We start from the raw sequence: 57,671 nt of genomic DNA on the forward strand, positions 1-57,671 counted from the left end.
ACCTGGCCGATGCGGAACCGGCACCGGCCCCGGGCGCGCCGCTGCGCCCCCCGGGGTGCCCGGCGCGTCGCGCCTCGACGCCGGCGCGCGTCCGACCAGCATCCTCGACGCCCCGCCCGACAGCGGCGGCGCCGACACCCTCAGCCACAAACTGGCGCAGTTGCAGGAACTGATCGACAATTGCAGCGAGCGCGAGGCGCGCGCGCTGGCCGACAGCCTGCGTAAGCCGGTGCTGCGCCGTAACGTGCCGCCGCCGCTGCGCAAGCGCGGCATGGCCCTGATCCGCCAGGTCTATTTGCGCCACAACGACAAGGATGCCTTGCTGGCCTTCGCCCAGGATGAAGTCTCGTTCTTGCAGGAAGCGCTCAACGATGCCGTCAGCGGGCGCCCGGTCAGCACCCAGTAGCCGCGTGGCGCGCACACTGTGCATAAAATGTTGGTGCGGGGCCAGCGTGAGGCTCATTGCTTCAGGTAAAATCTGGGGATGAGAATTCTTATCAGCAATGACGACGGCTATCTCGCCCCCGGCATCCAGGCGTTGGCCGACGCGCTCGCCTCCGTTGCCGAGATCGTGGTGGTGGCGCCCGACAGCAACCGTTCCGGCGCCTCCAATTCGCTCTCGCTGGACCGGCCGCTGTCGGTGCAGAAGGCGGCCAACGGCTTTTACTTCGTCAACGGCACCCCGACCGACTGCGTGCACGTGGCCCTGACCGGCATGCTCGACTACCGGCCCGACCTGGTCGTCTCGGGCATCAACAATGGCCAGAACATGGGCGACGACACCTTGTATTCGGGCACGGTGGCGGCCGCGACCGAAGGGTATCTGTTCGGCATTCCGGCGATCGCCTTTTCGCAGGTGATGCACGGCTGGCAGCACATCGATGCCGCGGCCCGGCTGGCGCGCGACATCGTGCTGCGCCGCTTCGACGAGTTGCCCACGCCCTACCTGCTCAACGTCAACATTCCAAATTTGCCGTACGAAGCGCTGCGCACGGTGCGCGCTACGCGCCTGGGCAAACGGCACCAGGCCGAGCCGGTGATCCGCGCACTCGACCCGCGCGGGCGCGAGATTTTCTGGATCGGCCCGCCGGGCGCCACGCGCGACGCCGGCGAGGGCACCGATTTCCACGCCACCGCGCTGGGCGAAGTCTCGGTCACCCCGCTGCAGGTCGACCTGACCCACCGCGACCAGCTGGCGCTGCTTCAGCGCGGATTCGCATGAGCGACAAGAACGACAAACGCAGCACGTTTCCGCTGCCGCTGTCGTCGGTGACCGGGGACAAGCGCGCCGCTCCGGCGTTTTCTCCTGTCAAGGTCGCCACCCCGCAAACCGCCACCCGGAATGCCGCCGGCAGCGGCATCCAGGGCGGGCAGGGCGGCGGCCAGAATTACGTGCCGCGCGTGACGGTTGCCCCGGCCCGTCCCGGCGACGCCTACCAGCGCGCCCAGCCGCTGCCGGTGATCGCGCCGCGCCCCGACACCGGCGTGTCGGACGCGATCCGGCGCGCCATGGTGGGACGGGTGGCCAAGCAGGGCGTGCAGGACGGGGTGGTGCTCAAGGCCATGGAAAGCGTGCAGCGCCACCGCTTCATCGAGCCGGCCCTGTCGGCCCAGGCGTATGTCGACGCCTCCCTGCCGATCGGCCACAACCAGACCATTTCGCGCCCCTACATCGTGGCGCGCATGCTTGAAGTGCTGCGCAACGGCAGCCCTTTGACCCGCGTGCTGGAAATCGGCACCGGCTGCGGCTACCAGGCCGCGGTGCTCTCGCACATCGCCAAGGATGTGTTTTCGGTCGAACGGATTCGTCAGTTGCACGAGCTGGCCAAGACCAATCTGCGCCACCTGCGCATCGTGAATCTGCGCTTGCACTACGGAGATGGTATGCTAGGCTTGCCCCAGGCCGCCCCATTCGACGGTATCATCCTGGCTGCGGCCGGTCTGGAGGTGCCACAGGCACTGCTGGAGCAGCTCAGCGTGGGTGGCCGCCTGGTCGCCCCGGTGGGCGCGCAGGTCCAGCACTTGCAGCTGATCACCCGCACCGGCAAGGCCGAATGGATGAGCGAGACCCTGGAAGGCTGCCACTTCGTGCCGCTGCGCCCGGGCACCGTTTAGCGTTCGCCTGCGTTCGGCTGGTTCGCCCGCCTGCGCCACCGGCGCGCGCCTCCGCTTACAGAATACGACACACATAACATGAGAATGAACTACACAAGCCATCTTCCCCTGCTGCTCCTGACCCTGGGCCTGCTCAGCGCCTGTAACACCGCTCCCCGCCGCCCCGTACCCGTGATCGACCGCCTGCCGGCCGCCGACAACCGCGTCCCGCGCGCCGCCGACGACCACAAGGATGAGCGCGGCATGTACACCGTGCGCAAGGGCGATACCCTGATCCGCATCGCGCTCGACCATGGCCAGAACTACCGCGACATCGTCGAATGGAACAAACTGTCGAACCCGAACGACATCAAGGTCGACCAGGTGCTGCGCGTGCTGCCTCCCGATAGCAAGAGCGACAGCGGCGGCAACGGCGTGACCATCAGCAAGATCGACATGCCGCCGTCGTCCGAGACCAAAGCGCCGCCGGTGCCGGTGGTGGCCAAAAAGACCACCCCGCGCGCCGACAAGCGCCCGTACAGCGACAGCGCGCTGGCCGAGTTGCAAAAAAGCGAGGGCGGCGTGCCGCTCAAGGCCGATCTGAAGCCGGCCGAGAAACCGGAACCGGCCACGCCGGCAGTGGCGGTGGTCACGCCGCCGCCGCCACGGGCCGCCGCCGGCGACGACGAACAACTGAGCTGGATCTGGCCATCCGAGGGCAAGATCGTCGCCACCTTCGATGAAGGCAAGAACAAGGGCATCGATATCGCCGGCAAGGCAGGCCAGCAAGTGATGGCGGCCGGTGCCGGAAAAGTCATGTACGCCGGCAGCGGCATCCGCGGTTATGGTAATCTGGTGATCGTGAAGCACAGCAACAGCCTGCTGTCCGCCTACGCCCACAACCGCTCCATCGTGGTCAAGGAAGGGCAGAGCGTCCACAAAGGCCAGCTGATTGCCGAAATGGGCGATTCGGATGCCGATTCGGTCAAGCTGCACTTCGAGATCCGCCAGCAGGGCAAGCCGGTCGATCCTTCGCGTTTCCTGCCTAACCGCTGAGAAGTTACCGCCGGATGACAACCGGCCCCGTGGATCTTTCATGACGCATTCGAGCTACCAGCAAGGCGACGATCCGGGTCCGGATGACTTTCCGGACGACCCGGACGAGGCCGCGATCGATCCCGCGCTGGACGCCGATATTGACGTCGAGGCCGATGCCGCCCCCGGCGCCGACAGCGCGCCGGTGGCCCCGGCCCTGCTCGACAGCGTCGATGAACTCAAAAAAGTGCTGGCGGCCGAACTCTCGACCGATACCACCCAGCACTACCTGAACCAGATCGGCACGCGCGCGCTGCTGACGGCCGCCCAGGAAGTCCATTTCGCCACCCTGGCCAAGGCTGGCGACTTTCCTGCGCGCCAGACCATGATCGAGCACAACCTGCGGCTGGTGGTGTCAATCGCCAAGCATTACATCAACCGCGGCGTGGTGCTGCTCGACATGATCGAGGAAGGCAACATCGGCCTGATGCGCGCCATCGACAAGTTCGAGCCCGAGCGCGGTTTCCGCTTTTCGACCTACGCCACCTGGTGGATCCGCCAGAGCATCGAGCGCGCCATCATGAACCAGGCGCGCACGGTGCGCCTGCCGGTCCACATGGTGCGCGAGCTGAACCAGATCCTGCGCGCCAAGTACCACCTCGAAGCCCAGCACCACGACGGCAAGGACGCGACCGCCGAAGACATCGCCCACCTGGTCGGGCGCCCGGTCGAGGAAGTGCAGGATATTCTGGCCCTGTCCGAGCACGCCACCTCGCTCGACGCCCCGCTCGACAACGATCCCCAGTCGAGCCTGATGGACATGCTGCCGGGCGATTCCGACGACAGCCCCGACGCCAGGGCCGAGCACCACGAAATGACGGTGCTGGTGCGCGACTGGCTCACCCGCCTGCCCGACAAGCAGCGCATCGTGATCATGCGCCGGTTCGGGCTCGACAACGACGATCCGGCCACCCTTGAAACCCTGGCCGAGGAAATGGGCGTCACGCGCGAGCGGGTGCGCCAGATCCAGCAGGAAGCGCTGGTCAAACTGAAACGGGCGATGGCCGCCCGTGGCGTGGTGCGCGATTCCTTGCTATGATGCGCGCGGGCTGATCCGCGCCTCCTCTTCCCCATCCACCCTCTTTCCGCACACGCCTTGCGCGTGTTTTTCGCCATGCAAGACACCATTCTCGACATCAAATCCCTGGACATGGACGCCCGCGGCGTCGGCCACCTCGCCAACGAGGACGGCTCGCCGGGCAAGGTCATCTTCGTCGAGGGCGCCTTGCCGGGCGAAAAAGTCAGCTTCGTCACCTTCAAGAAGAAAAAGAACTGGGAGGCGGCGCGCATGACCGTGCTGCACAAGGCTTCCTCGATGCGCGTCACGCCCAAGTGCCCGCATTTCGACAACTGCGGCGGCTGCTCGATGCAGCATTTGGAGCCGTCGGCCCAGGTGGCGATGAAGCAGCGCGTGCTGGAAGACAACCTGTGGCACATCGGCAAGGTCAAGCCGGGCAATGTGATGCGCCCGATGTACGGCCCGACCTGGGGCTACCGCTACCGCGCGCGCCTGTCGGTGCGCCATGTTGTCAAAAAAGATACGGTGCTGGTCGGCTTCCACGAAAAGCGCTCGGCTTTTGTCGCCGACATGAGCGACTGTAAGATCCTGCCGCCGCACGTGGCCGCCATGCTGCTGCCGCTGCGCGCGCTGGTGGGCGCCTTGTCGATCTTCGACCAGATGCCGCAAATCGAAATCGCGGTCGGCGAGGAAACCACGGCGATGGTCTTGCGCATCATGGCGCCTTTGAGCGGCGCCGATGAAACCTTGCTCAAAAGTTTCGCCGACCAGTGGAACATCCAGTGGTGGCTGCAAACCAAAGGCCCGGAAACGGCCGCGCCGTTCTATCCGCTGGACAAGGAACTGTATTACACCCTGCCCGAATTCGGCGTGAAGATGCCGTTCAAGCCGGTCGATTTTACCCAGGTGAACCACCACATCAACCGCGTGCTGGTCGGCAAGGCGCTCAATCTGCTCGACGTGCAGCCGCAAGACCGCGTGGCCGACCTGTTCTGCGGTCTGGGTAACTTTACCCTGCCGCTGGCCACGCAGGCGCGCGAAGTGGTCGGCATCGAAGGCAGCACCACCCTGACTGAGCGGGCGCTGTCGAATGCGCGCGCCAACGGGCTGTCGGAGAAAACCAGCTTTTCGACGCGCAACCTGTTCGAGGTGACGGCCGAAGACCTGGTCGCGCTCGGCAAGTTCGACCGCATGCTGATCGACCCGCCGCGCGATGGCGCCATGGCGCTGGTGCAAGCCCTGGCGGCGCTGCGCATCAGCCATCCGCAGATGCTGCCCAAGCGCATCGTGTACGTTTCGTGCAGCCCGTCGACCCTGGCGCGCGACGCCGGCATCCTGACCCACGAGGCCGGCTACGAACTGAGCAAGGCCGGCGTGGTCAATATGTTCCCGCACACCTCGCACGTGGAATCGATGGCGGTGTTCAACCTGGTGTGAGCCTGGAAGGCGCGCCTGGCGCGGACGTAAAAAAACCGGCCCGCAGGCCGGTTTTTTATTGCTGAAGGGCTAACGCTTATTCGCGTTCGCCGCCCAGTCCCAGCAGCGAGAGCACGTACTGGAAAATCATGTAGACGTTCAGGTACAGGCTCAGGGTGGCACTGATGTAGTTGGTCTCGCCGCCGTTGACGATGCGCTGCACGTCATACAGGATGTAGGCCGAGAAGATTGCGATACCGATCACCGAGATGGCCAGCCACAGGGCGGGCATCTGCAGGAAGTAGTTGGCCAGGGTGGCGAGGATCAGCACGATCACGCCGGCGAACAGCCACTTGCCCATCATCGAGAAATCGCGCTTGCTCACGGTGGCGATACTGGCCAGGACGGCAAATACGCTGGCCGTGCCGCCGAACGCCATCATGATCAGGGTGCCGCCGTTGGAAAAGCCCAGGGTGCGCGTCAGCAGCGGCGTGAGCCAGATACCCATGAAGAAGGTAAAGCCGAGCAGCACGACGACGCCCATGGCGGTCTGCTTGGTTTTTTCGATGCCCCAGATGAAGCCGTAGGACATTGCCAGGAACAGCACGAAACCGAGGATGCCGCGTGGTACGGGCAGATGGAACATCACACCGATGGCCGCGCCCAGCACGGTCGGGATCATCGACAGCGCCAGCAGCCAGTAAGTGTTGCGCAGTACGCGATGACGTACCGCCTGGCTGGAACCCGCCAGATCGTAGTCTTGCAAGCTAATTGACATAGTGCCTCCGATTGATAAAAAAGTAACGCTCGCTAAAAGAATAGCACAGCGCGGGAAAAACGCGCAAAATCGCGCATGCGCGTATTTTTACAAGCGCCACTCTAACACTTCTGCGGACGGCCGTGCAATATCCCTCAAAAAGGGGTGTTGTATGGTAAAATCGAAGGTTGATTGGGTCCCGTTACCCAACATTAAACCTTTCTTTTTATTGGAGTTTTTACACATGGCAATCGAACGCACCCTGTCGATCATCAAACCTGACGCAGTTGCAAAAAACGTCATCGGGCAAATCTACAGCCGCTTTGAAGGCGCTGGCCTGAAAATCGTCGCAGCCCGCATGATGCACCTGTCGCGCGCTGAAGCAGAAGGCTTCTACGCTGTGCACGCTGCACGTCCATTCTTCAAGGACCTGGTCGAATTCATGATCTCGGGTCCTGTCATGGTGCAAGCGCTCGAAGGCGAAAACGCCATCGCTACCCATCGTGACCTGATGGGCGCGACCGATCCGAAGAAGGCAGAAAAAGGCACCATCCGCGCCGATTTCGCCGATTCGATCGATGCCAACGCCGTGCACGGCTCCGACGCCGCTGAAACCGCTGCTGTGGAAATCGCTTACTACTTCCCAGCACTGAACGTTTATTCGCGTTAATTCGTGTTCATCAGTCACTCGTGACTGCTTGACCTGTATCACACCGCTTGCCCGGTTCGCCGGGCGGGCGGGATGGCTTTCCCTGAATTTGTCCTGACTGATTAAAGAATACTATGACGACTCTCACCAACCTGCTGGACTTCGATCCCGCGCAACTCGTCGCTTACTGCGCCGACTTGGGTGAGAAGCCGTTCCGTGCCAAACAGCTGCAGCGCTGGATCCACCAGTTCGGCGCCAGCGAGTTCGACACCATGACCGACCTGGCCAAGTCGCTGCGCGACAAGCTGGCCACGCGCGCCGAAATCCGCGCGCCCGCCACCATCAGCGACCACACGTCGACTGACGGCACGCGCAAGTGGCTGGTTGACGTGGGCAATGGCAACGCGGTCGAAACCGTGTTCATCCCGGAAGAAAACCGCGGCACCCTGTGCATTTCCACCCAGGCCGGCTGCGCCGTGAACTGCCGTTTCTGCTCGACCGGCAAGCAGGGCTTCAACCGCAACCTCACGGTGGCCGAAATCATCGGCCAGCTGTGGATGGCCGAATTCGAGCTGCGCCGCACCAAAGGCATCGAACCCGGCCCCAAGGGCGAGCGCCAGATCACCAATGTGGTGATGATGGGCATGGGCGAGCCGCTGCTCAATTTCGAGCCGACCGTCACCGCCCTCAAGCTCATGCTCGACGATAACGCCTACGGCCTGTCGCGCCGCCGCGTGACCCTGTCGACCTCGGGCGTGGTGCCGATGATGGACAAGCTGTCGCAGGAAGTGCCGGTGGCGCTGGCGGTCTCGCTGCACGCCTCGAACGACGCCCTGCGCGATGGCCTGATTCCGCTCAACAAAAAGTACCCGCTGCGCGAGCTGATGGCGGCCTGCCGCCGCTACCTGGAGTTTGCTCCGCGCGACTTCATCACCTTCGAATACTGCATGCTCGACGGCGTCAACGACAGCGATGAGCACGCGCGCGAGCTGGTCGCCCTGGTCAACGACCCGCTGGTCGGCGTGTCGTGCAAATTCAACCTGATTCCGTTCAATCCTTTCCCTGAGTCCGGCCTGCTGCGCTCGAAAAATCCGCGCATCAAGGCCTTCGCCCAGGTGCTGATGGATGGCGGGCTGGTCACCACGATTCGGAAAACGCGCGGCGACGATATCGACGCCGCCTGCGGCCAGCTGGCCGGCGAAGTGCAAGACCGTACCCGCGTGCAGGAGCGCATGGAAAAAATGGCTGAATACCAGAAGAAATTCGGCGCCGACTTCGGGCGCATCGTGGAGATTCCTTCTTGAACGCCGCGCTGCACCGGCTGCACAGAACTTTGGCGCTGGCTCTCGCGGCCGGCGTTGTTGCGGCGCTGGGCGCCTGCACCACCACCAGCGTCACCCGCAACGCCTCGGCCGAAGCGGCCGGCCTGCAGGGCAGCACCACGGAACTGAAGACCGCGTCCGACCAGACCACCAAGGACAAGCGCTCCGGCATCCGCATGCAGCTGGCCATCGGCTACTACCAGGAAGGCAACTACGCGGTCGCCCTCGACGAGATCAAGCAGGCCATCGCCATCGATCCCGACATGGCCGACGCCTACAGCGTGCGCGCCCTGATCTACACCAGCATGGGCGAGAACATCCTGGCCGAAGAAAACTACCAGCGCGCGATGCGCCTGGCGCCGCGCAATCCCGAGTTCAACAACAATTACGGCTCCTTCCTGTGCCAGACCGGGCGCTACGAGCCGGGCATCGCCCAGTTCGAGATCGCCCTGAAAAACCCCATGTACCAGTCGCCGGTCAAGGCCCTGGTCAATGCGGGCGGATGCAGCATCAAGCAAAAGAATTACGACGCGGCCGAGCGCTACCTGCTGCAAGCCGTGCGTATCGAGCCCGACCTGGCGCCGGTGCAAGCCGGCCTGGCGCGGGTCTACTACGAGCGGCGCGACTACGTGCGCGCCGGAGTTTATATCAACCGTGTCAAAGCGGTCGCGAAACTGGAGAGCTTGCCCGCCGATGTCCTCTGGCTGGCGATCCGCGTCGAACGCAAACTGGGCGACAAGGCTTCTGAGACAAGCCTGGTGACGCAACTGCGTCGCCGCCACCCCGGTTCGCCCGAGTTCGCAGCCTTCCAGCGCGGTGCATTTGATGAGTGAGACAGGATCGACAATGAGTTCAGAGTGGGCAGAACAAGCAGCCGCGGGCGCGAATGCGAACGCGGCCAACCACGGTTTGCCGGGCAAGACCCTGGCCGCCCAGCGTGAAGCAATGGGATGGTCGGTCGAGCAGGTGGCCGACCAGTTGAAAATGGCCGTGCGCCAGGTCACCGCGCTGGAAGCGGGCGACTACGCCAACCTGCCGGGTCCGGCCGTGGTGCGCGGTTTCGTGCGCGCCTACGCCAAGGTCGTCAAGCTCGACGCGGCCCCGCTGGTGGCCATGATCTCGCTCGAGACGCCCGAGCTGACCGAACCGGGCCGCAGCGTGCGGCGCGACAAGCCGGCCACGTTTTCCGAAGTGCGCTTTCCGACCAACGGCAAACGCTCAAGCCTGCCGCTGGGCCTGATCGGCGCGGCCGTGCTGGTCATCGCCGCCGCCGCCGGCGCCTGGCAGTTCGGCCTGGTGCCGTCCTCGCTGCTGGGCTCGTCCAGTCAGGGGACCCCGGCGGCCGCTGCCGGCTCGCAGGCGAGCGTGACGGTGCTGGCGGCCCCGCTGGTGGGCGACAAGCCCGCCGGCGTTGCCGCGCCGCTCGAAACGACCCTGGTCAAGCCGGATGACCGCAAGCCGGTGATCGCCCCGGCGCCGCCGCTGGTGTCGGTGCTGCCGCCGCCCGGTTCGACGCCGTCGCCAACGGTCGCCACGCCGGTGGCAGGCGCCGCCGCTACGCCGCCCGCCGCCGCCGCTGCGGCAGCCCCCGCCAGCAACCCGCTGGTGATCAACGTGCGCGAAGACTCCTGGGTCGAAGTGCGGCGCGCCAGGGGAGCGCCTTTGCTGTCGCGCCTGGTCAAGGCCGGTACCGTCGAAACGTTCGACATCACCGAGCCGGTCACCCTGGTGGTCGGTAAACCAGGCGGCGTGTCGGCCACCCTGCGCGGCGAAGCGGTCAGTTTGCCGGACAACGGCCGCGCCGCCAAAGTCAAACTCAAGTAAGCGTTAAATACAAGCTAAATTAGGTCTCTGTTCATGTCTTCTTCGAATCTGGCGATTCCATCCGGTCCCCTCGCGCGGCGCTTCAGCCGCCGGGTGCTGGTCGCGCACGGCGAACGCAAAATCTGGGTCGGCGGCGACGCCCCCGTGGTGGTGCAGTCGATGACCAACACCGACACGGCCGACGTGATCGGTACCGCGATCCAGGTCAAGGAGCTGGCGCGCGCCGGCTCCGAGATGGTGCGCATCACGGTCGACAAGCCCGAAGCGGCGGCCGCCGTGCCGCTGATCCGCGAACAGCTCGACCGCATGGAAATCGACGTGCCGCTGGTGGGCGACTTCCATTACAACGGCCACACCCTGCTGCGCGACTTTCCGGAGTGCGCGCGCGCGCTGTCGAAATACCGCATCAATCCCGGCAACGTGGGGCAGGGCGCCAAGCGCGACAGCCAGTTCGCCCAGATGATCGAAGCGGCCGTGATGTACAACAAGCCGGTGCGCATCGGCGTCAACTGGGGCAGCCTGGACCAGTCGCTGCTGGCCCGCATCATGGATGAAAACGCGCTGCGTCCGGAACCGTGGAGCGCGCAGGCGGTCATGTACGAAGCGCTGATCACCTCGGCCATCGAAAACGCCGTGCGCGCCGAAGAAATCGGCCTCGGACGCGACCAGATCATCCTCTCGTGCAAAGTCTCGGGCGTGCAGGACCTGATCGCCGTGTACCGCGAACTGGCGCGCCGCTGCGACTATCCGCTGCACCTGGGCCTGACCGAGGCGGGCATGGGCAGCAAGGGCATTGTCGCCTCGACCGCCGCGCTGTCGGTGCTGCTGCAAGAAGGCATCGGCGACACTATCCGCATTTCGCTCACGCCGGAACCGGGCGGCGACCGCACGCGCGAAGTGGTCGTCGCGCAAGAAATTCTGCAAACCATGGGCCTGCGCAAGTTCGCGCCGATGGTGATCGCCTGCCCGGGCTGCGGGCGCACCACCTCGACCACTTTCCAGGAACTGGCCGACAACATCCAGACCTATCTGCGCGAGCAGATGCCTGAATGGAAAAAGGCCTATCCGGGCGTGGAAGGCATGAACGTGGCCGTGATGGGCTGCATCGTCAACGGTCCGGGCGAATCGAAACACGCCAACATCGGCATCAGCCTGCCGGGCACGGGCGAATCGCCCGCCGCGCCGGTGTTCGTCGATGGCAAGAAAACCGTCACCCTGCGCGGCGACAAGATTGTTGAAGAATTCCAGGCGATTGTCCTGAACTACGTACAAACCACTTATGGCAAGCAATATGTCTGATAATAAAAAAGAAAAAGCTACAAAGATCACCGCCGTCAAGGGCATGAACGATATCCTGCCGGCCGACGCGCCGCTGTGGGAACTGTTCGAAAACACCGTGCACTCGGTCCTGAAAAGCTACGGCTACCTGAAGATCGTCACCCCGATCGTGGAAGACACGGCGCTGTTCAAGCGCGCCATCGGCGCGGTGACCGACATCGTTGAAAAAGAAATGTATTCGTTCAAGGACGCCATGAACGACGACGAACTGACCCTGCGCCCTGAAGGCACGGCCGGCGTGGTGCGCGCGGTCATCGAACACAACCTGGTGTACGACGGCCCGCGCCGCGTCTGGTACTCCGGTCCCATGTTCCGCCACGAGCGTCCGCAGCGCGGCCGCTATCGCCAGTTCTTCCAGGTCGGCGCCGAAGCGGTCGGCTTTGCCGGTCCGGACATCGACGCCGAGCTGATCATGCTGTGCCGCCGCCTGTGGGACGACCTGGGCCTGGAAAACATCCGCCTCGAAATCAACTCGATCGGCGACGCTAGCGAGCGCCAGCGCCACCGCGCCGACCTGATCACGTATTTCGAAGCCAACGCCGAATTGCTCGACGAAGAAGCCAAGCGCCGTCTGCACGCCAATCCGCTGCGCATCCTCGACACCAAGAACCCTGCCATGCAAGACCTGGTGAACAATGCGCCCAAATTGCTCGACTACCTCGAAGGCGAGTCGGTGGTGCACTTCGAAGGCCTCAAGCGCATTCTGGACCATAACAATATCCAGTACACCGTCAACCCGCGCCTGGTGCGCGGCCTCGACTACTACAACCGCAGCGTGTTCGAGTGGGTCACCGACAAGCTCGGCTCGCAAGGCACCGTGTGCGCGGGCGGCCGTTACGATCCGCTCATCGAAAGCTTCGGCGGCAAACCCACCCCGGCGGTCGGTTTCGCGATGGGCATCGAGCGCCTGATCGAGCTGATGAAAGAAGCGGGCGAACCGAACGATCCGTCCGAATGCGATGTCTACATGGTGCACCAGGGCGAACAAGCGCGCATGCAGGCATTCGTGCTGGCCGAGCGCATCCGTGATGCCGGCCTGGATGTTGTGTTACATTGCGCCGCTGCGAGCGGTCCGGGCAGCTTCAAGAGCCAGATGAAAAAAGCCGACGGCAGCGGCGCGGCGTTTGCCGTGATCCTGGGCGAGGACGAAATCGCCAACAGCACGGCGGCGGTCAAGTCGATGCGCGGCGCCGAAGGCGAGCAGCAGGCCAATGTGCCGTTCGACGATGTGGTCGACTATCTGGTCAACCAGATCGTCGGCGCCCACGAGCACGAGCATGACCACGAGCACGTGCATTACCATCACTAAGCAGCAGGCTTGCGCCGTACCCCGATTAACCTGACCTAATACTGTTGAGAAACACATGGCATACGATCTCGAAGAACAAGAACAACTGGCCGCGATGCAGGCCTTCTGGAACAAGTACGGCAACATGCTGATGGTGGTGCTGATCATCGCCGCCGGTTCCTATGCCGGCTACACCTGGATGAAGCGCGCCGAAAAGGTCAACGCGGCTGAAGCATCGGCCCTGTACACGCAGATCCAGAGCGCCGCCGCCGCCAAGGATAACGCCAAGGTGCAGCGCATCGCCGGCGACGTGCGCACCAAGTACGCCAAGAGCGCCTACGCCGCCATGACCTCGCTCACGGCCGCCAAGAGCGCTTTTGATGCCAACGACCTGAAGGGCGCCAAGGCCCATCTGCAATGGGTGGTCGAGAACGGCAACGACGAATACAAGTCGATCGCCAAGCTGCGCCTGGCCGGCGTGCTGCTCGACGAGAAAGCCTACGATGAAGGCCTGAAACTGCTGGCCACGCCATTCCTGCCGCATTTCGCCGGCCCCGTGGCCGACCGCAAGGGCGACATCCTGGTGGCGCAGAACAAGATCGCCGAAGCGCGCAGCGCCTACGAGGCGGCCCTGGCCGCGATGGACGCCAAGCATCCGGGCCGCGCCCTGGTGCAGATCAAGCTCGAAGCCATCGGCGGCACCGTGCCGGAAACTAAAGCGGCCGCCTGAGCGGACCACGTACCCAGAACAAGGTCATGACTATGCGTATTACCAAGAAACTTATCGGTGCGGGTGTGCTGGCCCTGATGGCCGGCTGCTCCACCCTGAGTTCGCTTAATCCTTTCGCTTCCAAATCCAAGGGCAACGTGCCCGCGCCGCTGGTCGAGCTCAAGGGCTCGATGGCTGTGCGCACCGCCTGGAAGCTCGATATCGGCAAGGCCCAGGATTACGTCTTCACCCCGGCGCTGGTGAACCAGTCGCTGGTCGTGGCCGGCGCCGACGGCGCCATTGCGCGGGTCGACGCCGCCAGCGGCAAGCAGCTGTGGCGCATCAAGGCGCCAACGGGCCTGACCGCCGGCGTCGGCACCGACGGCAACCTGCTGGTCTTCGGCGGCGCCAAGGGCGGCGTGCTGGCCTACGATCTCGAAGGCAAACTGCTGTGGACCACGCAAGCGTCGAGCGAAGTGCTGTCGAGCCCGGTAGTGGGCGAGGGCATCGTGGTGGTGCGCTCGGTCGACAACCGCATCGTCGGCCTGGACGCCAAGACCGGCGAGAAAAAATGGACCGTGCAGCGCGTCTCGCCGCCATTGACCTTGCGCAATGCGCCGGGCATGGTGGTGGTCGGCAAAGAAGTCATCGTCGCCCAGCCGGGTGGTAAACTGCTGTCGCTGAACATGGCCACCGGCGCTGCGCGCTGGGAAGTGGCGGTCGGCGAATCGCGCGGCGCCACCGAACTCGAACGGGTGACCGACATCGGCGGCGCCCCGGTCGTGATCGACCAGGAAGTGTGCGCCGTGTCCTACCAGGGCCGCGTGGGCTGCTTCGACATCAACACGGGCGCGGCGCGCTGGACCAAGGAACTCTCGTCCGACGTCGGCGTCTCGGTCGACCAGCGTTTTGTCTTCGCCGTCGACGACAAGGGCGCGGTGTCGGCCTTTAACCGCGAAGGCGGCGTGAGCGCCTGGAAAAACGACAAATTAAGCTATCGCCGCCTGTCCACCCCGGTGTCCTATGGACGCACCGTGGCCGTCGGCGACTATCAAGGTTTCATCCACTTCCTGTCACGGGAAGATGGTTCCTTTCTGGCGCGCGCCGCCACCGACGGGAGCGCCGTTACGTCCGCTCCCCTGGTGGCAGGTTCGAACCTGATCTTTCAAACACAATCTGGGACAGTGACCGCTATCGCGGTCGAATAAAAACACCATGAAGCCGGTAATCGCATTAGTTGGTCGCCCCAACGTCGGGAAATCGACACTCTTCAATCGCCTCACCCGCTCGCGCGACGCGCTCGTGGCCGACCTGCCAGGTCTCACGCGTGATCGTCACTACGGCGAAGGCCGGGTCGGTGAACGCCCCTTCCTTGTCATCGACACGGGCGGCTTCGAGCCGGTCGCCAAGGAAGGCATCATGTTCCAGATGGCCCTGCAGACCAAGCAGGCCGTCGCTGAAGCGGACGTGGTCGTGTTCATCGTCGACGGCCGCCAGGGTCTCACGCCGCACGACAAGACCATCACCGACTTCCTGCGCAAGTCGGGCCGCAAGGTCATGCTGGTCGTCAACAAGGGCGAGGGCATGAAGTACAGCTCCGTCGTGGCCGATTTCTATGAACTCGGCATGGGCGACCCGTACGTCATTTCCGCCGCCCACGGCGACGGCGTGACCGACCTGGTCGAAGAAGCGCTGAACGAAGCCTTCGCCGGCCGTCCGGACGACCAGGAAGAACTGGAACCGGCCGCGCGCGGGATCAAGATCGCCATCGTCGGCCGTCCGAACGTGGGTAAATCCACGCTGGTGAACACCCTGATCGGCGAAGAGCGCGTGATCGCCTTCGACATGCCGGGCACCACGCGCGACTCGATCGAAGTACCGTTCGAACGCGACGGCAAGAACTACACCCTGATCGACACGGCCGGTATCCGCCGCCGCGGCAAGGTGTTCGAAGCGATCGAGAAGTTTTCGGTCGTTAAAACCCTGCAGTCGATTTCGGAAGCCCACGTGGTCATCCTGCTGCTCGACGCCCAGCAAGACATTTCGGAGCAAGACGCGCACATCGCCGGCTTCATCCTCGAGTCGGGCAGGGCGCTGGTGGTGGCCGTGAACAAATGGGACGGCCTGCGCACCGACGAGCGCGACGAAATCAAGATCGACATCGACCGCAAGCTCGATTTCCTCTCGTTCGCCAAGACCCACTTCATTTCGGCCCTCAAGGCGCAGGGCATCGCGCCGATGATGAAGTCGGTCGATTCGGCCTACGCCGCCGCCACCGCCGACCTGTCCACGCCGCGCCTGACGCGCGCGCTGATCGAAGCGGTCGAGAAGCAGGAACCGCGCCGCAAGGGCTCGATCCGTCCTAAAATGCGCTATGCGCACCAGGGCGGGCAGAATCCGCCGATCATCGTCATCCACGGCAACTCGCTCGACGCCATTGGCGAGCCGTACAAGCGCTACCTCGAGAAGCATTTCCGCGACACCTTCAATCTGGTCGGTACGCCGCTGCGGATCGAACTGCGCGTGGGCAAGAACCCGTTCGCACGCACGTCGAAGTAATTGCCTGCGCTACGTGGGCCTCTGAAACCGTAGCGAGCGGCGCCAGCTTGGTCCGAGAAGCGCAGCCGTACTCAAGTACGGTGAGCATCGCAGGGCCAAGCTGGCTCCGCGCAGTAGGTTTAAGAGGTCCACGTACGACAGACAATTGCAAAACAGGTTACAGTACATTAGGGACATCGTTCTCACCACAGAATGATGGTCCCGGCACTTGAAAAAACAGCGAGTCGCCTCCAATTCTTTACTACAACAACATCACGGAGCTGTTATGAGCAACAAAGGGCAACTGTTACAAGACCCATTCCTCAATGCCTTGCGCAAAGAGCATGTTCCCGTCTCGATCTATCTGGTCAACGGGATCAAACTGCAGGGCCATATCGAGTCCTTCGACCAATACGTCGTCCTGCTGCGTAACACGGTGACCCAGATGGTCTACAAGCATGCAATCTCCACCGTTGTGCCGGCACGCGCTGTCAATCTCAATCTTGATTCCGAAGCTGAGTAAGGCCATGGGCGTCGCCACCCCGGGTCGCCTGGCCCTGCAGGGAGGCCTATGCGCGCAGCACTAGTCGGCATCGATTTCGGCGCGGGCGACTTCAACGCGAGCGTTGAAGAGCTGGCCCTGCTCGCCCGCTCGGCAGGCGCCGAGCCGATCACCACCATCACCGCCAAGCGTTCCAGTCCTGACGCTGCCTACTTTGTCGGCAGCGGCAAGGCCGACGAAATCGGTTTGGCCTGCGTGGACCAGAATATCGAGATCGTGATCTTCAATCACGCCTTGTCTCCGGCCCAGCAGCGCAACCTGGAAAAGCGCCTGAATATCCGCGTGCTCGACCGCACCAGCCTGATCCTCGATATCTTCGCGCAGCGCGCCAAGAGCCACGAGGGCAAGCTGCAGGTCGAACTGGCCCAGCTGCAGCATCTGGCCACGCGCCTGATCCGCGGCTGGACTCACCTTGAACGGCAAAAGGGCGGTATCGGCCTGCGCGGTCCGGGTGAAACCCAGCTCGAGACCGACCGCCGCCTGATCGGCGAACGGGTCAAGGCCCTGCGTGCGCGCCTGGCCAAGCTGCGCAAGCAGCATGAAACCCAGCGCCGTTCGCGCGGCCGCAGCCATACCTTTTCGGTGTCGCTGGTCGGTTACACCAATGCCGGCAAGTCGACCCTGTTCAATGCCCTGACCAAGGCCGGCGTGTACGTCGCCAACCAGCTGTTCGCCACCCTGGACACGACCTCGCGCCGCGTCTACCTGGGCGAAGAGGTCGGCAACGTGGTCATGTCCGACACGGTCGGCTTCGTGCGCGAATTGCCCCACCAACTGGTGGCGGCGTTCCGCGCCACCCTGGAAGAAACCATCCACGCCGACCTGCTGCTGCACGTCGTCGATGGCGCCAGCCCGGTGCGCATGGAACAGATCGAACAGGTCAACCTGGTGCTCAAGGAAATCGGCGCCGATCACATTCCGCAGATTCTTGTGTGGAACAAGATCGACGCCGCCGGCCTCGAGCCCGCGGTCGAGCGCGATGAAGCGGGCAAGATTGCGCGCGTGTTCATCAGCGCCCACACCGGCGCCGGACTCGACATGCTGCGCGACGCCGTGGTCGAAGCGGCCAGGGCCGCGCCGGCGCGCAGCCACTTTTTTGAAGAGCAGGACGATGCCGAACCGGAAGATGCGCCCGACGGCGACGACGCAGACGATGCGCAAGGCGCCGACGATGCCGCCGACGCAGACGATGCGCACGAGCAGGACGCGCAACCGGCCGAAACTCTAACCTCCACCAACGTCGGACCTCGATAGCATGCTTGCTTCATTACTCAAACGCGTCGGCATCCGGCCGCCGCCTACTGTCCTGCTGCAGGACAGCAAACGTCCCGGTGACGGCCCGCCCGATCTCGACCAGATGTGGCGCGACTTCAACCAGCGCCTCAATCGCCTGTTCGGCAACAAGGGCCCGGGTGGCGGCGATTCCGGCGGCAACGGTCCTTACCGTCCGGACATGAAGGGCGCCGGCGTCACGGTTGGTGCGGCGGTGGCGGTGGTCGGCTTCATCTGGCTCGCCAGCGGCGTGTTCAGCGTGCGCGAAGGCCAGGCCGGCATCGTCTCGACCTTCGGCAAATACAGCCACAGCACCGGTTCGGGCCTGAACTGGCGCATGCCGTATCCGTTCCAGACCCACGAAAAGGTCAACGTGAACGAAGTGCGGACCATGGAAATCGGCTACAGCGGCAATGTGCGCTCGAAGAACCTGAAAGAATCCTTGATGCTGACCGACGATGAAAACATCATCGACATCCAGTTCGCGGTGCAGTACACCCTCAAGGATCCGAAAGCCTGGCTGTTCAATAACCTGGAGACGGATGAAACCGTGCGCCAGGTGGCCGAGACCGCCATCCGCGAAGTGGTTGGCAAGAGCAAGATGGACTACGTGCTGTACGTCGGCCGCGAAAAAGTCGCGCTCGACACGCAGCTGCTGATGCAGCAGATCCTCGACCGCTACGCCCTGGGCGCGCAGATCAGCAATGTCACCATGCAGGGCGTGCAACCGCCGGAGCAGGTGCAGGGCGCGTTTGACGACGCCAACAAGGCCGGCCAGGACAACGAACGCGCCAAGAGCGAGGGCGAAGCCTACGCCAACGACGTGGTGCCGCGCGCAGTCGGTAACGCCGTGCGCCTGCTGGAAGAAGCGCGCGCCTACCGCTCGATGGTGACCGAAAACGCCACCGGTAACGCGGCCCGCTTCACGCAAGTGATGACCGAGTACCAGAAGGCGCCGGGCGTCACGCGCGACCGCATGTACCTCGACACCATGCAGCAGATTTTCAGCAGCGCCAGCAAGGTCATGGTCGACGTCAAGTCGGGCAGCAACCTGCTGTACCTGCCGCTCGACAAGCTGATCGCCCAGACCGCCGCCAACGACGCCGCCATCGGCGCCAAGTCCGGCCCGGTGATGATGGCGCCGGCGCAGGCCGCCGCCCAGCCGCAAGCCTTGCCGGCCGAGGTGCTGGCCCCGCTCGAACAAGTGCGCCAGCGCGATAACCGCAGCCGCGAATCCTCACGTGATCGGGAGACCCGTTAATGAACCGCTTAGTTACCATTTTTGTTGCGGGCTTCATCGCGCTGATGCTCCTGTCGTCGACCGTGTTCGTGGTCGACCAGCGCAAGTTCGCGGTGGTGTTCGCGTTCGGCGAGATGAAAGAAGTCATCAGCGAGCCAGGCCTGCATTTCAAGCTGCCGCCGCCGTTCCAGAACGTGATCTACCTCGACAAGCGCATCCTCACGCTCGATACGCCCGATGCCGACCGCTTCATGACGTCCGAGAAGAAAAACGTCATGGTCGACGCCTTCGTCAAATGGCGCATCGTCGATCCGCGCCTGTACTACATCAGCTTTAACGGCAACGAGGCCAGCGCGCGCGGGCGCATGGGCCAGATCGTCAAGGCTGCGCTGAATGAAGAAATCACCAAGCGCACCGTGCGCGAAGTGATCTCGGGCGAGCGCGGCAAGGTCATGGCGGCGATCCAGCTCAAGGTGGTGGCCGAGGCCAAGCAGATCGGCGTGCAGATCGTCGATGTGCGTCTCAAACGCGTCGATTACGACGAGAAGATCAACGCTTCGGTGTACGACCGCATGCGCGCCGAACGCCTGAAGGTGGCCAACGAGCTGCGTTCGACCGGTTCGGCCGAATCCGAGAAGCTGCGCGCCGCCGCCGACCGCAAACGCACCGAAACGCTGGCCGCCGCTTACCGCGAGGCCGAGCAGATCAAGGGCGAGGGCGATGCCGCAGCGTCCGCAATCTACGCCGAAGCGTTCGGCAAGAGCCCGGAGTTCTACAAGTTCTACCGCTCGCTGGAAGCCTACCGCGCCACCTTCAAGACCCATGGCGACGTGCTGGTGCTCGATTCGAACTCGGAATTCTTCAAGTATTTCCGTGCACCGGGCGGGGCTTCGGCGCCGGCCGCGCCGAAGAAGTAAACGCACTTGCGGGATGACATGATGGGCGGGCCTGGATTCCAGGCCCGCCCATTTGCATTGGATGCTCGTTCACGCCAGCACCACCGTCGTTCCCCGCTAGCACCGTCTTCCCCGCGCAGGCGGGGAAGACGGCTCTGAAGGTAGCGGCCGCACCAAGCGTAACAAGCTCACCACTGTCTCCTGCACATTTGTTGGCGCTCTTAAACCATTTTCCTGTAAAATCGCTGATTCGGCGCTACATTTAGCACGACCGTGCGCGCCATATTGTCCGATTTTTAACTATCTCCCGTTGCCCATGCCGAACTGGCTCCTGCCTGAAAATATCGCTGACGTTCTGCCGTCGGAAGCGCGCAAGACCGAAGAGCTGCGCCGCCTGATGCTCGATAACTTCCGTTCCTACGGTTACGAGCTGGTCATGCCGCCCCTGCTCGAATACGTCGAGTCGCTGCTGGCCGGCGCCGGCCAGGACACCGAGCTGCGCAGCTTCAAGCTGGTCGACCCGATGTCGGGCCGCATGCTCGGCCTGCGCGCCGACATGACCACCCAGGTGGCGCGCATCGACGCCCACTTGCTCAACCGCGACTCGGTGACCCGCCTGTGCTACGCCGGCAGCGTGCTGCATACCCGCCCGAGCGGCTTGCACGCGACCCGCGAGCCCTTGCAGATCGGCGCCGAAATCTACGGCCACGCCGGCCTCGAAGCGGACGCCGAAGTGCAGGAACTGGCGCTGGCCTCGCTGGCCCTGGCCGGCTTCGGCGCGGAGCAGGTGCGCCTGGACCTGTCGCACGCGGGCCTGCTGCGCGCGCTGCTGGCCGACGACGCCGCCGCCAGGAAAGACGAAGCGGCCCTGTACACCCTGCTGCGCGCCAAGGACAGCCCGGGTATCGACGCGATCAGCGCATCGTACGCGCCGGCCACCCGCGCCGCTCTCCTGGCCTTGCCCGGCCTGTACGGCGACATCGACGTGCTGGCCAAGGCGCGCGAGGTGCTGCCGGCGCTGCCGGGCATCACGCGCGCGCTGGCCGAACTGGCGGCGCTGGCCGGATCGGCCCTGGGCCGCGCCGACGTGGCGATCGACCTGGCCGACCTGCGCGGCTACCAATACGAAAGCGGCGCGATGTTCGCGCTGTACGTGCCCGGCCTGCCGAATGCGGTGGTGCGCGGCGGACGTTACGACCATGTGGGCGAAGCATTCGGCCGGGCTCGTCCCGCGACCGGCTTTTCGCTCGATTTGCGCGAACTGGCGCGGCTCTTGCCGACCGCCGAGCGCAAACACGCGATCCGTGCTCCGTGGGGCAACGCCCCCGAGCTGCGTGAAAAAATCGCTCAACTGCGCAAAGCAGGCGAGGTTGTGATCCAGAGTTTGCCGGGTCACGACAATGAGCAGGACGAGTTCGAGTGCGATCGCGTACTCGTCCTCGAAAACAGTAACTGGATTCTCAAAAACTTAGGCTAAGTGTGATGTCAAAGAAAAACGTGGCAAAGAACGTCGTTGTCATCGGCACCCAGTGGGGCGATGAAGGCAAGGGCAAGATCGTCGATTGGCTGACCGATAACGCGCAGGGCGTGGTTCGCTTCCAGGGTGGCCATAATGCCGGCCATACCCTGGTCATCAAAGGTCAGAAGACCGCCTTGCAGCTGATCCCGTCGGGCATCATGCGCGAAGGCGTGGCCTGCTACATCGGCAATGGCGTGGTGGTGTCGGTTCCCGACGTGATGCGCGAAATCGACAAGCTCCAGGCCATCGGCGTGGAAGTGGTGTCGCGCCTGAAGATCTCCGAGGCGTGTCCCGCGATCCTGCCGTACCACGTCGCCATCGACGTGGCGCGTGAAGTGGCGCGCGGCGCCAACAAGATCGGCACCACCGGCAAGGGCATCGGCCCGGCCTACGAAGACAAAGTGGCACGCCGCGCGATCCGTATCGCCGACATGCTCAACGAAGAGCGCTTCGCCGAAAAACTGCGCGAAAACCTCGACTACCATAACTTCGTGCTGACCAACTACCTGAAAGCCGACGCGGTCGACTTCCAGAAGACCTTCGACGACGCCATGGCCCTGGTGCCACGCCTCAAACCGATGGTCGGCGACGTCTCCTCGCAGCTGTACGCGGCGCACAAGGCCGGCGGCAACCTGCTGTTCGAAGGCGCGCAAGGGTCGCTCCTCGACGTCGACCACGGCACCTATCCGTACGTGACTTCGTCGAACTGCGTGGCCGGCAACGCCGCCGCCGGCGCCGGCGTCGGTCCGAACATGCTGCATTACATCCTGGGCATCACCAAGGCGTACACCACGCGCGTCGGCTCCGGCCCGTTCCCGTCGGAACTGCCGACGGACGCCGGCGTTGGCCATCACCTGTCGTCGGTCGGCCATGAGTTCGGCACCGTCACCGGCCGTGCGCGCCGCTGCGGCTGGTTCGATGCCGCGCTGCTGCGCCGCTCGGTCCAGATCAATGGCGTCTCGGGCATGTGCCTGACCAAGCTCGACGTGCTGGACGGCCTGGAAACGCTGCAACTGTGCACCGGCTACAAGATCGACGGCCGCGATGTCGACATCTTCCCGGTCGGCGCGGAAGACGCGGCCCGCTGCGTGCCTGTGTATGAAACCATGCCGGGCTGGAAAGAAAGCACCGTCGGCGCGAAATCGCTGGCCGAGCTGCCTGCCACCGCGCGCGCCTACATCAAGCGCATCGAAGAACTGGTCGGCGTGCCGGTCGATATGGTTTCCACCGGTCCCGACCGCGTCGAAACGATCGTCCTGCGTCATCCGTTCGAATAATTACAAGAAATAAAAGGAATCATCATGACGACCCCTCCATCGACCGAGAATGATCTCTGGGTATCCTGGGACGAGTACAACCGCCTGATCGAGCGCCTGGCGCTCAAGGTCTACGAATCGGGCTGGAAGTTCGACCAGGTGCTGTGCCTGGCGCGCGGCGGCGTGCGTCCGGGCGACGTGTTCTCGCGCATTTTCGACGTGCCGCTGGCGATCCTGTCGACCAGTTCGTACCGTGAAGAAGCGGGCACCGTGCGCGGCGACCTCGACATCGCCAAGTACATGACGATGACCAAGGGCCCGCTGGCCGGCAAGATCCTGCTGGTCGACGACCTGGCCGATTCGGGCGTTACGCTCGACAAAGTCACGCGTCACCTGAGCGAGAATTTCGCCGGCGTGACCGAAGTCAAATCGGCAGTGATCTGGGTCAAGGGCACGTCCTCGATCCGTCCGGATTACTTCCTGGAAGACTTGCCGCACAACCCGTGGATTCACCAGCCGTTCGAAGATTACGACGGCCTGCGTCCGCACCAGTTGTCGGCGTGGATGAAGAAGTTCGACAAGCCGGCGTAAATTGGCCTGTTAGCAAAAAAGCTCCCGCGAGGGAGCTTTTTTTATGGGCGCCAGGGGTCGTACTCGCCGACGCGGGAAGCGATGCCCAGCTCACCGAGGGCAGCCTGGTACGCCAGGGCAGGCGCCATGTCGAGCGCCTCGAACTTGACTTCCTTCATGTAAAACTCCTCGCGTGTTGCCGGGACCGAGGTGAGATGCGGCCATATCCGCCTTAACAAGTACAACTGCTTCGGCGAATACTCCTGCGCCAATACCAGCAGATACCATTCGGTGTAGCCCTTGGGCATACCAAGCACCATCACGGCATTGTCGAGCAGCGCCACGCATCTGTTGTCGCGGGCATGTTGCTCAACCTCCGCCGAGCTGGTCACGAGATACACCTTGCTGTCGCAACTGGTGCAAAAGCGCACGCCGTCTGTCTCGGTCGCGTCGAGCTGGCTCCACTCTTGCGGGCATTTGAACTTGAAATTGCAGGTGATTGTCGGCATGTGATGCGCCAATGTCGTTTGAGGGAATGCCGGATTAGATCACAAGCGCGGCACCGCTGGTGAAAAGCTATTTCCTTAAATTCGTTATGATGCGGTTCCGCCGCGCGCGCGCGTGGCACACTCGTGAGGACAATCATGAACGACGATATCGGCAACATCCCCTTTACGACCATGGACGGCGCCACGGCGACCCTGGCCGATTTTCGCGGCAAGGTGCTGCTGCTGGTGAACGTGGCGTCGCAATGCGGCCTGACCCCGCAGTACGCTGGACTGGAACAGCTGTTCACGCAGCAGCGCGAGGCCGGCTTGGTCGTGATCGGCTTTCCGGCCAACGACTTCGGTGCGCAGGAACCCGGCAGCAATGAAGAAATCGCCCAATTCTGCGAAACCAGCTTCGGCGTGAGCTTTCCGCTGGCCCAGAAAATTGCGGTGACCGGGCCGCAGCGCCATCCCCTTTACGCCGCCCTGACCCTGGCCCAGCCGGTGGCGGTGGACACCAGCGGCGGCGCGCTGCGCGCCAAACTGGCGGGCTACGGCGTAAAGCAGGCCGACCCATCCGATGTGCTGTGGAATTTCGAGAAATTCCTGGTCTCGCGCGAAGGCCATGTGGTGGCCCGCTTCAGCCCGGACGTGACGCCGGAAGACCCGGCCCTGGCCGCCGCCATCGCCGAGCAACTGGGCAAATAATCCGCCCGGCGCGGGCTGTGGGATTTTCGCCACGGCCTGCGTACGCTGGCGCATGTGCCGTGCAGCAAGTTATCATGTGGGATGACGCAAACTTTTATCCAAACCTTCATCCTGCTGTTCCTGGTCACCGACCCGTTTGGCAACGTTCCGCTGTTCGTCAGCGCCATGGCCCAGGTGCCTAAAGAGCGGCGCTGGAAGATCGTGGTGCGCGAATGCGCGATTGCCTTCTTCGTGCTGCTACTGTTCATGTTCTTCGGACGCCACCTGCTGGCCGCGATGCAACTATCGCAAATTTCGCTGCGCATCGGCGGCAGCGTGATTCTGTTCCTGATCGCCATGCGCATGGTCTTCCCCCAGCCGGGTGGCATGTTCGGCGACAACGGCAAGGGCGGCGAGCCGTTCATCGTGCCGCTCGCCATTCCCGCGATTGCCGGCCCGTCCGCGCTGGCGACCGTGCTGCTGTTTTCATCGAACACCACGACAGAAATCGTGATCCACGTCGGTGCGCTGGTGGCGGTGGCGCTGGTCTGGCTGGCGGTGTTCCTGCCGGCCGAGCGCCTGCAGGAAAAACTCGGCCCGCAAGTCATGGCTGCCTTCGAGCGCCTGATGGGACTGATCCTGAGCGCGATGGCGGTCGAGATGTTCCTGGCCGGGATACGCGAATTCATCAAATCGCTGTGAGCCGCTGCACCGCTAGCGCAAGCGTGTACCCATTTCGAACCGATCGGATGCCGATAATACTTACTTGCCAAAAGAATACGGTGGGCGTACCCTCGGCAGGTCCGGTTCGAACCCGATGCGAGTGATCTGATTCGTCGGCATACATCATTGCGAAGGCCCCTGGTGTGGAGGGGCTTTTTGTCACTCAGGAGGAAACATGCCTTTCAAATCGTGGGAAAAGAAACCGCAGATAGCCGAACTGCAGGAAGCGGTGATGCAATTCATGCACTGCATGTCGCAAGGCGAATTCGAGAAAGCGTTTGAAGTTTGTCCTGTCTACGACTATGCCAACGCGGCGCTGATGTCGAACGGAAAAGACGTACAGCGCGAGGCTAACGATCCGGCTGAGGTGAAGATAATCGTCGACGATCTGTTTGATACGCTGGACGCCTACGGGTATCTTGAAGATCTCGACAGCACAGCGCCCGTGCCGGTGAAGGAAGACGTGACGACCTGGGCACGTTATATCACCACACCGGGTGCTGGCAGGTTCGACGAGTACGAGCTCTATTTGTTCGACGACGACAGGCTCCACGTACCCGACGCTGGTGGCCAGGTTGATGCGTGCACCTTTGTGCGGGGCGAAATCAGCGATATCACGACCGTTTTTGAGTTGACGGAAACGGACCGTGGATGGTTTTTGAATTTCAAGTTCATGAAGGTGCAGTGAGGGCTCGACTTCATCAAGTCGCTGTCAACAGACAAGGCCCGCGCAATGGCGGGCCCGCTTCGACAACAATGCAACGACGCTTTATTTGCCGAGGATGGACACCACGTTGTCCGTCCCCGGCGCCCCGAAGGCCTGCTGCTTGAGGATATGCAGCTGGTCGCGCACCTGCGCCGCCTTCTCGAATTCGAGATTCTTGGCGTGGTCGACCATCAGTTTTTCCAGCCGCTTGATCTCCTTGCCGATCTGCTTTTCGCTCATCGACTCGACCTTGGCGGTTTCCTTGGCCGTATCGAGCTGCTCGCGCGCCTGCTGCGGGCTGTAGACGCCGTCGATCAGTTCCTTGATCTGCTTCTTGATCCCGACCGCGGTAATGCCATGCTCGATGTTGTAGGCGAGCTGCTTGGCGCGCCGGCGCTCGGTCTCGCCGATCGCCTTTTCCATCGATTCGGTAATCCGGTCCGCGTACAGGATCGCCACCCCGTTCAGGTTACGCGCGGCGCGCCCGATGGTCTGGATCAGGCTGCGCTCGGAGCGCAGGAAGCCTTCCTTGTCGGCGTCCAGGATCGCCACCAGCGACACTTCGGGTAAATCGAGGCCCTCGCGCAGCAGGTTGATCCCGACCAGCACGTCAAAAGTCCCCAGGCGCAGGTCGCGCAAAATCTCGACCCGTTCGACCGTCTCGATATCGCTGTGCAGATAGCGCACCTTGATGCCATGGTCGCTCAGGTACTCGGTCAACTGCTCCGACATGCGCTTGGTCAGGGTGGTCACCAGCACCCGCTCGTCTTTCTTGACCCGGTCCTGAATTTCGGACATCAGGTCGTCCACCTGCGACAGCGCCGGCTTGACGATCACCAGCGGGTCGACCAGGCCGGTCGGACGCACCACCTGTTCGACCACATTGTCGGAATGCGTTTTCTCGTATTCGGCCGGGGTGGCCGAGACGAACACGGTCTGGCGCAGCTTGCCCTCGAATTCCTCGAACTTAAGCGGCCGGTTGTCGAGCGCCGACGGCAGGCGGAAACCATAGTCGACCAGGTTGGTCTTGCGCGAACGGTCGCCGTTGAACATGGCGTTGAGCTGCCCGACCAGCACGTGCGACTCGTCGAGGAACATCAGCGCGTCTTTCGGCAGGTAGTCGACCAGCGTCGGCGGCGGGTCGCCCGGCATCGCGCCGGACAAATGGCGCGAGTAGTTCTCGATACCTTTGGTGAAGCCGATTTCGGCCATCATTTCGAGGTCGAAGCGGGTGCGCTGCTCCAGGCGCTGCTCTTCGATCAGCTTGTTCTCCTTGCGGAAGTACTCCAGGCGGTCGCGCAGTTCGAGCTTGATTGACTCGATCGCGCGCAGCACGGTGGAGCGGGGCGTGACGTAATGCGAACCCGGATACACCGTGAAGCGCGGGATCTTCTGGCGAATCCGCCCGGTGAGCGGATCGAACAGCTGCAAGGACTCGATTTCGTCGTCGAACATCTCGACCCGGATCGCCAGTTCGGCATGCTCGGCGGGGAAGATGTCGATGGTGTCGCCGCGCACGCGGAAGGTGCCGCGCCCGAAGTCGATCTCGTTGCGCGTGTACTGCATCTGGATCAGGCGCGCGATGACGTCGCGCTGCGCGACCTTGTCCTTGGCGCGCAGGGTCAGGATCATCTGGTGGTATTCGTTCGGATTACCGATACCGTAAATGGCCGACACGGTGGCCACGATGACCACGTCGCGCCGCTCCATCAGCGACTTGGTGCACGACAGGCGCATCTGCTCGATATGCTCGTTGATCGACGAGTCCTTTTCGATGAACAGGTCGCGCTGCGGCACGTAGGCTTCCGGCTGGTAGTAATCGTAGTAACTGACAAAATACTCGACCGCGTTTTGCGGAAAGAACTCGCGGAACTCCGAATACAGCTGCGCGGCCAGGGTTTTGTTGGGCGCGAAGATGATCGCCGGACGCCCGCAGCGCGCGATCACGTTGGCCATGGTGTAGGTCTTGCCCGAGCCGGTCACCCCTAACAGGGTCTGGAACGAGAGCCCGTCGTTGATGCCCTCGACCAGTCCTTCGATCGCGGTCGGCTGGTCGCCGGCCGGCTCGAACGGCTGGTGCAGCTTGAACGGGGAATCGGGGAAAGTGACGACCGTCGGCGACGGGTCGTGTGCAACGGATAATTCAGCCATACGATCAGACCTTTGTTAGAATGGTGTCCCGCTCGCGGCCCAGGAAACACCCAATCAGTAATCAGTATATGGGTCGCTGTCTATACAACCAGCCGACACTCAATCTTACCACGATGACTTCAACAGCTTCCGCCACCATCTTCAGCGCCATCGACATGGCCCCGCGTGACCCGATCCTGGGCATCACCGAGGCGTTCAACGCAGACACCAATCCCGCCAAGATCAACCTCGGCGTGGGTGTCTATTATGACGACAATGGCAAAGTGCCGCTGCTCGCTTGCGTACGCAAAGCCGAGGAGCTGCTGATGGAGCAGCCGGCCCCGCGCACCTACCTGCCGATCGAAGGCCTGGCCGCGTACGACGCCGCTGTACAAGAGCTGGTATTTGGTGCCGGCAGCGCGATTATTCAAGAGAAGCGCGCGGTCACCGTGCAAGCCATCGGCGGCACCGGCGCCCTGAAAATCGGCGCCGACTTCCTGCAGCGCTTCGCACCGGGATCAAGTGTGTACATCAGCGATCCAAGCTGGGAAAACCACCGCGCCCTGTTCGAAAGCGCCGGTTTCACCGTCAACACCTACCGTTACTACGACGCGGCCACGCGCGGCGTCGATTTTGCCGGCATGCTGGCCGACCTGAAAGCCATGCCGAAGGGCGCCATCGTGCTGCTGCACGCCTGCTGCCACAACCCGACCGGCGCCGACATCACCCCGGCCCAGTGGGATGAAGTCATCGCCGCCATCGGCGCGGGCGGGTTGATTCCCTTCCTCGACATGGCTTACCAGGGTTTCGGCACCGGCATCGCCGAAGACGGCGCGGTGGTGGGCAAGTTCGCCGCCGCCGGCGGTCCGCTCCTGATCTCGAATTCCTTCTCCAAGTCGTTCTCGCTGTACGGCGAGCGCGTTGGGGCGCTCTCCGTGGTGGGCGCCAGCGCCGAAGAAGCGGCGCGCCTGCTCTCGCAGCTCAAGCGCGTGGTGCGCACCAACTACTCGAACCCGCCGGTCCACGGCGGCAAGGTGGTTGCCCTTGCGCTGACCACGCCGGAACTGCGCCAGCTGTGGGAAGACGAACTGGCCGGCATGCGCGTGCGCATCAAGGAGATGCGCAACACCTTCGTGCAGAAGCTCAAGGAAAAAGCGCCCGCGCATGATTTCGAATTCGTGCGCGAGCAGGTCGGCATGTTCTCGTACTCGGGGCTGACCCGCCAGCAGGTCGAGCGCCTGCGCCTTGAACATTCGATCTACGCCGTGGACACGGGCCGCATCTGCGTGGCGGCCCTGAATTCGAAAAATATCGACCGGGTCATTGACGCCATCGCCAAAGTCCTTTAAGATCTTGCTTCTTCGAATTGATTGAAAGATTTTTTCGAAGCGTGCTGAAGCGATTACTGCCAACAACTTGATGGTCTGATCATTCCAGCATATAATGTTTGTCTATTCCCTGATAGCTCAGTTGGTAGAGCGACGGACTGTTAATCCGCAGGTCCCTGGTTCGAGTCCAGGTCGGGGAGCCAGAATGAAGAAAAAAGCCACGCGTTTGCGTGGCTTTTTTTATGTGCGCCCGGGATGGGCGCACTCCGATAGCCCGGCGGCTCAAACATGCATCCCCGCCTGTGAATGCAGATAAAAATCGATCTGCTCGTCGGTGACAAGCTCGCCAAACTCAACTTTGCCCACAGCGATATTGTGATACGCGCCGATCAGGCCGATCTCTCCACGTTGCAGGCATTCGCGCAGGCAGGGGCTGCTGTTGACGATTTCGGCGAGCGAATTGTCGACGTTCTGGCGCGTGATCTGTTCGAGCACCGCCTTGTCGCCAGAAGCAATATCGTGCGCCGAACAGTGGCACTGCCCGATCGCCAGCGCGATTTTGCCGGTGATCGCGCCGATACTGTGCGCCTGTTCGCCCTTCATCGCCAGGCCGATCGCACCACAGTTGGAGTGCCCCTTCACGACAATGAGCTTGGCGCCGAGCTTGGCGGCGATTTCCAGGCTGCCGATGATCTCGCGGCTGATGATGTTGCCGGCAATCCGGATTGTCAGCAGGTCGCCCAGGCTGGCATCGAAGATCACCTCCGGAGATGTGCGCGAGTCGATGCAGTTGACCACGACCGCCATGGGGTGCTGGCTGGCTGCGGTGGCGTCAACCTGATGGTGGTAGTACTTTTCCGTCCAGCGCCCCTCGATAAAGCGCTGGTTGCCGTCGCGCAGCAGCTGCAGCACCTCGTCGGGACGCAGCCTCGCCTGCGTTTCCTGGTCCAGCACGGTGACGAACTGGATCGGATCCTTCAGGCTGTACTTGTCGCGCAAACCGATCACATTGAGTTGAATATTGCGTTCCGCCGCCACCACATCGCGGTAGTCCTGGATGGTTTCCAGCACATCATGGTCGATGAAATCCGCTTTGCTGGCGTCGATCAGCACTTTCGAATCGTTGGGAATCTCCCAGAGTGCGGTTTTGATGGTGGCCTTGTTCAGGAACGACACCTGGTTCGGCAGCGCCAGCTTGAAGACGTCGCCGATGTGCAGACGGTACTGTTCGAGCGAAAAAGGATTGCGGAAATTGCTGCGTGCGAGATAAAACATACTCGTCGCCAAGCCAATCAGTACGCCCATCAGCAGATCGGTCAACACGATTGCGACCACGGTGATGGCAAACGGGAGAAATTGCGACCAGCCTTTCTGGTACATCTCGCGCAACAGCGACAGTTTTGCAAGCTTGTAGCCAGTCATGATGAGGATCGCCGCCAGGGCCGACAAGGGGATCAGATTGAGAATCGGACTTAATACGAGGACGCTGGCGAGCATGAAGACGCCATGCAGGACGGCGGAGGCCTTGGTCTTGTTGCCGGTCTGGATATTGACCGAGCTGCGCACGATGACCGACGTCACCGGCAGGGCTCCGAACAAGCCGGCAAAGATATTCCCGACGCCCTGTGCGAGCAGTTCCCGGTTCGGCGGCGTTTCGCGTTTATGGGGATCGAGTTTGTCCACCGCTTCGATATTGAGCAGTGTTTCCAGGGACGCGACGATGGCAATGGTGACGCCGACCATCCATACATCGGCATTGCTGAAATGGCTGAGATTCGGCAGGTGCAGATACGCGCCCAGGTTGCCGCTGTCGATGGGAGGCAGGTCCACCAGGTGATCCTTGCCGATCGCCAGAGCAGGCACGGCGTCGGTGAACAGAAAATTAAGCAATACGCCGGCCACGACCACAAACAGCGAGGCTGGCAATAACTTGAAATTCTTCAGTGGCGTTTTATCCCAGTAATACAAAACCAGCAGGGAGAACAGGCCGATGATCACCGCGCCCGGGGTTATCGCATCGAAAGCGCGGATAATATCCGAGAACGTATTTTCTCCGTTCGCGCGGATAAAAGTAAACCCGTCGTCATCCCGTTTGTCATAACCGATCACGTGCGGAATCTGCTTGAGTATCAGGAGGACGCCGATTGCGGCAAGCAGCCCCTTGATAACATTCGAAGGAATATAGTTGGCGATAAAGCCCGCGCGGAAAAAGCCCATGGCCAATTGAAGAAATCCGGCAATCAATATCGACGTCAGCAGGATTTCAAACGATCCCAGCTTGGTAATTGACGCCAGTATCACTGCTGCGAGCCCGGCAGCAGGGCCGCTGACGCTGGTCTGCGACTGGCTGATTGCGCCAACCACGATGCCGCCAATGACGCCGGCGATAATTCCTGAAATTAATGGCGCGCCTGAAGCCAGTGCGACGCCGAGACATAAAGGTAAGGCAACCAGAAAGACTACAATACTCGCCGGCAGATCGTATTTGAGATTCTGAATATTCATGTGATTGCGTAAATGATGGTTATTAAAAAACCGCCGCCGCCCGGCGCAACGATTGGCCGTGCCACAAGGAATTAATAAATTCCCGCAATTAAAGCGCACCAGGGTGATGCGCCGGTCCGCCTGAGCCACGCTGCGGTGGCGGCAATATTACATGTAAATCACGGCCGCATGTCAAACAATATAAAGTATCCATAGGGACATAATCGTTTAGAAAAATCATTTTATGCGCTATGGATAATGTGTGGCAAGCTCGCATAGTTAATAGGTCGGTTAATATCCGTGATAACTGATATTCTTCCATCTGATAAGTTGCGATCAAACCCGCAAGCTGAACAGAAGTTTCTTTTCAGAAACGACGTCGTGGTTTGCTTCACCCGCGAGGGGAGGAGCGAGGGTCCGAATCAGTACGCCATGCGGACGCACCAAAAAAAATGGCGGCGATAATTCGCCGCCACGTGCTTCTTTTGCCGTCGTCCGGCTTACATGCCGCCCGCCTTGAACGTCTTCTCATCAAACTTGAAACGCAGACGCAGGAAGGTGCCATGCGCGGTGTAATCGGCCCCGCTCAGCTCCTTGTCGGTAAACCCCGACAGGTTATGCCCGACCGACAGATACAGATTGCGCGCCAGCTGGTACCCGACTTCGGCGCCATACGCATACTGGCGGCTCTTGCCCTGCGGGCTGTACAGCACCGACGCCAGCACGCCCACATCCCACTTCGGCGCCACGTCCACCACCGCGCGTGCGCCCGCCAGCCAGGCGTTGTACTTCTGCTGGCCGGCCGGCAGGTGGCGGTCGGTATTCATCTTGCCCGCCAGGCGCGACGTCACCCACCATGCGCGGCTGGGGTGGTAGTCCATGTGCGTCGAGACGATGTGCGCGCGGTAGTTTTCGCCATCGAGGCGCGCCTCGTCGCGCACCGTCTTGTACTCGTATCGCGCCAGCGCGTTGATGTCGTTGCGCGCGCGCGGACGCCACGCAAAGCCCACCTGCGCACGGTCCTGCAAGGTGTTCCCGAGCGGGGCGCCGAGCGCGTCGTCGTTGTTGCGCTGGTACAGCAGGTAGTTGCGCGCCAGCAGGGTCCAGTCGTCGCCCAGCTTGCGCGCCACCGATACCGTGTTGAGCCATTGGTCCTGACCCTGCTCGCCCATCATGTCGGCGCGGTCGAACACCTTGCGCAACTCCAGCTTGGCCGACGCGCTCCAGAGCGGATCGATGCGGTAGTCGATCGCGCCGCTCAAGGCCATCGCTTCCTGCTCGCTGCCGTTCAACACCTTCAGATACTCGGCGCCGGTGCTGGCGGTCACGCCCGGCCGCAGCTGCCAGGTATTGCGCACGCCCGACGCGACCTGCGCGTTGCGTTCGTCGTCAAACCCCAGGTCGGCGCTGTCGCGCAGCCGGTATTCCGAAAACACCGTGCCGCCGGCCATGTACGAAGTATCGACCCCGGCCACCACGCTGGTGCTGCGTTCGGCCGGGTTGATCGAGTACGACGACGCCAGCCCGGTCTGGGCCTCGGCACGCGCATACAGGCGCCCGTGCGACTCGGTCGCGTACTGCACGCCGAAGCCATAGCGCTGCTGCTGTTCGCCGTCGATGCTGTGCTCCGCATCGGCGGCCACGGTCAGCCTGGCGCTGGCCTTGAACTGCACGCCGACGCGCGCGGTGGTCGCTTCCACCCCGCGATACGGGGCGCGATTGGCATGGACCGGGTTATACGGCAGGCCGGTCGCGGTATCGAGCCCGGACGATTCCAGACCGCCGTAAAAACCGCCGGCCGGACTTTGCGACCCGCCCAGCGGCGCCGTGTTCGGCGCGATCGATGTCGTCGGCGAGAGCTGGCCGCTCTCTTCGATGTGGCGCAGCGAGACGTCGATGAAGAGGCGCTCGCTCAATGCGTACTGCACCCCGGCGCGCTGGCCGTCGCGCGAGGCACCGTCAAAGTTCGCGCCGCCGTCGCTGTCGCTGCGCACCGCTTCCGCGTACAGGCGCGTGCGCGGGTTGATGCGCCATTTGGCGCTGGCGCCGCCGTCGCTTTGCCCGGCCGCGAGGCCCGCCGCGGTGTTGTTGAAATCGCGTCCGGCCTGGTGCCACCAGGCGCGCGCTTCGAGCTGCTCGCTGTTGTGGCGCAGTTCGATACGCCCGGCGCTGCCGTCACGCTCGTCCATCGCTTCGCCCACCTGGCGCGTCGGCGTGGTCGAGACGTTCTGGCCGATGCTGTAGGTGGTCGAGGTGCTGCGCGCCAGTTCGGCCACCAGGTCGGTGCCCGCACCGAGTTGCCATTGTCCGGCCACGCTTTGCAGCTTGTAGGGCGAATCGGGATTGCGGTCGTCGACGATCGAGGCGCCCACTTTCACGCGCTCGCCCAGCGCCACCTGGCCATCGGCGCCAAGCACCCAGAACTTGTCGCCGCCCTGGTCCACCTCGTAGGTGATGCGGATCGATTGCGGGTCGCCGTCCGGGGTCAGGGTCGGGATGGCCTGGTTGAACACGATCCGTCCGCTGAACGGCTCGAAGCTGTAGTCCACGTAGCGCTGCAGGGCGATGACCTGCTTGACCAGGTTGGCCTGGTTCTTGTCGCGCACGACCAGTTCGACCTTGTCCGAATTCTGGATCGCGCTGTTGCTGCGCACCGCGAACGGTCCGGAGGTGCCATTCGCCTGGTATTCCTCGATCACCTGTTTCAGGCTGTCGTGCACGGCGAAGGCGTTGCCGCTGATGCTGCCTTGCTCGTAGTGGCCGCGCAGGCCGGTGGCGCTGCGGTTGTACTGGCCCAGTTTGTGCAGGCCGCTGTCCATGCCGCTGCCGGTGCCGGCGAATTGGCTGAAGCCGGCGCCGGTCGCAAAGTCGCCGTACAGCAGGTAGTTCTTGCGCTGGTCGAGGCGCACATACAGGCGCTCGCTCGAACGGGCGTCGAAGGCGGTCACCGAGTCGTCGCCATACACCGGATAAAAACGGTTCGGATCGAGGTCGCGCAGCAGGCGGCTGCTGTCGGCTTTTTCGGAATCGTAGGCGGCCGTGATGGCGCTGTCGATGCCGATGTCGCCCTTGGCAAAAAACGCCAGGCGCGCCGCCACGTCGTCCTTGCCGCCGTTGAACTGGCGGCTCCAGTGGGTCAGCGACTGCTCGAAGCCATCGTTGAAGCGTTCCGGCCCGGCCGGCGAGCTGCTACGGCGGCCAATGACGCCTTCGGCCACGCCGGCGGCGAACAGCGGCCGCCGTTCGGTCACAAAACTGAGTTGGCCACGCGCCTGCAAGGCGCCGCTGGCCACCGACAGCACCACATCCTGCGCGTGCGAAGGCGCCACCAGCTGGAAGCGCGCCACGCCGTCGTCGACGCGAATGCGGGTGCCGCGCAGCAGGCGGTCGGCACGCTGGCCGAGGCGCAGGCCGGGCGCGGCGGCCGGATCGAGAATGCGCCCGCCGCTGCTGTCGACCGTGATCCAGGTGCTGCCGCGCAGGGGCTGGCCCCGGGCGTCGAGCAGGCGTACGGTCACGCCGACGGCGGAGCGGCCGTCGCCGGGCAGCATGTTGCTGTCGGTTTCAACCAGGATGTCGCCCAGGGCCGGGTCGCTGCGCAGGGACAGCGGCGCAGGGTCGGCTGGTTGCGCCAGCGGCGCGATGGTCTGCGCGTGCAGCGGATAGGCGGCGGCAATCGCCAGCACGCCGATCAACAGGCGGGTTTGCGCGCGCGCGGGCAGGGGACGCAGGAAGTTATTGCGCATGTTGTTCCCCTTGGACTGGCTTGCTGTTCACCTTGCGTTTTTCCTTGGTCGAAAATGTGATGCCGGGACTGCCCGTGGGCGGCGGCGCTTCTGTTCGCGCTTCACCGTCCTGGCGCGGACGACCCAGGCGGATGCGTTCCTGCACCGGCGCGGCGCAGCTGGTCTCGGCGAAATCGGCGCGAATCAGCTCGCCGTTGCGCACGTCCAGCAGCAGGCTGTCAGCATCGCCCAGGTTGCGGTTGCTGGTCTCGCCCATCACGCTTCCAGCCGGCAGGGTGACCGGATCGACCTTGATCACGTGCGCGGCCGGCGCCAGGCCGCAGTAGCTGTACTTGCCATCGTTATCGGTGCGCACGTTGGTGCCGTCTTCCAGATACAGGCGCACGCCCGGAATACCGGCTTCGCCAGCATCCTGCATGCCGTTGCGGTTGCAGTCGGCGAAGACCTTGCCGGCCACGCAGGCATCGTTCGTGAACACGCCGCCGGTCACCTTGACCTGGAAGCGCGCTTCGTTGGAGGTGATCGCCCCCGCGCGCGGCGCCAGCGTGGCCGCGTCGAGGCAGCCGCCGGCGCTGGTGCAGGCATAGGCCCAGGCGCGGTTGACGCCATCGCCCTGCATGCTGCCCACGCCGACCCGCGCGCGGTAGCTCAGTACCAGTTCCCGGCCGCCGCTGGCGGCGCCGAGCTGGAAGCCGAGCACCGAGCCGGCAGCGCTCAAAGGATCGGGGGCGCGCACGCCGTTCACCGTGGCGCTGCCCGGCACGTAGCGGAAGCCCGGCGGCAGCACATCGCGCACGCTGGACTGGGCGATGGTCGAGCCGGCGCCCTGGCTCAGGACGATGGTGTAGCGCACCGTGTCGCCCAGTTCCGCCGTCTGGCGGTCGCCCGTCTTGCTCAGTGCCAGGCCGGAAGCCACCGCCGCGTCGAGCGGGAGGTGGTTGTTCATCAGCGCCGCCGACACGCCGCTGGTGATTTGCAGCTTGAGATAGTACTGGGTGGTGTTGGCGCCGCCGGCGACCAGGCCGGCGCAGGCCGCCGCGTCATGCCGGGGCACGTTGGCGCCGGGAGCGCTGGTGCCGGACTGGACCAGCGCCGGGTCGGGCGTGGCGCCCACGTTCAGGGTGCCAGCGCAGGCCGGCAGCAGGCGCGAGCGGCTGCCGTAGCCGGATGGCGACTTGCCAACCGCCAGGGTGTAGGTGCCGCTCGGGTAGCCGTTTTGCAGCTGGACCTGATAAGCGCCGTCGTTGCCGGTCACCTGGTTCTGGCCGCCTGCCAGGTGGGTGGCGGCATCGAAGCCGGCCGGACCGGAGACCAGCACCGTCACGCCCGCCAGCGGCAGGCGCGAGATGGCGTCGTAGACGATGCCGGTCGGCTTCAGGGCCAGGTTCTGCTGGGTGATTTCGTCATTGGCGGAGAGGGTCAGGTTGCGGATCGAGCGCGCACTGGCGTTGCCGGCGCCGCCGCCGGACTCCGGCGTGCCGGACAGGTTGGTGCCGGCCTTGCTGAACTCCAGCGCGAAGCCGGTGCCGGTTGGCAGGCCGGTCTGGGCATAGCCAGGGCACACCAGGTTGTCGAGCTGATACTGGCCTTGCGCATTGCTTTGCACGCTGCACAGCGACTGGCCGTTTTGCGACAGGGTCACGTTCCAGCCGGCCACCAGGGCGCCGGGCGCACCCGGCATCGGCTTGTCGCCCAGCGTGATGACGCCGCTGACAATCGGCAACTTCAGGCCCGGTACGGCGCGTGGGCGCAGGCCGAACAGGTAGCCGTCGATCTTGCCGCCCGACGAGGCCAGCAGCGCGCCGTCGATGCCGATGTCGGCAATGCTGGCCTGGAACGCCTGGGTGCCGAAGTTGGCGTTGTTGACCCTGCCGCCTGCGCTACCCGCGCGTTCCTGGCCGTCGGCGTACTGGGCGCCGTCGACGTCGGCCGTATTGCGCCGAAGCGTGTAGGTGCCTGCGCCAAGGCCGGCGAAGGCGAAGCTGCCGTCGGCGCCGCTGGTGGCCACGCTGCCGGCGCTGCCCGAGAGGGTCACGCGCACGCCGGACAGGCCGGCTTCGCCGCTGTCCTTCACGCCATTGTTATTGGCATCGACATACACAAAGCCTTGCAGGGTGCCGGTGTTTTGCTCGCCGAACAGGTAGCCAGTGCCGGCCGCGCCAGGAGCGACTACGATATTGGCGATCCGGTTGCGCGCGGCGCTGCCGTCGAAGCCGCCGTTGTCGACCGTGCCGCCGAGGCTGCCGGCGGTTTCCTTGCCGTCGGCTTTGTTTGGCGGCTGCACTTCGGTGATGCTGTAGGTGCCGCCTTTGATGTTGTCAAAAGCAAAGCGGCCTTCGCTGCCGGTGACGGTGCTCAGTTCCACCCTGGCGCCATCGATATCTGTGCCGTCGAGCTTGATGGTGACGCCGGCCAGGCCGGATTCGCCGCTGTTGTTGATGCCGTCGTTATTGCTGTCGGTGTAGACCAGCCCGGCGAGCGAGGCGCTCGGCGGCGGCGCGCGGGTGACGCTCACGGTGGTGGTGGCGGTCTTGCCGCTTTGCGCCGTCACCACGATGGTGATGGTATTGCTGCCGACCGCCAGCGCCACCGGCGCCGAGGCGCTGGCGCTGGCGACAAGCACGCCGTTGACGGTGACGCTGGCGCCGCTGTCGGCCACGGTCGGGGTGATGCTGATGCTGGCGCTCGCGTTGGGCACGGCCACGGCATAGGCGCTGGTGGCGCTGGAAAATGCCGGCGCCAGCGTACCCGCCGAGACGGCCAGGTTGGCGAACGCCGCGTTGTCCGACACGGCGCGCGTGGCGCTGATGGTGTAAGTCTTCACGCTGCCATCCTGGGCGGTGACGCTGACCACGATGCTGTTGTTGCCTGCCGCCAGTGCGATGGCTTGCGAGGCGCTGCCGCTGGCAACGGGCACGCCGTTGACGGTGACGCGCGCGCTGGCATCGGCCACGGCCGGGGTCACGCTGATGCTGCTGGTGCCGTTCGGCAGCGCCAGCGCATAGCTGGTCACACCCGGTGTAAAGGCCGGGGTGAGCGTGGCGCCCGGTACCGACAGCGCCGCCAGGTCGGCATTGGAGGCGGCCGCGCGCGTGACGCTGATGCTGTAGGTCTTGCTGCTCAAGCCATCCTGCGCCGTGACCACGACCGTAATCAGGTTGGCGGCGGTGAGCAGGGCGATCGGGGCCGAGGCGCTGCCGCTGGCAACCGCCACGCCGTTGACGGTGATGCTGCCCGCCGCTGCGCTCGGGGTGACGGTCAGCGAGCTGGTGGCGGCGCCGACGCTGGCGCTGTAGGCGGTGGTGGCGGGGCTGAAGGCCGGCGCCAGCGTGGCGTTCGACAGGCTCAGGCCGGTCAGTTCGGCAACCAGCGGCGCGGCGCGGGTGACGGTGACGGTGTAGGTGTTGGTGGTCACGCCATTTTGCGCGGTGACGACCACGGTAATCACATTCGCGCCGACGTTCAGCGCCAGCGGGGCCGATGCGGCGCCGCTGGCGGTGGCCACGTTGTTGACGGTGATGGTGCTGTTGGCGGCGCTCGGGGTGATGGTGATCGAGCTGGTCGTATTCGGCACGCTGGCCGTGTAGGCCGTGGTGGCGCTGGCAAACACCGGGGTCAGGGTGCCGCCCGAGATCGTCAGCGCGGACAGGTCGGCATTCGACGAGACGTTGCGGGTCACGTTGATGGTATAGCTGCGTGGGGAACCATCCTGCGCCGTGACCGTGACGGTGATGACGTTGGCGCCGGTGTTCAGGGCAATCTGACCCGAGGCCGCGCCGCTGGCGACCGCCACGCCGTTGACGGTGACCGATGCGCTGCTCTCGGCCACGGTGGGGGTGACAGTGACCGAGGCGCTCGCATTCGGCACAGTGGCGGTGTAGGCTTGCTGGGCCGCGCTGAACACCGGGTTCAGGGTGCCGCTCGACAGGCTCAGGGCCGCCAGGTCGTTGTTGGCCGAGATCGCGCGGGTGACCGTGACGGTGTAGGTCTTGGTGGAGCTGTTTTGCGCCGTGACCACGATGGTGACCGTGTTCGAACCGGTGTTCAGCGGGATCGGGCCGGAGGCGTTGCCGCTGGCAACGGCCACGCCGTTGACCGTAACGGTGGCGTTCGGCTCGTTGACGGTCGGCGTGACCGTGATGGCGCCGGTGGCTGCCGCGACCCCCATTGTGTAGCTGGTGGTTGATGGCGCGAACGCCGGGGTCAGGGTGCCGCCCGAGAACGCCAGGGCCGACAGGTTGGCGTCGCCCGAGGCGGCGCGGGTCACCGTGACGGTATAGCTGGTGACGGTGCTGCCATCCTGCGCCGTGACGGCGACCGTGATGGTGTTGGCGCCGACCGCCAGCGCGATCGGGGCCGAGGTGTTGCCGCTGGTGACGGCCACGCCGTTGACCGTGACGCTGGCGGTGGCGTCGCTCACGGTCGGGGTGACTGCGACCGAGGTGGTGGCGTTGGCCACGCTGGCCGTGTAGCTGGTGGTGCCCGAGGCGAACACCGGGCTCAGGGTGCCGCTGGTGAGCGACAGCGCGGAGAGCGTGGCATTGTTGGACGGAAGCGCGCGGGTGATCGTCAGCGTGTAGGACTTGGTCGCACTATTCTGGGCGGTGACGACGACGGTGATCGTGTTGCTGCCCGGATTCATCGCGATGGCGCCGGAGGCGGCGCCGCTGGTGACGGCCACGCCATTGACGGTGATACTGGAAGTGCCGGCCGCCGCGGTGGGGGTGACCGTGATGCTGTTCGTGCCGGCGCCAATGGCGGCGACATAGCTGGTCGTGCCCGAGGCGAACACCGGGCTCAGTGTGCCGCTGGAGATGCTCAGAGCGGACAGATCGTTGTTGGACGAGGCGGCGCGGGTCACGGTGACGGTGTAGCTCTTTTGCGTGGTGCCATCCTGCGCCGTGACGACGGTGCTGATGGTGTTGGCGCCGACCGCCAGCGCAATCGCCCCGGAGGCGTTGCCGCTGCTAACGGCCACGCCGTTGACGGTGACGCTGGCGGTGGCGTCGGCCACGGTCGGGGTCACGGTGAGCGAGGTGGTGGCGTTGCCCACGCTGGCGGTGTAGCTGGTGGTGGCGGAGGCAAAGCCGGGACTCAAGGTGCCGCTCGAGAGCGACAGCGCGGCCAGGTCGGCGTTGGTCGAAGCGGCACGGGTGACGGTGATGGTGTAGCTGAGCGGCGTGCCGTTCTGCGCGGTGACCGTGACGGTGATGGTGTTGCTGCCGACCGCCAGCGCGATCGCGCTGGAAGCGTTGCCGCTGGTGGTGGCGACGCCGTTGACGGTGACGCTGGCGGTGGCGTCCGCCACGGTCGGAGTCACCGTGATCGAAGTGGTGGCGTTGCTCACGCTGGCCGTGTAGCTGGTGGTGGCGGAAGCGAACACCGGCGCCAGCGTGCCGCTCGACAGGGATAGCGCGCTCAACTGGTTGTTGCTTGATGCCGCCGCGCGCGTGACGGTGGTGGTGTAAGGCTTGGTGGTGGTGCCGTCCTGGGCTGTGACGACGGTGGTGATCACATTATTGCCGACCGCCAGCGCGATTGCACCGGACGGGCTGCCGCTGGTCACGGCCGCGCCGTTGACGGTGATGCTGGCGTTGGCCTGCGACCTGGTCGGGGTGACTGTCAGCGAGGTGGTGTTGAACGGCACGCTGGCGGTGTAGCTGGTGGTGGCGCTGGCAAACACCGGGGCCAGGGTGCCCTGCGACAGGACCAGATTGCTCAGGTTGGCGTCGCTCGAGGGCGGCGCCGCGCGCGTGATGGTGATGGTGTAGGTCCTGGTGGTGCTGCCGTCGAGCGCGGTGACCACGGTCGTGATGGTGTTGGCACCCACATTCAGGGCAATGCTTCCCGAAGCCGCGCCGCTGCTGACATTGACGCCGTTGACGGTGACGGTCGCACCCGGGGTGTCGACGGTGGGCGTGACGGTGGTGCTGGCGATGGCGTTGGCGACCGAAAGGCTGTAGCTGGTGGTGCTTGCCGCAAACGTCGGCGAGAGGGTACCGGCCGATGCCAGCAGGTTGCTCAAGTCGGCATTGGTAGTCGGTTCGACGAACACGAAGCGATTGAAGGCTTCACCGAACAGCTTGGCTCCTTCGGTCGGAAAAGTCCTTCCGCCGTCGCTGGTGACACGAACTTCGTCGACGTTCTTGAATGCTGCCGGCAAGTTGATGGTCTTGATGACGCCGTCGTCAGGTATGGTGAATGTGTGGGTGGCGCCTGCGCCCATGCCGTTACGGTAGCCTGTCACGGTATAGTTCGCTTGCATGTAGCCCACATCTTGCACGTCGAAACTGGCGATACCAAACAAGCGGCTCGACTGGCTCTTGATGATCAGAGCGGCCACCGGGTTCTGTGTGTCCAGCGTCAACATGGACGCAACAGGGAAATTCTGATCGAGTGCGCTCATATCGACGTTGACGACGTTTCCGACCGGCGTGATGGCGTTATCGGAAAAGTAGATCCCATATTCGATATTCGGGATCGGGGTCTGGGATGCCGGGTGGCTGTCCAGGAACGTAGGCACATTAACCGCGTGGAATGGGGTGGTTGGACTCACCGACAAGGTACCGGCCACGCTTGGCAGCACGTGCCGGTATGCCGGGAAGCTCAACGCCGCGCTGCGTAGCGCGCCAGTGCGCGTTTCCAGCAGCCAGTCGCCGCCCTGCGCCGTGGCGCCGGTCAGGTTGGTCGAGGCCGCCACGCGGGCGCCGGTGCGGGCGGCGATCTCGCCGATGAAATCCTGCCCAGCCTGGCCTTGCGCCACGTTACAGCCATACAGCAAAATATCGGCATCGGCGCCCAGGGCCGCGCGAATCACACCCAGATCGGCACTGCGCATGCTCAACTGCTGCCGGTCGAGGTTCAGCGAGCCGAGCTTGAGTGCGCCCGGTCCGCCGTGCGACACGAGGTGCAGGCCGCTGATGCCGCGCCGGGTTGCGAGCGCCTGCGCGATCTGGCGCAAGCCATCCTGGCGGCCGTCGAGCATGACCACTTCCATGCCGGCGGTGGTCAACTGGCGGTAATCGGCAAGATTATCTTCGACGAACAGGATCTGTTTTGCCGGCTGGTTTGACGCGGCGCTGGCGGGCGGCCCTGAAACAAACAGAATGGCGCAGATGCATGCCATGAAAAATACCCGCCACCAGAGTGGCGCGGGAAAGGACGTCGGCACGGCAGAATTGCTCATGTTTTCTTCTTTCAAGGGCACGGATGCCAATCTCCACGTTCGGGAAACCCTCACGACGCGGTGCGGCAGTCGACAATTAGCAGGTGTTGATACATCAGGTACGGCAGATATTCAGAGAAGGGGCCGGTCGGCCCGTTATTACGGTAGTCGTGATGCGCGAAGCGATGCAAAAGGCAGGGTATTGCCTTGGCTTTCCCGCCAGGCGGCGGGAATCAAACGATGGCTCGGATAATTATCCAAAGAAACTAAGAGTCCGCCTAGCTATTTGATCTGCATCGTGACTTTTATGACAATTTTTCGCCAAAAAGCTACAACGGCGGCCTCTACTGCTGCGCCATGCGCTGCATTTCCAGGGTGTTGTAGCGCTGCGCGAGCCGCATGCGCGCTGCGGCGCCGGCAGCGGGCGCCAGATCCAGGGGCGCCGGATCGCCGTCGAAACGCGCACGCGGCTGTTTCGCATGGAAACCGGCGCGTTGACGCAGCAGTTCGGCTTCCTGCGCGCCGCAGCCGATGCCGAAGCGGGGCAGCAAGGACGTGGCGACCAGCAGCGGCAGGGCGGCGTAATTGAGCAAGGTGAGCTCGGCCGCATGGGCGAGGGCGGCGTCGAAGAAGCCTTCCAGCACATGCGCCGCGTAGCCGTCCAGGTCGCCGGGAGCCAGGCCGCCTGGCGCCGGCGGCAGCAGGGCCGGATGCAGCAGGCCCGGCACCATTTGCGGTCCGCGCTGGCGCTGGTGCGAGGCCAGCACGGCGCCGGGCTCGCGGTACAGGAACAGGCAGGGCGTGTCGGGAAACGCCAGGCGGATCAGTGGCAAACTGTGAATGTGCCAGCAGTCGAGCTTGACGAAAAAATGCGTTTCGTCGCCGAAGCGGCGCTGGCCCAGCGCCTGCACGGCCTGGCGCAGCAGGACTGCCGTGGCGGCCGGGGTGTGCGCCTCGTCGTGGTGGCGTCGCAACAGCGCGTCGACGATGGGCGGCTCCGACATGACTACGCACTGCGGCAGGGCCGCCAGCATCTGGGTCAGCAGGGTGGAGCCGCAGCGCGAGACGTGGAAAAAGAAGGCGTCCGGCGCCAGCGCGGGACCGGTGGTGTCGAGCGCGGCCGCCGGCGTGTCGCAGCGTTTGCGTTGGGCGGGAACTTGTCGGGCCAGTGTGTTGTCGAAGAAGGGATCGGTAAAGCGCAGCGTGTCCGCGTGGCGCCACGACACCCGTAGCGGCGTGCCGGCCGCCGCCACGGGGAACCAGTGCCGCATCGGCATGCCGGCATGCCAGGCCACGGCGTCCGCGCGCAGCAGCACGCGTTCGCGCGCGTTGAAGGCATTGTTTTTCGTGAGGAACGCCGGCGGCCTCGGGACGAAGCCGGCATCCTTGAACAGCTGCGCCAGCCAGTCGTTGCTGACGCAATCGACAATCAGATGCACGCGCGGCAGGGCGCTGGCGTTGTGGACGGCATGGCGGCAGCTGGCGTCCAGATACCAGGCGTGGCCGGCGCTGAAATGCACCGCTTCGCCATCGACCGTGAACAGTACCTCGGGCGCGGTCACGATCGGCACGTGCAGCCGGGTCAGGCCTTCCTGCAAGGCGGTGCCGGGATCGCGGTGTTCCTTGATGACGGCGCCCGGCGCCAGCGCCATCAGCCGCACCGATTGCTTTTCGCAGGCGAGGCTGTCGATCACCCGGCGCAGGTAGGGGCAGCGCTCAAGTACCGGTGTGTCGCGGTAGGGCTCGCCATCGACCGGCATGATGTGGCGCGCGCTGCCGCCTGCCGAGCGCAGGGGAACGCAGGACCAGCCGTTGTCGTAGGCGCCGGTGTTGAAATGGGCGATCCACTCGTCGGCACCCAGTTTGTCCAGTTCTGCCTGCATGCGGGCAATGTCGAACGCCAGCGGCAGGCGCAGCCATGCGCTGGGCGCTGTTGCGTCCTCCGCCGCAGACCCTGGCGCGGCGCTGGCGGCGGCGCTCATGGCGCGCTCCAGCGCATGCGCCGCTGCACCTGATCGCTGGCGACGGTCTCGAAACCGAGCCGCGCATACAGGCGGGCGGCGTCCTCGTTGGTGTGCAGCACGCTGAGCGTGAGCGCCAGGCCGCGCGCAGCGGCCGCGCCTTGCAGCGCGCGCAGGACGGCGCTGCCGTGTCCCTGTGCGCGGGCATGCGGCACCAAGGCCAGGTCGACCAGGTGCAGCCGGTCGGCTTGGGCGTCGGTCACCAGGCGGCCGATGGGCTGGCCGGTGCACTCCACGATGGCGTAGTCGGCGTGAGGGAAAACGGTGCGATAGCCCTGGCCTTGCATCTGCTGCTGCATGGCGATCAGTTGCGCGATGACGGCCGGCGCGGCCGCCAGTGCTGCCAGGTCGTGGCGCGTGCTGGCATACAGAGCGGAAAGGAAGGCGTGGTCGTCGTCGCCGATGGCACGCAAAAGAAGCGGGGCGGGCAGGGTGAACACAATTCTCCGTGATTATTTGCTATGCTTTCGGGACACAAAAGGGGGAGCCGGATGACCGTTTCAATAGAACAATTCACGAGTGCGCTCGACAGCGCGTTCATCGCCCACACCGCCGCCGGCACGATTGTCCTGACCCTGGTCGAGGCCACCGAACTGCTGCGGCGCGGCTTGCCCGAGCAGTTCCGCACGCCCATGACCCTGATCTTCAGCGGTCCGCCGGCGCCGGTACTATATGACGATCATTATGTGCTGGACCACCCGGAACTGGGGCGCCACCAGTGGTTCATGTCGCCCATTTCGTCGCTGGCGTCGCTGCCCGGCAGCGCCGGCCCGGCCGGGCAGCGCTATCAGGTGGTGTTTGCCTGACAGCGGTGTGCGCCCTGCTTAGTTGCGGCTCGGGAAAATTCCCTCGACACAGATAATGTACTGCACGCCGACGAACGGCGGCACGGTCGGAATCTGCCCGGTGACGTTGACCGTGACAGGCGCCTGCAACGGCGTGCCCGAGCCGGTATTGTCGACTGTGACGGTGCCGCCGCTAGCGCCGCCTCCGGTGATCGTGGCCGCGTTCAGGGCGACCGTGCCTTTACCTGCGTCGGGACGGTACATCAGCGGCTGGTTCGGGCCGCCGGCCTTGCCTGCGGCCAGGTAGCTGTCCCGCGCCGCTTGCGAGGTGGTGGCCACATCGGCACTGACGTGCACGGTGGCGGCAGACCCGCCGCCACCGGCGGCAAACGTTGCCGTATGGTTGTGCGCAGGCAGGTTGGCCACGGTCAGGGTGACGGCGGCCGCGCCAGTGCCGTTGAGCACGGCGGTGAAGGTCGCGTTGCCGGCGACGGTGCCCATGTCGGCCGGAATGCGGCCGGTCGCGCCGAGGGCGGCGCCGACGGCCACACGGCCGCGCAGGTCGGGCAGGGCGAAGGTGTTCTGGCCGTCACCGCCGTAGGTGGTGCCGATCAGCGAAAACAGGGCGCTGTTCTGGGCAATGCTCAGCAACTGGCCGGCGCAGGTCATGAAACCACGGGGCGCGAACGGGAATGCGACGGGTACGATAGTGCCTAAGAACATCTCCATGATTTTTCCTTTTAAACGTAGCGAAACGATAGGTAAACAGGGTGTCAGATGCGGCGAGCCGGGTCTTGCAGGACAGGCAAAGTGATAGTAAATCATATTTTGCTATGAAGACACGTTTGCTATTCGATGCCGCCCTGATGTTGCTCGCGCCCATCGCTGGTGGCCTGCTTGCACGCGCAACTGGACAAGGAGAAAAGGGCCCGATATAATGCGGCCTCTTTTCCCTGATAGCTCAGTTGGTAGAGCGACGGACTGTTAATCCGCAGGTCCCTGGTTCGAGTCCAGGTCGGGGAGCCAGAATGCGAGAGGCCACGTTGAATCAACGTGGCCTTTTTTGTTTTGTGGGCGGTTGTGCACTTGTGGTTGCCTAAATACAACGACTGATAGTTATATTTCTTGCTTGTTTGCAATCGCGGCCCGTATCATCCCGCTTGGTAAATACGCAGCATTGTGCGCGTTACCTCGAACCCACATACAAAAATACCATGAAAAAAATTGCATTCGTGATCGCTGCGGCGATTGCTTCCCTGAGCTCGGCCCAGGCACAGACCCAGGCGAGCGCCGCCAACCCATTGCGCTTCGTCGTTGGCGCCGGCCTGACCGCCGGTGGCGACAAGCTCGCTACCGCTGAATACAGCAACGGCGGCTCGATCGATGTGCGCGCCGGCGGCATGCTTGCCTTCCTCGCTGGCGTCGACTACCGCGTCAATCAACAGTTCTCGTTCCAGGGCACCGTGGGTTTCCACGTCGACCAGGCCAGCGCCAAAAATGGCGACGTGACCTTCAAGCGTTTCCCGATCGAAGTGCTGGCGTACTTCCACCCGAGCGACAAGATGCGTGTCGGCGGCGGCGTGCGCTATGCGTCGAGCCCTAAATTGAACGGCGACGGCTTCGGCGCCGGCGTGTACCAGGAGTTCGACAACACGGTTGGCGCCGTGATCGAAGGCGAATATTTCTTCAGCCCGAACGTGGGCCTGAAGCTGCGCTACGTCAAAGAAGAGTACGAATCGAACTACTCGTACCGCGGCCGCACCTTCACCGAAAAGACCAAAGGCGACCACGTCGGCGTTTTTGGTAATTTTTACTTCTAAAATTCCTGTGGGGCCTATATAATATGGCCTCTTTTCCCTGATAGCTCAGTTGGTAGAGCGACGGACTGTTAATCCGCAGGTCCCTGGTTCGAGTCCAGGTCGGGGAGCCAGAATTTGAAAGGGCCCGCAAGCAATTGCGGGCCCTTTCTCGTTAACGCCGTGTTTTCGCGCATCAGGGCGACGAGCTGGGGGACGTTCCCGCATGCTGTGGGCGGTAGCCTGGTCCGCGAGCAGGCCTGGCGTATCCGAAGCAGGACATGCCGCTCGCGCAAGGACAGGAGCTCAACGTTGTACATCCGGACGTTTATCTGTCCTGATTTTCCCCTGAGGGATCGATCAGGCAATCGAGACAGACGGGGCATACGCGTTCCAGCACTTTCCTGGCTTGCAGGATGAGAAGTCGATCATTCAGCTGCTCCAGCTCCTTGTTCCTGTCTTTAAGTACGACAACGGACTGATTCGAAGGCATGCCAAATTTTTCAAGAAAAGCAGAATCCACCACATATTCCAGATCGTGTCCGCCAAAATTCCAGCAAAGGTAGTGAATTTTGTCGCGGGACACCGCCCGGTTGTGTGAGATTGCCTCAGCCAATCCGGGAGATGTCCATACGAAATAGTGATCCGCGTGTTTCTCACACCGTTTTTTACCAAAGAACATTGAGTCGGATTCTTTTCAGTATTTGCGCTGCAAGCGATGTTTCTTCTGCATGTTCAGGTCGTCTGACGTGACGACCATACGAAGGTCGCACACGCCGCGTTTTGATGACATATCAATTGCGTGGAAGCACCCCGTCAAGGCAGTCCCGGCAGCCGTCCCCCACTGCTTGTCTGATTTTACGACAAGAACCTGGTCGTTGAGCTGACTGGACGATGTATCTCTGTCTTTCAGGATCAGCATGGAAAGGTTGGCAGGGAATCCAAGTTGCTCTAAAAAATCCGCATTCACAGGAACCTGATGACTTCCGTCGACTGAGTTAAATTGAATGTGCCGAATGTCTGCGCGACTCACCGGTTGCATGCTTTTAGCTGTCGCCACGAACTTGGGTGAAGTTGATGCTTAGCCATAAGCCCGGGTTTCTCGCAACAGGATCTGCCCATGACGATCAATTCCTCATCTCCTGGCCTCCTGCCCTCTTCACATCGCAAACGTAAGTCACGCAGCTTCCCTTTCTGATGTCGTAGACTGGTTCCGTTCGCTCAGGCCCTTTCTTCTTCAAATGCCAGATTTGCACCTCCCGCCCTTGGCTTGCCGGAACTATACAGGGCCTTGACGTCGGATGGTTTAAGTTCGGCTTGTCGCCGAAAAAGCGCATGATCACCGATCCTCGTCCAGTTCTCTGCACTGCGGTCCGCTGGGAGAAATGATGGGCGAAAAGAGCGCCCAGATCGATTGTCAGACTGAAGACGTTGTCAACTTTGTGGGAAATTACCCGCCGCAAATTCCGCCCGGATAGTAATCCGCGCAATTTTACGAAAAACCTTTCTGCCATCCAGTCGGTGTGGCGGCACAGGGATTTTTCTGCTGCAATAGCAAGGATTTATGAAGCCCGGCTTGCTGGAGGTAGTATGGCGTCAAGACATAAAGGACATACACTCTTCATTTCTTTTGATATTTTTCCGATGAGCAACCTATCGTTAAGCTGTTTTTTAGCTGTATCCCTATCTATCAGCAGCACGACGGAATGGTTCACAGGAAGCCCGAATTTTTCAAGAAGAATTGAATCTACTGCGTATTCAGAAATTTTTCCCAATGAACTGATGTGAAGGTATCGAATTTCCTCGGGAGCGAGAGATTGATTGCCTAAAATCGCCGCAGCTAATCTGGGCGAGGTTGATACGAATGAATTATAGCCGTGCTGTTCACAATGCATTGGCCCCATGCTTCTATAGTCCATTTCTCATCAAATGATTGCTCCGCCGGCTTCCTTTGGCATGATATTGGTTCTGAAGACAACATCAAAACGCCCACCATATGAATATTATCGGACGCTACCTGATCATGCAACGCTGGTGTGTAATCCAGCATAAATTGATGCCTGGACTGGCCTGACCTGCACCTTGACTGTACGGGAGTCCCACACGCTGTTTTTTGGTTCAATGCGGCGGAAGCTGGTATGGATTGTCTGTATTCAATAACTCGTGAAGACACACAGAGCATACCCATTTCAGCTCCTTCCTGATCTTCAGGAGAAGTATCCTGTCGTTCAGTTGCATGGCGGATTTGTCTCTGTCTTTCAAGCGTACGACCGCATGATTTACGGGAAGTCCAAGTTCTTCAAGGAAGCCAGCATCGACTGTGGTTTCAAAAATCATTCCGTCTGAATCAGTCTGAAGGATTCGAAGTTCTTCAGCGGACACGGATTGATCGTTTTCAATCGCGGCAGCCAGCTTTGGTGACGTAGTGATAAACCACTGAATATGGTGTTTTTTGCAAGGCGCACGTTTTCCCATGATGTTACTGTTTGCCCCTTAATATATATTTTAACTTTCCACCTGGGTCTTCCGGGATCTTCAATCCCCCAGCGCTCATGACATCGCAAACGTAAGTGACACAACTTTGTGTCTTGACGTTGTACATGGGCCCCATCTTGTTCGCATTCGCTTCCTGGTACGCTTGCGCCGCTTTGGGATTGGGAAGGTCGAAACTGTACGTTTTCGCCACCTTGGGAAGGCCATCAGGGTCGGTCGTCGACATTGTCGGCGTGCCAGGCGCGCCTACTTGTTCGGAGTGTATCGTTTTCCCGTCAACGGTTACTTTAACTGTGTAGTGCCCATACGCATTGTTGTCTGCTGGATGTCGTCTTTTTGCACAGCGGCCTGCTGGCTTAGCCCGCCTCAAGCTTTGCGCGTTGGGGCGGCGCATACTCGGCCCTTCCCACCGTTTTCCGGAGTATTTTCATGGATGTCGCGCGCAATCGTCATACCGACGAGCTGGTTGAAGCTGAAGAATTATGGGACATGGATGTCGTCGACAAGGAAGCCTGGATCTGCCGCGGCTGTCCGACCCAGGTTTATCCGGCCTCGTACGATGCGGCGGTCAACAAGCGCCGCCCGTATTTCACCCTCGGGCGCATCAACCGCCATGCCGAGGGCTGCGCGGTCGATGCGGAACACGCTATCGTCAGCCGCGGGCGACAGGAGCGGGTCGGCAACAGCGACGGCTTTCCGATGCCGTTTCCGAGCAAGCTGGTGCTGGATCACGAGCCTGCCGGCGCGGCCGCCGGCCCGGTCAAGTCAGCGTTCGCCTCCAGCACCCTGGCCGCCGTGCACGCCGCCGCCCGCGCCTCGGTGCAGACGCGCCACCACGGCCATACGATCAAGACCATTCGCCCCGCCTGCCGCACCTTCATCAATTTCCCCAACGACCGCGAATACCTGCCGCTCGAGATTCCCGGCGTCTGGGGCAAGACCTATGCCCAACTGTTCTGGTTCATTCCCAACAAAAAGCCGGCCTTCTTCACCAATCCGCATCACCTGTTCTACGCGCCGATCCGCTGGAAGGAGGCGCCGGCGACCAGCGAGGCCCATTGCGAGCTGATCCTGAACGCCGGCGAATGGGACAGCGCCGCGCGCCGCTACCTCAGCCTGTGCCGCCTGCGGGTCGACTGGTCCGGCTGGAGCCCGGCGCGCCGCAACACCTTGCTGCACGAAATCAACACGGCGCGCGCGGAAGCCGTCGAGCAGGCCCGCCAAGACAGCCAGATCAAGGGCTGGATGTTTTTTGTGGGAACCCAGGACCGCGACGACCCGTCCTTGTTCCACGTCGACGACGAACGCTTCATCTGCGCCCTGGCCGCCCGCATGAGCTGGCCGGAACGCCAACTTGCGCACGCCTGAGCTGCATCATGCCCGCGCGCCGCCACGCGGCTAGCCTGAAGCGTTGATCGACAGTCTGGAGGCGGGCGGCATGAACCTGATGACATGGAATATCCAGCGCGGGCGCACCCCGGGCGGCGCATGCAGCATCGCCCGCACGGCCGCGAGCGTGCGCAGCGTGGCCGATGCCGACGTGATTTGCCTGCAAGAAGTGTCGAGCGGCTATACCGACATGCCCGGCTGCGATGGCGCCGACCAGTTTGCGCTGCTCGCGCACGCTTTTCCCGGCCATGTGCCGGTGGCGGGCCTGGCCTGCGACACGGCGGGCGAGGGCGGCGGTCCGCGCCGCCTGTTCGGCAACATGATCCTGTCGCGCTACCCGGTGCTGCAAGTGCTGCGCCACGCCTTGCCGTGGCCGGCGGACCCCACGGTGATGAGCATGCAGCGCATCGCGCTCGAAGTCACGCTCGACACGCCGCTCGGCCTGATCCGGGTGACCACCACCCACCTCGAGTATTTTTCCCGGTTGCAGCGCAACGCCCAGGTGCAGCGCCTGCGCGACCTGCAGCGCGAGGCGGTGGCGCATGCGGCCAGCCCGCGTGCCGGCGCGGTTGCCGGTCCGTTCGCCGCCATCCCGCGCGCCCGGGCGGCCGTGCTCGCCGGCGACTTCAACTTTTTGCCCGGCTCCTGGGAATATCATTGCCTGCAAACACCTTTCGACGATGGCACGCCGGCCTATGCCGACGCCTGGCCGCTGCGCCATCCCGGCCAGGCGCACGCGCCCACGGTCTGCCTGCACGACCACCCGGGCCGCCCGGCCGATCCGTTCACCTGCGACTTCATGTTCGTGAGCGCCGACCTGGCGCCGCGCGTGGATGCGTTGCAGGTGGCGCCGGACGACTTCGGCCCCGACCACCAGCCGCTGCTCCTGCGGCTGGCTTGATCGCGGTCGGAACGGGCGCGCACGGTTGATAACTTGTTGCATTCAACACAGCTTGTCCTCATGTAAAATATAACGACATTTATGTTATAGCAATACACATGATCGACGACAAATCCTACCCCTGTTCGGTACTGCTGATAGACGATGAGGCCTTTGCACAGGACTTCATCTCGCACTGCCTCGAAGGTTGTACCGACGTGGCATTGCGCTATGCATCGCAGTCCGAGCGCGTGGTTGAGCTGGCGCTGGAGGTCGATGCGACCGTGGTGCTGGTCGACCTGCGCATGCCGGGGGTGGACGGGTTCGACGTGATCCGCCTGCTGCGCCAGCACCGCGATACCGAGCATTTGCCGGTGATTCTGCTGTCGTCGGAAGAAGACGCCGACATCAAGGCCCGGGCCTTTGCCACCGGCGCCAACGACTACCTGGTCAAGTGGCCGGACGGACGCGAACTGGCCGCGCGCGTGCGCTACCACAGCGCCGCCTACATCGCCCGCAAGCAGCGCGACGAAGCGTTCGTGTCGCTGCGGCGCAGCCAGGAAGAACTGGCCGCCAGCCAGTCGGCCCTGCACCAGGCGCAAAAAATGGAAGCGATCGGCCAGCTGACCGGCGGCGTGGCGCACGACTTCAATAACGTGTTGCAGATCATTGGCGGCAACCTGCAGTTGCTCAAGCTGCTCGGCGGCGTGAGCGAAAGCGCGCGCACCCGCATCGATATTGCGCTGGCCGGGGTGGAGCGCGGCGCCAAGCTGTCGGCCCACCTGCTGGCGTTCGCCCGGCGCCAGCCGCTGCAGGCGGTGGTGGTCAATCCTGGTACCGTGCTGCGCGACATGGATGAAATGATGCGCCGCGTGCTCGGGCCGCGCGCGGTCATCCATACCGACATCGAAGAACAGCTGTGGAGCACCACGGTCGATCCGAGCCAGTTGAACAACGTGATCCTGAACCTGGCCATCAACGCGCGTGACGCCATGGCCGACGGCGGCACCCTGACCATCCGCGCCGCCAACGTGCCCCTGGGTTCGCAAGTCCTGTCGGAACTGGCCAGCGGCGACTACGTGATGGTGGAAGTGGCCGACACCGGCTGCGGCATGCCGGAAGCGGTAATGCAGCGGGCCTTCGAGCCGTTTTTCACGACCAAGCCGACCGGCCAGGGCACGGGACTCGGTTTGTCGATGGCGTATGGCTTCGTGAAGCAGTCGGGCGGCGAAATCCAGCTCAAGAGCGAACCGGGCGTGGGCACCAGCGTGAAGATTTTCCTGCAACGCAGCGCCAGCGAGCCGGAAGACGCCGAGGAACATGTGCAAGCGCCTTTGTTCGGTGGCCTGGAAACGATTCTCGTGGTCGAAGACGAACAGGACGTGCGCACCAGTACCGTCGAATTGCTCTCGGCGCTGGGGTATCAGGTGTTCGAAGCGGAAGACGCGGCGCATGCCGTGGAACTGATCGACGCGGGTACCAAGATCGATCTGGTGTTCTCGGATGTGATCATGCCGGGCAAATTGAGCAGCCTGGAATTGAGCGAAGTGGTGCGCACCAAGCTGCCATCGGCCCAGCTGCTGTTCACGTCAGGGTATGCCGAGGGCGTGCTGGCGCATGAAGGCAAGCTCGATGCCAAGGTCAATCTGCTGCAAAAGCCGTACAACGCCGACGTGCTCAGTGCGCGCATCCGGCATTTGCTGCGGCGGCGCAAGCCGGCCGGCGCGACCTCGCATTAAACCTTCGCCGGGCGCGCCGGGCCTCGTCAGTGCGGCTTGACGTAGCGGTACGACCCCGGCGGCGGTTCATTCAACACCGCCCAGAAAATCCCCAGATCCGCAATCGCCCGCACGAATTCCTCGAAGTCGACAGGCTTGACCACGTACGCATTGACGCCCAGCTCATAACTGCGCAGCAGGTCCTGTTCTTCCTTGGACGAGGTGAGCATTACCACCGGAATGCTTTTCAGGGCCGGCGTGCTGCGGATCTCCTTGAGCACTTCCAGCCCGTCGACCTTGGGCAGCTTGAGGTCGAGCAGTACCACGGTTGGATTACCGATCTGGCGCGCCGCGTGCTCGCCGCGGCACTTCAGATAATCGAGCGCCTCGGCGCCGTCGCGGGCGATGATGACTTCATTGGCCAGTTGGCTCTTTTCCAGCGCGATCAGCGTCAGTTCCAGGTCGTGCGGATTATCTTCGACCAGAAGGATGGGCTTTAACATGTCTTACTTACCTTAAATATTGAGTTCTTTGGGAATGCTGAAGTAAAACGTGGCGCCTTCGCCCGGCACGCCGGTGGCCCACACCCGCCCGCCGTGGCGTTCGATGATGCGGCGCACATTGGCCAGGCCGATGCCGGTGCCCTGGAAGTCTTCCATCCGGTGCAGGCGCTGGAACACCCCGAACAGCTTGTGCACGTAATCCATGTGAAAGCCGGCGCCGTTGTCGGCGATCGACATGATCCACTCCGCGCCCTCGTCGCTGGCGCGGATGGTGATCCTGGCGTGCTCTTTCTGGCTGGTGAACTTGACCGCGTTCGACAGCAGGTTGAACAGCGCCAGCTGCACGAAGGTGGGGTCGGCGCGCATGGCCGGCAGCGCGCCGATATCCCATTCGACCTGGCGCTGGCCGATGTCGAGCCCCAGTTTGTCGATGCAGGAGCGCACCAGGTCGCCCATCTGGATCAGGGTCGGACGCAGCGCGGCGCGGCCCATCTGCGAAAAACTGAGCAGGTCGTCGACCAGCTTGCCGGCCAGGCGCGCCGAATCCTTGATGTTGCGCAGGAAGCGCTGGCGCTTTTCCTGGTTCTCGCTGGCCGCCGGTTCGAGCAGCAGGTCGGAAAAGCCGACGATGTGGCGCAGCGGCGCGCGCAAGTCGTGTGAGACCGAATACGAAAACGCTTCGAGCTCCTTGTTGGCGCGCCCCAGTTCTTCGGCCAGTTCGGCCATCTGCTCGGCGCGTTCGAGCGCAATGCCCAGCAGCGCGCTGCGAAACTCGATCGCCATTTCGATCTCGCCGCCGTGCCAGGGCGCGCTGGTGCCGGTGATGGTTTCGCACCAGGTGGCGAAGCTGGTGCGCGGCGACAGCTGCGTCGGCGCGGCCGCGCCTTCTTTCTCATGCGGGTTGCCGGCCCATTCCACCGTGCGCACCACCTCCGGCCGGAACCACAGCAGGTAGTGCTTGTGGATGCGCGAGACCGGCATGGCCAGCAGGCCCGCGCAATTGCCGGCCAGGCCGGCCGCCGGCGGATACAGCGCCGCCAGGTGATCGGTGTGGAACACGTCGCCGTGGCAGTGCACATCGAGCCAGCCGACCAGTTCGCGGATCGCCTCTTCGCCGGGGGTGTCGCCGTAGGTCAGCACGCGCTCGTCGAACACAATGGCGGCGCCGCCGGCGCGCGCAAACTGCAGCAGGGCCGGAAACACGCTGGCCAGGTTGTCGATGAAGTCCGAGCCCTGGGTCAGGCCGGCCAGCATCGACACCATGATGCGGCGCACGTCGAGGCGGAACTGCAGTTCCCTGGCGTCTTCGCGCGACTCGATGCACATCGCCAGGATCTGGCCCAGCTGCTCGCAGGCGGTGCGCTTGTCGAAAGCGACCGGGCAGGGCGTCGCATGGTGGCATGAAATGAGCCCCCACAGCTTGCCCTTGACCATCAGCGAGACCGACATCGAGGCCAGCGTGCCCATGTTGCGCATGTATTGCAGGTGGATCGGCGAGACACTGCGCAGGGCGGCGAACGACAGGTCGTTGGCGGCCCCGGTGACCGGGTTCAGGGCCGGCACCAGGCGCGCCGGCGTGTAGTTGGCGTCCTGGATCAGGCGGATCCGGTTGAGCATGTACAGCTCGCGCGCCTGGCGCGGAATGTCGGACGCCGGGAAGCGCTGCCCCAGGTAGGACGGATAGCCGTCGTCACGGCATTCGGCCAGCACGTGGCCGTGGCCATCGTCGTCGAACTGGTACACCATGACCCGGCCGAAACCGGTGACGCGGCGGATTTCCTGGGCCGCCAGCGCACTCATGGCGCGCGTGTCGGTGCTGTCGCCGACCTTCAGCAGGAACTCGCCGACCTGGCGGTGCAGGTGGCGGAAGTCGGCGGCCGAGGCGCGCGCCACCGCTTCGAATTCGAGGATCAAGAGCGAATCATAGTAGTGCGCCAGCACGTCGAAGTGGCGCACCGGCCCGATTCCGAGGGTGCACAGGTACAGCGGGCGCTGGCCGATGTCGGCGGCGTCGATCTCGGGCGCCAGCTGAAGGCTGGCCTGCTCGCCGATCACCGCTTCCAGCGCCTGGCCGAGGGCGTGCGCGGGGTCGACCCCGATCATTGCGTCCAGATTGTCGCTGGCCTGGACCACGTGACGCGCGGGCGACAGCGCCAGCAGGAAACCATGCGGCTGGATGCTGCCGGGGAAGCGGATCGGTTCCTGTTCGCAGCTGGACAAATCGAGATCGGGAGTGACGGGAGTTGCCTGGCTCATGGAAGCTTCCTGGGCACGGGTCGGGGCGCCGCATTTTAAAAGCAACATTTTACTTCATACATTATCCCTTGCCACGCACATTAGCTGGCTTGATAACATGCCCGCTGCTAGAGCAGCGGATCGGTGGCTGCGGTGTTGGAGTGCAACATCGCTTTGATCCTGCGGATATGGATGTTCGATTGCTCCACGCGCTCGGCATACGATGGGCTGGCAGAGCCGTCCGCGCCCATTTTGACGAGCAGGTTCTTGTGCTCTTCGAACATGCGCAGGGCGACCCACAGGGTTTCCTCCATCTTGGCCGTCTGCTCGGCCAGCAGGGTTGCCGCCGTGTAGGCGTGTCCGGTATGGCAGCGGAAGCGTACATGGTTTCCAACTTTCATTTGCCACAGGACGCCGCCGCAGCCAGGACAGTTGAACGGCAACTGCGCACCAAGGAACTCGACCGATTCCAGGTCGCTCAACACGCGCTGGGCGATCCTGGCCTCGACGGCGATATCGTCGGGCACGCTGATGCGCGCGCCCCGCTCGCGATCGGCCAGCCTGGTGAGCAGGCTGCCCATCTCGGCCAGCGGCACGCAGTGATCGACCTTGACATGATTGAGCACGTTTTGCGGCATATCCGGGTAGGCCGCATCGGCCGGATCCTGGACCACGCAGGTGCCGCCGCAGCGCCGGATCACTTCCATGCCCGAGGTGCCATCGTCCAGGTAGCCGGTGAGGATGACGCCGATGACCCGGTTGCCGAATTCAACGGCGGCGGAACGGAACAGCGGGTCGATCGCGGGCCGCGCCCGGTTCTCGCGCGCGCCTTTGGTGACCAGGGTTTTCGATTCCGAGATCATCAGATGGTGATCGGGCTGGGCCAGGTAAATGCAGCCGCTCTTGATCACGCCATGCTGGATGGCTTGCTTGCACGGCAGATTGCCCTTGTCGGCCAACATGCGCAACACGGCGTCGTTGGAACTGGTCGCCGCCATGTGATAGACGATCAGGATGGCAGCCGGGAAATC

Annotated in this window: 47 protein-coding genes, 3 tRNA genes and 1 pseudogene (1 of these 51 running past the window's edge); 36 read left to right on the forward strand and 15 right to left on the reverse strand. The window is 63.4% G+C overall.

The genetic code is table 11. The features are described 5' to 3' along the window. From F1609_RS13945 to rlmD, 6 genes and pseudogenes are all read left to right on the forward strand, one after another. Nucleotides 1–406 (forward strand): annotated as a pseudogene (locus F1609_RS13945) (tetratricopeptide repeat protein); the annotation flags it as partial. A gap of 78 nt (nt 407–484) precedes the next feature. Next, complete coding sequence (gene surE / locus F1609_RS13950; RefSeq protein ID WP_167077037.1) at nt 485–1,222, forward strand: 5'/3'-nucleotidase SurE; 738 nt, start codon at nt 485–487, stop codon at nt 1,220–1,222. Further along, nucleotides 1,219–2,115: a protein-L-isoaspartate(D-aspartate) O-methyltransferase gene (locus F1609_RS13955; protein WP_167077038.1), complete on the forward strand. Its 897-nt coding sequence runs from the start codon at nt 1,219–1,221 to the stop codon at nt 2,113–2,115. The genes surE and F1609_RS13955 overlap by 4 nt, the downstream gene beginning before the upstream one ends. Nucleotides 2,116–2,199: 84 nt before the next feature. Next, nucleotides 2,200–3,150, forward strand: coding sequence for a peptidoglycan DD-metalloendopeptidase family protein (locus F1609_RS13960; RefSeq protein WP_167077039.1), 951 nt, complete (start codon nt 2,200–2,202; stop codon nt 3,148–3,150). Between the two features lie 40 nt (nt 3,151–3,190). Beyond that, nucleotides 3,191–4,228, forward strand: coding sequence for an RNA polymerase sigma factor RpoS (gene rpoS, locus F1609_RS13965; protein WP_167077040.1), 1,038 nt, complete (start codon nt 3,191–3,193; stop codon nt 4,226–4,228). A gap of 75 nt (nt 4,229–4,303) precedes the next feature. After that, nucleotides 4,304–5,644: a 23S rRNA (uracil(1939)-C(5))-methyltransferase RlmD gene (gene rlmD, locus F1609_RS13970; RefSeq protein WP_167077041.1), complete on the forward strand. Its 1,341-nt coding sequence runs from the start codon at nt 4,304–4,306 to the stop codon at nt 5,642–5,644. A 76-nt stretch (nt 5,645–5,720) separates the two neighbouring features. Here the strand turns inward: rlmD and F1609_RS13975 are convergent, their stop codons facing one another. After that, a complete protein-coding gene (locus F1609_RS13975; protein ID WP_167077042.1) occupies nt 5,721–6,401 on the reverse strand; it encodes a Bax inhibitor-1/YccA family protein in 681 nt (226 codons plus the stop codon). 223 nt (nt 6,402–6,624) lie between these two features. Between F1609_RS13975 and ndk the strand changes: the two genes are divergently transcribed. The 16 genes from ndk to F1609_RS14055 all read left to right on the forward strand — a co-directional run bounded on the left by ndk (nt 6,625) and on the right by F1609_RS14055 (nt 23,384). After that, entirely contained in the window at nt 6,625–7,050 is a 426-nt protein-coding gene (ndk, locus tag F1609_RS13980; RefSeq protein WP_166881127.1) for a nucleoside-diphosphate kinase, read from the forward strand. A gap of 113 nt (nt 7,051–7,163) precedes the next feature. Further along, entirely contained in the window at nt 7,164–8,333 is a 1,170-nt protein-coding gene (gene rlmN / locus F1609_RS13985) for a dual-specificity RNA methyltransferase RlmN (RefSeq protein ID WP_167077043.1), read from the forward strand. Beyond that, nucleotides 8,330–9,184, forward strand: coding sequence for a type IV pilus biogenesis/stability protein PilW (gene pilW, locus F1609_RS13990; RefSeq protein WP_229421885.1), 855 nt, complete (start codon nt 8,330–8,332; stop codon nt 9,182–9,184). Before rlmN ends, pilW begins: the two co-directional genes overlap by 4 nt. A gap of 13 nt (nt 9,185–9,197) precedes the next feature. Continuing rightward, nucleotides 9,198–10,175 carry a helix-turn-helix domain-containing protein gene (locus F1609_RS13995; protein WP_167077044.1) on the forward strand — a complete coding sequence of 326 codons (978 nt, stop codon included), beginning with the start codon at nt 9,198–9,200 and terminating at the stop codon, nt 10,173–10,175. 33 nt (nt 10,176–10,208) lie between these two features. Then, nucleotides 10,209–11,474 carry a flavodoxin-dependent (E)-4-hydroxy-3-methylbut-2-enyl-diphosphate synthase gene (gene ispG / locus F1609_RS14000; RefSeq protein WP_167077045.1) on the forward strand — a complete coding sequence of 422 codons (1,266 nt, stop codon included), beginning with the start codon at nt 10,209–10,211 and terminating at the stop codon, nt 11,472–11,474. After that, nucleotides 11,467–12,822, forward strand: coding sequence for a histidine--tRNA ligase (gene hisS, locus F1609_RS14005; RefSeq protein ID WP_167077046.1), 1,356 nt, complete (start codon nt 11,467–11,469; stop codon nt 12,820–12,822). Before ispG ends, hisS begins: the two co-directional genes overlap by 8 nt. 55 nt (nt 12,823–12,877) lie before the next feature. Then, entirely contained in the window at nt 12,878–13,531 is a 654-nt protein-coding gene (locus tag F1609_RS14010; protein ID WP_167077047.1) for a YfgM family protein, read from the forward strand. Nucleotides 13,532–13,563: 32 nt separating this feature from the next. After that, nucleotides 13,564–14,718, forward strand: coding sequence for an outer membrane protein assembly factor BamB (gene bamB, locus F1609_RS14015; RefSeq protein ID WP_167077267.1), 1,155 nt, complete (start codon nt 13,564–13,566; stop codon nt 14,716–14,718). Nucleotides 14,719–14,725: 7 nt separating this feature from the next. Then, entirely contained in the window at nt 14,726–16,069 is a 1,344-nt protein-coding gene (gene der, locus F1609_RS14020; protein ID WP_167077048.1) for a ribosome biogenesis GTPase Der, read from the forward strand. A 265-nt stretch (nt 16,070–16,334) separates the two neighbouring features. Beyond that, the gene (gene hfq / locus F1609_RS14025; protein ID WP_026354376.1) at nt 16,335–16,571 is read left to right on the forward strand and encodes an RNA chaperone Hfq; all 237 of its coding nucleotides are present in this window, start codon (nt 16,335–16,337) and stop codon (nt 16,569–16,571) included. 48 nt (nt 16,572–16,619) lie between these two features. Further along, on the forward strand, nt 16,620–17,864 hold the full coding sequence (gene hflX, locus F1609_RS14030) for a GTPase HflX (RefSeq protein ID WP_167077049.1): 1,245 nt from the start codon (nt 16,620–16,622) through the stop codon (nt 17,862–17,864). A 1-nt stretch (nt 17,865) separates the two neighbouring features. Further along, nucleotides 17,866–19,143, forward strand: coding sequence for an FtsH protease activity modulator HflK (hflK, locus tag F1609_RS14035; RefSeq protein ID WP_167077050.1), 1,278 nt, complete (start codon nt 17,866–17,868; stop codon nt 19,141–19,143). Then, a complete protein-coding gene (hflC, locus tag F1609_RS14040; protein ID WP_167077051.1) occupies nt 19,143–20,039 on the forward strand; it encodes a protease modulator HflC in 897 nt (298 codons plus the stop codon). The genes hflK and hflC overlap by 1 nt, the downstream gene beginning before the upstream one ends. A gap of 295 nt (nt 20,040–20,334) precedes the next feature. Beyond that, a complete protein-coding gene (locus F1609_RS14045) occupies nt 20,335–21,495 on the forward strand; it encodes an ATP phosphoribosyltransferase regulatory subunit (RefSeq protein WP_167077052.1) in 1,161 nt (386 codons plus the stop codon). A 5-nt stretch (nt 21,496–21,500) separates the two neighbouring features. Continuing rightward, a complete protein-coding gene (locus F1609_RS14050; RefSeq protein WP_166881113.1) occupies nt 21,501–22,814 on the forward strand; it encodes an adenylosuccinate synthase in 1,314 nt (437 codons plus the stop codon). 24 nt (nt 22,815–22,838) lie between these two features. After that, nucleotides 22,839–23,384 carry a phosphoribosyltransferase gene (locus tag F1609_RS14055; RefSeq protein ID WP_166881114.1) on the forward strand — a complete coding sequence of 182 codons (546 nt, stop codon included), beginning with the start codon at nt 22,839–22,841 and terminating at the stop codon, nt 23,382–23,384. Nucleotides 23,385–23,425: 41 nt separating this feature from the next. Here F1609_RS14055 and F1609_RS14060 read toward each other — a convergent pair whose 3' ends face one another. After that, on the reverse strand, nt 23,426–23,872 hold the full coding sequence (locus F1609_RS14060; RefSeq protein ID WP_167077053.1) for a hypothetical protein: 447 nt from the start codon (nt 23,870–23,872) through the stop codon (nt 23,426–23,428). A gap of 135 nt (nt 23,873–24,007) precedes the next feature. Between F1609_RS14060 and F1609_RS14065 the strand changes: the two genes are divergently transcribed. The 3 genes from F1609_RS14065 to F1609_RS14075 all read left to right on the forward strand — a co-directional run bounded on the left by F1609_RS14065 (nt 24,008) and on the right by F1609_RS14075 (nt 25,949). Beyond that, the gene (locus tag F1609_RS14065; protein WP_167077054.1) at nt 24,008–24,559 is read left to right on the forward strand and encodes a glutathione peroxidase; all 552 of its coding nucleotides are present in this window, start codon (nt 24,008–24,010) and stop codon (nt 24,557–24,559) included. An 81-nt stretch (nt 24,560–24,640) separates the two neighbouring features. Continuing rightward, nucleotides 24,641–25,240, forward strand: coding sequence for a MarC family protein (locus F1609_RS14070; protein ID WP_167077055.1), 600 nt, complete (start codon nt 24,641–24,643; stop codon nt 25,238–25,240). Between the two features lie 196 nt (nt 25,241–25,436). Beyond that, nucleotides 25,437–25,949, forward strand: a complete 513-nt coding sequence (locus tag F1609_RS14075) for a hypothetical protein (RefSeq protein ID WP_167077056.1) — start codon at nt 25,437–25,439, stop codon at nt 25,947–25,949. A gap of 81 nt (nt 25,950–26,030) precedes the next feature. Here F1609_RS14075 and uvrB read toward each other — a convergent pair whose 3' ends face one another. After that, complete coding sequence (gene uvrB / locus F1609_RS14080; RefSeq protein ID WP_167077057.1) at nt 26,031–28,118, reverse strand: excinuclease ABC subunit UvrB; 2,088 nt, start codon at nt 28,116–28,118, stop codon at nt 26,031–26,033. Nucleotides 28,119–28,231: 113 nt separating this feature from the next. On the opposite strand from uvrB, the gene F1609_RS14085 reads away from it, so the two are divergent. Then, complete coding sequence (locus F1609_RS14085; protein WP_167077058.1) at nt 28,232–29,446, forward strand: amino acid aminotransferase; 1,215 nt, start codon at nt 28,232–28,234, stop codon at nt 29,444–29,446. 106 nt (nt 29,447–29,552) lie between these two features. Continuing rightward, nucleotides 29,553–29,628, forward strand: a tRNA-Asn gene (locus F1609_RS14090). Nucleotides 29,629–29,707: 79 nt separating this feature from the next. Here the strand turns inward: F1609_RS14090 and F1609_RS14095 are convergent. The 3 genes from F1609_RS14095 to F1609_RS14105 all read right to left on the reverse strand — a co-directional run bounded on the left by F1609_RS14095 (nt 29,708) and on the right by F1609_RS14105 (nt 42,781). Next, entirely contained in the window at nt 29,708–31,930 is a 2,223-nt protein-coding gene (locus F1609_RS14095; protein ID WP_167077059.1) for a bifunctional SulP family inorganic anion transporter/carbonic anhydrase, read from the reverse strand. A 479-nt stretch (nt 31,931–32,409) separates the two neighbouring features. Next, nucleotides 32,410–35,655, reverse strand: a complete 3,246-nt coding sequence (locus F1609_RS14100) for a TonB-dependent receptor (protein ID WP_167077060.1) — start codon at nt 35,653–35,655, stop codon at nt 32,410–32,412. Next, nucleotides 35,645–42,781, reverse strand: coding sequence for a cadherin-like beta sandwich domain-containing protein (locus F1609_RS14105; RefSeq protein WP_167077061.1), 7,137 nt, complete (start codon nt 42,779–42,781; stop codon nt 35,645–35,647). Before F1609_RS14105 ends, F1609_RS14100 begins: the two co-directional genes overlap by 11 nt. Here F1609_RS14105 and F1609_RS14110 point away from each other — a divergent pair. Then, complete coding sequence (locus F1609_RS14110) at nt 42,780–43,073, forward strand: hypothetical protein (protein WP_167077062.1); 294 nt, start codon at nt 42,780–42,782, stop codon at nt 43,071–43,073. The genes F1609_RS14105 and F1609_RS14110 overlap by 2 nt on opposite strands. 91 nt (nt 43,074–43,164) lie before the next feature. On the opposite strand, the gene F1609_RS34585 is transcribed toward F1609_RS14110, so the two are convergent. Both F1609_RS34585 and F1609_RS14120 read right to left on the reverse strand, forming a co-directional pair. Further along, nucleotides 43,165–44,802, reverse strand: a complete 1,638-nt coding sequence (locus F1609_RS34585) for an aspartyl/asparaginyl beta-hydroxylase domain-containing protein (protein ID WP_229421886.1) — start codon at nt 44,800–44,802, stop codon at nt 43,165–43,167. Further along, nucleotides 44,799–45,281 carry a GNAT family N-acetyltransferase gene (locus tag F1609_RS14120; protein ID WP_167077063.1) on the reverse strand — a complete coding sequence of 161 codons (483 nt, stop codon included), beginning with the start codon at nt 45,279–45,281 and terminating at the stop codon, nt 44,799–44,801. Before F1609_RS14120 ends, F1609_RS34585 begins: the two co-directional genes overlap by 4 nt. 51 nt (nt 45,282–45,332) lie before the next feature. Here F1609_RS14120 and F1609_RS14125 point away from each other — a divergent pair, with 51 nt between their 5' ends. Continuing rightward, nucleotides 45,333–45,647, forward strand: coding sequence for a DUF6916 family protein (locus tag F1609_RS14125; protein WP_167077064.1), 315 nt, complete (start codon nt 45,333–45,335; stop codon nt 45,645–45,647). A gap of 18 nt (nt 45,648–45,665) precedes the next feature. Here F1609_RS14125 and F1609_RS14130 read toward each other — a convergent pair whose 3' ends face one another. After that, complete coding sequence (locus tag F1609_RS14130) at nt 45,666–46,355, reverse strand: phage tail protein (protein ID WP_167077065.1); 690 nt, start codon at nt 46,353–46,355, stop codon at nt 45,666–45,668. A 221-nt stretch (nt 46,356–46,576) separates the two neighbouring features. Here F1609_RS14130 and F1609_RS14135 point away from each other — a divergent pair. The 3 genes from F1609_RS14135 to F1609_RS14145 all read left to right on the forward strand — a co-directional run bounded on the left by F1609_RS14135 (nt 46,577) and on the right by F1609_RS14145 (nt 47,556). Continuing rightward, nucleotides 46,577–46,652, forward strand: a tRNA-Asn gene (locus F1609_RS14135). Between the two features lie 188 nt (nt 46,653–46,840). Then, nucleotides 46,841–47,446 (forward strand): outer membrane beta-barrel protein, encoded by a 606-nt coding sequence (locus F1609_RS14140; RefSeq protein ID WP_167077066.1) that lies wholly within the window; start codon nt 46,841–46,843, stop codon nt 47,444–47,446. Nucleotides 47,447–47,480: 34 nt separating this feature from the next. Next, nucleotides 47,481–47,556, forward strand: a tRNA-Asn gene (locus tag F1609_RS14145). Nucleotides 47,557–47,750: 194 nt separating this feature from the next. On the opposite strand, the gene F1609_RS14150 is transcribed toward F1609_RS14145, so the two are convergent. Both F1609_RS14150 and F1609_RS14155 read right to left on the reverse strand, forming a co-directional pair. Beyond that, entirely contained in the window at nt 47,751–48,104 is a 354-nt protein-coding gene (locus F1609_RS14150) for a hypothetical protein (RefSeq protein ID WP_167077067.1), read from the reverse strand. 15 nt (nt 48,105–48,119) lie between these two features. Then, nucleotides 48,120–48,464 (reverse strand): hypothetical protein, encoded by a 345-nt coding sequence (locus F1609_RS14155; RefSeq protein ID WP_167077068.1) that lies wholly within the window; start codon nt 48,462–48,464, stop codon nt 48,120–48,122. Nucleotides 48,465–48,853: 389 nt separating this feature from the next. Here F1609_RS14155 and F1609_RS14160 point away from each other — a divergent pair, with 389 nt between their 5' ends. Further along, a complete protein-coding gene (locus F1609_RS14160; protein WP_167077069.1) occupies nt 48,854–49,210 on the forward strand; it encodes a hypothetical protein in 357 nt (118 codons plus the stop codon). Between the two features lie 330 nt (nt 49,211–49,540). Here the strand turns inward: F1609_RS14160 and F1609_RS14165 are convergent, their stop codons facing one another. Further along, a complete protein-coding gene (locus tag F1609_RS14165) occupies nt 49,541–49,897 on the reverse strand; it encodes a hypothetical protein (RefSeq protein WP_167077070.1) in 357 nt (118 codons plus the stop codon). 447 nt (nt 49,898–50,344) lie between these two features. Here F1609_RS14165 and F1609_RS14170 point away from each other — a divergent pair, with 447 nt between their 5' ends. The 3 genes from F1609_RS14170 (at nt 50,345) to F1609_RS14180 (ending at nt 53,923) form a co-directional block, all read left to right on the forward strand. Further along, nucleotides 50,345–51,283, forward strand: a complete 939-nt coding sequence (locus tag F1609_RS14170; protein ID WP_167077071.1) for a hypothetical protein — start codon at nt 50,345–50,347, stop codon at nt 51,281–51,283. Between the two features lie 70 nt (nt 51,284–51,353). Then, a complete protein-coding gene (locus F1609_RS14175; protein WP_167077072.1) occupies nt 51,354–52,205 on the forward strand; it encodes an endonuclease/exonuclease/phosphatase family protein in 852 nt (283 codons plus the stop codon). A gap of 98 nt (nt 52,206–52,303) precedes the next feature. Continuing rightward, nucleotides 52,304–53,923, forward strand: coding sequence for a response regulator (locus F1609_RS14180; protein WP_167077073.1), 1,620 nt, complete (start codon nt 52,304–52,306; stop codon nt 53,921–53,923). Nucleotides 53,924–53,949: 26 nt separating this feature from the next. Here F1609_RS14180 and F1609_RS14185 read toward each other — a convergent pair whose 3' ends face one another. From F1609_RS14185 to F1609_RS14195, 3 genes are all read right to left on the reverse strand, one after another. Continuing rightward, entirely contained in the window at nt 53,950–54,405 is a 456-nt protein-coding gene (locus tag F1609_RS14185; RefSeq protein WP_167077074.1) for a response regulator, read from the reverse strand. A 12-nt stretch (nt 54,406–54,417) separates the two neighbouring features. Continuing rightward, nucleotides 54,418–56,661, reverse strand: coding sequence for an ATP-binding protein (locus F1609_RS14190; protein ID WP_167077075.1), 2,244 nt, complete (start codon nt 56,659–56,661; stop codon nt 54,418–54,420). 107 nt (nt 56,662–56,768) lie between these two features. Beyond that, nucleotides 56,769–57,671, reverse strand: partial view of a chemotaxis protein CheB gene (locus F1609_RS14195; protein WP_196785438.1) — the 3' portion only. 135 nt of this gene lie beyond the right edge of the window; only the last 903 of its 1,038 coding nucleotides appear in the window; the start codon falls outside the window, past its right edge; it ends in the stop codon at nt 56,769–56,771.

Origin of the sequence: Massilia aquatica, from assembly GCF_011682045.1 — a bacterium.
Classification (GTDB): domain Bacteria; phylum Pseudomonadota; class Gammaproteobacteria; order Burkholderiales; family Burkholderiaceae_D; genus Telluria_A; species Telluria_A aquatica.

Bases quoted from the DNA above. Each gene is read 5' to 3' on its own strand.
- surE (WP_167077037.1), top strand. From the start codon at position 485: ATGAGAATTCTTATCAGCAATGACGACGGCTATCTCGCCCCCGGCATC.
- F1609_RS13955 (WP_167077038.1), top strand. From the start codon at position 1,219: ATGAGCGACAAGAACGACAAACGCAGCACGTTTCCGCTGCCGCTGTCG.
- F1609_RS13960 (WP_167077039.1), top strand. From the start codon at position 2,200: ATGAACTACACAAGCCATCTTCCCCTGCTGCTCCTGACCCTGGGCCTG.
- rpoS (WP_167077040.1), top strand. From the start codon at position 3,191: ATGACGCATTCGAGCTACCAGCAAGGCGACGATCCGGGTCCGGATGAC.
- rlmD (WP_167077041.1), top strand. From the start codon at position 4,304: ATGCAAGACACCATTCTCGACATCAAATCCCTGGACATGGACGCCCGC.
- F1609_RS13975 (WP_167077042.1), bottom strand. From the start codon at position 6,401: ATGTCAATTAGCTTGCAAGACTACGATCTGGCGGGTTCCAGCCAGGCG.
- ndk (WP_166881127.1), top strand. From the start codon at position 6,625: ATGGCAATCGAACGCACCCTGTCGATCATCAAACCTGACGCAGTTGCA.
- rlmN (WP_167077043.1), top strand. From the start codon at position 7,164: ATGACGACTCTCACCAACCTGCTGGACTTCGATCCCGCGCAACTCGTC.
- F1609_RS13995 (WP_167077044.1), top strand. From the start codon at position 9,198: ATGAGTTCAGAGTGGGCAGAACAAGCAGCCGCGGGCGCGAATGCGAAC.
- ispG (WP_167077045.1), top strand. From the start codon at position 10,209: ATGTCTTCTTCGAATCTGGCGATTCCATCCGGTCCCCTCGCGCGGCGC.
- hisS (WP_167077046.1), top strand. From the start codon at position 11,467: ATGTCTGATAATAAAAAAGAAAAAGCTACAAAGATCACCGCCGTCAAG.
- F1609_RS14010 (WP_167077047.1), top strand. From the start codon at position 12,878: ATGGCATACGATCTCGAAGAACAAGAACAACTGGCCGCGATGCAGGCC.
- bamB (WP_167077267.1), top strand. From the start codon at position 13,564: ATGCGTATTACCAAGAAACTTATCGGTGCGGGTGTGCTGGCCCTGATG.
- der (WP_167077048.1), top strand. From the start codon at position 14,726: ATGAAGCCGGTAATCGCATTAGTTGGTCGCCCCAACGTCGGGAAATCG.
- hfq (WP_026354376.1), top strand. From the start codon at position 16,335: ATGAGCAACAAAGGGCAACTGTTACAAGACCCATTCCTCAATGCCTTG.
- hflX (WP_167077049.1), top strand. From the start codon at position 16,620: ATGCGCGCAGCACTAGTCGGCATCGATTTCGGCGCGGGCGACTTCAAC.
- hflK (WP_167077050.1), top strand. From the start codon at position 17,866: ATGCTTGCTTCATTACTCAAACGCGTCGGCATCCGGCCGCCGCCTACT.
- hflC (WP_167077051.1), top strand. From the start codon at position 19,143: ATGAACCGCTTAGTTACCATTTTTGTTGCGGGCTTCATCGCGCTGATG.
- F1609_RS14045 (WP_167077052.1), top strand. From the start codon at position 20,335: ATGCCGAACTGGCTCCTGCCTGAAAATATCGCTGACGTTCTGCCGTCG.
- F1609_RS14050 (WP_166881113.1), top strand. From the start codon at position 21,501: ATGTCAAAGAAAAACGTGGCAAAGAACGTCGTTGTCATCGGCACCCAG.
- F1609_RS14055 (WP_166881114.1), top strand. From the start codon at position 22,839: ATGACGACCCCTCCATCGACCGAGAATGATCTCTGGGTATCCTGGGAC.
- F1609_RS14060 (WP_167077053.1), bottom strand. From the start codon at position 23,872: ATGCCGACAATCACCTGCAATTTCAAGTTCAAATGCCCGCAAGAGTGG.
- F1609_RS14065 (WP_167077054.1), top strand. From the start codon at position 24,008: ATGAACGACGATATCGGCAACATCCCCTTTACGACCATGGACGGCGCC.
- F1609_RS14070 (WP_167077055.1), top strand. From the start codon at position 24,641: ATGACGCAAACTTTTATCCAAACCTTCATCCTGCTGTTCCTGGTCACC.
- F1609_RS14075 (WP_167077056.1), top strand. From the start codon at position 25,437: ATGCCTTTCAAATCGTGGGAAAAGAAACCGCAGATAGCCGAACTGCAG.
- uvrB (WP_167077057.1), bottom strand. From the start codon at position 28,118: ATGGCTGAATTATCCGTTGCACACGACCCGTCGCCGACGGTCGTCACT.
- F1609_RS14085 (WP_167077058.1), top strand. From the start codon at position 28,232: ATGACTTCAACAGCTTCCGCCACCATCTTCAGCGCCATCGACATGGCC.
- F1609_RS14095 (WP_167077059.1), bottom strand. From the start codon at position 31,930: ATGAATATTCAGAATCTCAAATACGATCTGCCGGCGAGTATTGTAGTC.
- F1609_RS14100 (WP_167077060.1), bottom strand. From the start codon at position 35,655: ATGCGCAATAACTTCCTGCGTCCCCTGCCCGCGCGCGCGCAAACCCGC.
- F1609_RS14110 (WP_167077062.1), top strand. From the start codon at position 42,780: ATGAAAAATACCCGCCACCAGAGTGGCGCGGGAAAGGACGTCGGCACG.
- F1609_RS14105 (WP_167077061.1), bottom strand. From the start codon at position 42,781: ATGGCATGCATCTGCGCCATTCTGTTTGTTTCAGGGCCGCCCGCCAGC.
- F1609_RS34585 (WP_229421886.1), bottom strand. From the start codon at position 44,802: ATGAGCGCCGCCGCCAGCGCCGCGCCAGGGTCTGCGGCGGAGGACGCA.
- F1609_RS14125 (WP_167077064.1), top strand. From the start codon at position 45,333: ATGACCGTTTCAATAGAACAATTCACGAGTGCGCTCGACAGCGCGTTC.
- F1609_RS14130 (WP_167077065.1), bottom strand. From the start codon at position 46,355: ATGGAGATGTTCTTAGGCACTATCGTACCCGTCGCATTCCCGTTCGCG.
- F1609_RS14140 (WP_167077066.1), top strand. From the start codon at position 46,841: ATGAAAAAAATTGCATTCGTGATCGCTGCGGCGATTGCTTCCCTGAGC.
- F1609_RS14150 (WP_167077067.1), bottom strand. From the start codon at position 48,104: ATGTTCTTTGGTAAAAAACGGTGTGAGAAACACGCGGATCACTATTTC.
- F1609_RS14155 (WP_167077068.1), bottom strand. From the start codon at position 48,464: ATGCAACCGGTGAGTCGCGCAGACATTCGGCACATTCAATTTAACTCA.
- F1609_RS14165 (WP_167077070.1), bottom strand. From the start codon at position 49,897: ATGGGAAAACGTGCGCCTTGCAAAAAACACCATATTCAGTGGTTTATC.
- F1609_RS14170 (WP_167077071.1), top strand. From the start codon at position 50,345: ATGGATGTCGCGCGCAATCGTCATACCGACGAGCTGGTTGAAGCTGAA.
- F1609_RS14175 (WP_167077072.1), top strand. From the start codon at position 51,354: ATGAACCTGATGACATGGAATATCCAGCGCGGGCGCACCCCGGGCGGC.
- F1609_RS14180 (WP_167077073.1), top strand. From the start codon at position 52,304: ATGATCGACGACAAATCCTACCCCTGTTCGGTACTGCTGATAGACGAT.
- F1609_RS14185 (WP_167077074.1), bottom strand. From the start codon at position 54,405: ATGTTAAAGCCCATCCTTCTGGTCGAAGATAATCCGCACGACCTGGAA.
- F1609_RS14190 (WP_167077075.1), bottom strand. From the start codon at position 56,661: ATGAGCCAGGCAACTCCCGTCACTCCCGATCTCGATTTGTCCAGCTGC.